Below are 42,234 nucleotides of genomic sequence, written 5' to 3'. Positions count from 1 at the left end.
TTTTTAAAAAGCTCGGTATGTTTTTCATGTAGGGGCAGATTGCATCATCCCCTCATTAAGTCGGGTATTCCTTCTTTTCCGTTCATCCTTACATTTTAATCAAAACACTCATATAATCAATCGGTTAAGAATGATAGAACATTCCTTCAGCCGCGCTTTCCAAGTCCCTTCGCAATCCGCCTTCAGCAATTCCCTTGTGTACTTTCTACACCTCTTTTCAGCCTGCCGTTTTCTGTAGGGGCAGACCCATGTGTCTGCCCGAGAACAGTTCACTTTAAGTTATTGGGGTCATTGGGCGGACCCGTGTGTCCGCCCCTACCGTAAAGTATTATCGAAAAAGTTCAAAAGCCGGAAGAAGTTTTACAAATGAAAGGAGGCTGAAAGGGCGGTGACGGAATGTCCATTCACTACCGGAAGCCCCATCAACAGAGCGTTTCAACGACTAATGAAAGGAGGAAGGAAGAGAAAGCTTTTCCGTTTGTAGAGCGAAATAACACAGTTGTTTTTTGTGGATTCAGTCATTGCAAGGCAAGCCACTTTAGGTACTTTACGGTTACTGTTTATTTTCTTCACCCTCTTGCGGTGAATTAAGAGCAATTCCTGTCTTGGCATTCATCGGACTGATGACCGCCTTGCCTGTTTTTGCCTCCAATTCCATACGAGTGTTACGAGCTATTTCTCCACCCTCTTCCGCCACCTCCATGTATTCTTTAAAAGTCTCGGGATTTTTACTTTCCGAGATTTCTTTGGTGGAAAGTTCTTTAAAAGGTTCTGCTTTGGGCGATGGAATAGATTGAATGAGGCGGATAAGTTATTGTGTGTCAGCCACATCAGTCAGACGCATTTTGCCGTCAGCCGCCTGTTTCCTTGCCTGTCCATTAAGTTAGTACAGACTTCCTTGAAAGAGAAAAGGTCAGGCGGCAATGCCGTTTCGGGCTGAATCTTCCTCCTTCGGAGAGTATTCAGCCCGGGAACCTTTTCCCTTTCACGTCTGTACAATGGACGCTGACGGCAGCGAAAACAAGCGACCGACGGAAAAATCGTTATTAGGTTTGCGATTTTATTGCGTTTTCCTCTCTATGGCTATTACGTGCTCTTGAGAACAACTTCTAAAAGTTCATTTGCCAACTTGCTATCCGTAACAGTAATTATGCTGTCTTCTTCTGATTGATAGCCGAGAATTTTGACACTCCCATACCAAATGGTCGATTTATCAATAATGCATGAGTATAGCGACAGTTTTGGCGAAATCATTATGGAGAATCCTTGACCTTTGAGGTAGTCGGTTTGCTCGCTTACTGTTGATGTGATAATCGCTACTTCAATGCCATTTGTCTGAATATTTTTTAGAATTTTGACGAAATCATTTCGTTCTGTACGATAGAGTTTAGGTGAGGATATGACAATTGATTGCTTTGAGCGTTTCAATTCTTTTGTAAAAGGAGTACGGAATGTGTACCCATTGAAAATTTGCCCCTCATAAGGAGATTGTTGCAGATTCTCGATATTATCAAACAATGTCGGACTATCTGTTGAAAGTATCCTGTAACCAATAGCTACGTATCCTTTCAGACGCTTACGATACATACTTTCGCAAACAGGTTCGTGAATATCAATGTAATCATAAATGCGTACATCTGTTTTACCTTCATTTTCCCGATGCAAACGGCCTGCATACTGAGCCACTAATCCTTTCCATGAAATTGGAAGGGCAAGAAAAAGAGTATCAAGTCGTGGATAATCAAATCCTTCTCCGACATATTTTCCGGTAGCCACTATTACAAGAGGAGCGTCATGTGGAATATCCTGAAGTTTTTGTAAAGCCTCTCGCTTATTTTTAGCAGAGCCTTCACCGGTTAATTGAACAACATTTACAATATGTGGTTCCAGTTTTTGGGCAAGTGTTTTGACATGAGATGTTCTGTTTGTCAGCACAATCGGTGCGCGACCAGCAGCAACAGCATGAAGTATATCATCTACGATAAGTGCATTCCGCATATCGGATTCCGCTAACGATTGAGATAATGCCGTAAATGATTGTTTTTCATTGGAAATCGGACGGTATGAAGTAAACCTCTGCAGCAGATAGCGTTGAAACGATTGTTTTTCTATTTGCGCTTTGGCATCTGATGAGAAACGTATCGGTCCGCACTGCATGAATATGATCGGTTGCAACCCATCTTTGCGAATCGGTGTGGCTGTAAGTCCGTAGACGAAATGTGCAGTAACTTCTTTGAGTACACTCTCGAATGTTACAGAAGATACATGATGGCATTCGTCCACGATAACCATCCCATATCCTTTGACAAATGGCTTGACATCGCCATTTTCAAAGCACGATTGCATAAGGGCTATATCAATCACCCCATGCAACGAATTTGAAGTGGAATCCAAGCATCCAATTGGGGAAAAAGCCTTTCTTCTGCCTCGTTTCTTTGGAATATCAGGTTCTGAAAAATCAATATCAAGAAATTCAGAAAGACGTTCGTGCCATTGCGAAAGCAATGCTTTTGAATGAACCAAGATAAGTGTGCTTACTTTTCTACGTGCAATCAGTGCTGCGGCAGTTACGGTTTTTCCGAACGCTGTGGTTGCAGACAGTACTCCATTGGAATAAGACATCAGCGTATTGATGGCATCTAATTGCTCGTCACGTTCCTTGCCTCTGAATTTTACGGAAATAGGACTTCCGTGATTTGTGTTGTCAATTATTTCATAATCAACTCTGCGAGATGATAACATGGTCGTGATTGCATCTTCACAACCACGAGGCATAGCGATGTATTCATCGGTAAAATCGGCACGACAAATGATTCGAGGAATATTACGGGTGGAAATGCGCATTGCCTGTTTACGGTAAAACTCCGGATTCTTGAATGCTGCAATTCGTTTGAGATGATTAACTACCGTATTGGAAATGGAATTTAGCGGAATGTATATCTTATCCAATTTATAGATGGTTACTTTTGCAAGAAAGTCTTTGTCAGTAATATTTTGTGATATCGGAATTTCCCACGGTTTTGCTTCCGATGACGTAGCCAATGCGCCAAAATCTTCCTGATGGTATTTGGCTAACAAAGCATCCACAATGTTTTCTGTTGTCTTCTTGATACTGTGTAAATAAGCCCATTGATCTTTGAACGGAAGAAACTCTTCATCGACAAAAACACTGTTACCTGCTTTTCTTGCTTTACCTTGTAGTGGTAAGGCTATAAGATTGCCAAATCCACCTTCAGGCAGCCTGTCTTGGTTAGGGAAGAAACGGTCGTAAGAGTCAAATGTAATTTTTCCGTTTCGCTTCATTGCCTCTGTCAGAATGGTATTTCCTAATTTCCTTATTTTGCTGGCAGGCATAGCCTCTTCAAAGAAAACCCATACATGTGCACCATTACCGGAGCGTGAACGTTCTATACTGTATGAAGCACCCCAATCCTTACATACTGAGATGAAAGCCAATACGTCATTTTTATATCCGTGAGTACAATTCTTGTCATCAAAATCAGCACATAAGAAGTTGCTTTTATCATCCAGTGTAATAACATACAGACCAATGACATCACAACCGTTCTCATCTTTTCCTTCTAAATGACGATAAACGTCTTGGTCTGTCAGAGGTGCGAAATGTCTGTTTGGGCATTCTGCACATTTGTACCGCTTTTTATCACATATACCCCTGCGCCATTCGTTGATACAGACCGGTTGGTATCCTCCTTTTTCGGTAGTTTTACTAAACCATCGCCGTGCAAAAACATCTTCACGCCCTTTGAAAAAACTGCGAAACAATGTAATCTTATCATCAAGAGAAAGATTGATTGGAGGAAAAGCAATGGGTGAAAAAAACGTTTCGTTGCCATTTATATTTTCGGTAGGGTACGCAATACCATGCTGCTGGAGAATGGATTTCAACTTTTCGTTTTCATTCAGCAACGCATTATACTTCTTGACAAGAATATCATATTCCGTTTGGTAGTTATCCATATCATTTTAAACTTCACGGCGTTCGTTTATTTTATAGCCATTAGTCCGCAAAGCAATGCAATTCCGAAACTGAGAAATGTTCCGGCAAGAACATACTCTGTTTTGGCAGTATCTGTATCCTTAAATCGCAAGATGGATTTTGCCGCAATAATAAAACCGATAGCCTCATATTGTCCAATGATTACAAAAATGATTGTCAGAATACGCTCCAAACCTCCAATCAAAGCCCCTGCATTCTTAATATTCTCACAAGATAGTGTTTCTCCTATTTGATATTTCTCCAAAACCAATTTTATCAAAATATTAGCAGGTTTGATGCTCAATAATATGGATAACAAGAATAAGGGTATAGAAAATGTCTCACCATAATCCACTAATTGAATAGGTAATTCAGTGGCGTTGAAACCAAAAGCCACAAATACCAATACTGCCAAATGTGCTATTTGGTCAAAAAGGAAACTCCATAGTCCTTTGGGACTAAATATTTTGGCAATATCTATCACTAAATGCGAAATCGCAATGCCGAGTGCATAAAATCCAAAATCGCAGGATGGCACTAAAACCCAAGATAATACTCCTACAATTAGCGAATGTACATATAAAAACCAGCTCTTGAGCTTTTTCTCCTCCTTCTGCTTGCAATATTCATCACTTTGCAAGTAGAAATCGGCAATGACATGGGCCAATAACAGACTTAAAAACAACCAGTTATTCATATTCCTTAAAATTTATCTGTTCAAAATACTTTAATGCTTCTTCAATGCAATACCATTTCGCTGTAGTGGCGGCTTTGTTGACACTGGATTGTTTGATACCAACCTTTGCAGCAATATCAATCTCCTTGAATCCAAGCAGCTTATAATAGATTATCTCACTTTGCCGCATGGTCATATTGTTCATTATGGCATCGGTTAACAATGCGATGATATGTAGTGGTGAGGCCAAGTGTTGTAGGTTGCTTTTAATAGTTATAGTACCTTTATTTATAGTTCCCATTTGTTCAATGGCACGCCCCGATAAATAAATGGCTTCTCCATCCAATATGCCTTCCTCAATGTTTACAATACGCATTTCTCCAAGACCCACAGCCATACGGAGACCGTATGCCTGAAATTCTTTTGTGCTGTTCTTGCCTGCTACCGCAAAAGATTTGACATACGATTTGATTATTAGGGCTACACGAAAGGCATTGCTGACATTTTGCATAACACACTCGATATAGTCACCTTTAATCTGACGACCCCAAAAATCGGGGTATCTGTCTTGAAGCAAGGCAAACAACTTTTCGATTCTTTGCTTCAATTCTATAGTCTCATGTGCTGATAATGAGGTGGAAGCCACTATGTCAGCGGAAATAGTTGCATACATGGTTTTTACTTTTTTATTCAAATGCAAAAGTAATCATTTTATCTGTTATAGCAAAAATAATAGCCTATAAAAGCTATAAAGCACAATTATAGATGATTTAGGCTATAATTATAAGATATGCATCAAAGAGGCTATATCTGATAGAGCTGCTTTTAGTGCATCAATCTATACTACAGATATAGGTTATTCAACTAAAAGCAACTTATAATATCTTGGAAGGCCGTCTATTTCAACCTATACGCTTCCTTGTACCCTTTCATCAAGGTGCGTTCGATGTCGGATGTGCGGTACAGAATCTTTCCGCCCACCTGCGTGTATGGCAATATGCCATTGTTACGGTAGTCTTGGAGAGAATAGAAAATAAGGTAAACGGTTTATCCATGCTTCAATCGGTAAACGGTAATTCAGAAGCGGACAACAATACAAATGAAACTGCAATGCAGGAGTTTAAACATGATTTGAACGGCATTAAAACATCGTTCAACCTCCTTACTGAAAACATCGTTGAACTCAACAGGGCTAACGACAAAATCCGCCAAATGCGCAAAGATGTGGAAGCCTACGAGGAAGCTGTGAGAAGACGAGCCGCCCTTGCTGAGCAAGCCCGATTAAAAGAACAGGCAACAAAAGGAGCAAGAATACAAAGCGAAGTCTATCAAAAGTAAACCAATTCAAACGGACAAAAAATGAGCGTATGGCAAATATCAAAGGCACTGTCGAATATCTTTTAGACGAATCAACCCCGATTACATATATATGAAATGGGGTTGATTTCTAAACTCAAAGTTATAACGGTTTCCAAAGAGGCAATTAATTATTGGCCAAAATTCAATTTTTAGTCAGAAACGTTTTGCCCTTTAAAATGTATCTGGACAATAGTTTTGATTTCTTCTATTGCCCGTAATACTCGGTCCTCTGTATCTATACCGTCTTTATCTTGAATAATTGTCCAATGTTCTTTGTTTTCTTGATGAAAATAGTCAAATCCATCACCGGTAGATGCTACAGATGATACTGGATGTAGAAGTGTCAGATTCCCTCCGTAATTGTCAATGTCTAGAATTTTGGTTTTATACTTGTCTTCAAGTTCTTTCGCTATTTTTTGATGTATAACATTTAGAAATGAATTCCAATGTCGACCATTAAATTGATGTTTATTTAGAGTTGTACAGATATAATCGCATGATTCATCCCAAACCAATTCACCATCTGCTCCTCTTAGCATATCAGGGTACTTTGCAAAGTAATATCGCCAATCATATTTCTGCTTTTGTTCTTGATCTTTAACAAAAGAATCTCTGATATTCGTAATAGAATTACCATTTCGAACCATTTCCAACAATTTGATTAGTACAGACATGGACTGCTCAAATTTATCTCTATTGCGGCTCTTATGTAATAATTGAGTCCATGTTGATCGATTTGAATTTGCCATATAGTAACGGCTATTATCACACTGTGCATAGTCGCCAATCGAAATTAAAGCTAAGTGGATACTTTGATAATTGTTATTATCAAAAACATCATAAAACGTATCTGTTAGGTTTAGATTTTCATACCCTAAGCCTGATACATAACCATATATAAGTGGGTGATCTTCGTACTGATACATTTTTTTAAGGTTTTCGGGCGACATTTCTGCTTTCCTTTTCATTTTATCAATTTCCTCTGCCTCCTGAAATCCGTTGAAGCCATGTTTAAGGTCTGTTTTTATAATACCTTGCAGCATCAACACTTCTACTTCGGTTAAAAGGTCTTTCATGTAATCCGAATCACCACGAATTTCGCCAGAATTGGAGTTCCATATCAGATTTCTTAAAATTCGCAATCTATTAACAAATGCAGATTCTTCAATTTCTGTTTTGTTCAAAAGATAGGTAATAATACCAAACAGAAACAGAAAATCACTATAAGAAAAGTTGTTGTTTACCAAATATAGTTTTATGCAGGCGTGAAAGAAATCCTGATTGATATGATATTCTGCAATTGTTTTATACGTTGCTACTTTCCCTTCTTCGTGAACCGATTGTGTTAAATACTTAGCGAAAAATTTCTCTATAGTACCAAACTCGTTTTTAACTTGATACCAGCAATCCATCGCTTTTTCAAAAAACTTTCTATTTTGTATAGCATTGGGTGATTCTTTATACAATAGTTTGATTAGCTCGAATTCATCTGTTGATTTTTCGATTGATTGTTGATAGCAAAGAATATGACTTATATAAAAGAAATATCTCATAAACTCCTTATCGGTCAGGTCTTCATTATCTCGATAGCTGAAAAGCATATCAGCCCATTCAACGTCAAACTTATGATTTATAGCTATTGACTCTTCTGAGTCACGTTCATATAAATCTTCAAACTCTGCCTTGAAGTGTTCAAATGGAGTTAGTTTTTTTCCACGGGAATTCATCTTAATGTATAATTCATCGGAAAGGCCATTTTCTGCCAATGGCAAGAAAAAGAACACAACTCTGTCGTCTGTTCCGGTAAGTAAACTCCATAGATTGTCTACATCAGAAAATTTATCTTTGATGGCATCAAGCATAGTAAGCATACTTAGTATGGTAGGGTCGTTATGCCAGTCACCCATAAACCAATACTGGTCTATAATCTGTTCCCTGATTGATGAACTGAAAAAAGGTGTAAATGCCAATAAGTGAGTACAAAAATCCCTTGAGCTAGGACGAATATCGTAAGTGAAATGCTCCAAAAAAGCATAATCTTCTTTGTGGATGAGATTCTTTTTTGCAGCATACCAATGAAGTAAAAACAATGTAGTAAGGCGTTGTTGACCATCCAATGGAGTAATGACTATCTTTTCCAATTTATCTTTTTCTGTTTTGCTCCATACTTTCTCTATCTCACCATACACAAAGTCCATTTTCATTACTTCATGATTACCATCAGGTTGTAATAGATAGTTTTTTATAGCGGTTAGAAACCTTTCTCTTACTCGATTAACATCAACACTAGTTCGTCCTTGGGCATAATCTCTCTGTACCATTGGAATTGTTACATGGTACTTACACAAAAATGACTTGAACGTATGCTTTTCGTACTGTTTATTATTTATTGTCATAGTGAATTTCCTCTTTTATCAGCTTAATTTCATTTTCGTTTACATCTTTATGGCGATAGAGCACATTGTTCATCGCTTCAATATAACTTTTTCTGTCTTCCTCTGACCAAAAATGCAGTTTGGTGTCTGATGAGGAATAATACTTCATAAATACATTTTTTGTACAGGCTGGTATATAGTCACCATTCCTGTCCATATCAAGCACTTTAATACGCTTCACATCAAATGTCGAATTGTTTAAAGCTGCATTCTCTCCAACAGTCAGCAGAGCCATATTTGAAAGAGAATGCAGCTGCGTTTTATCATTCCCATCTGAAAGGGTATCGACAACAGCGGATGCAATTGCAGAGAATTCATCTCGTATAGAACCTTTGTAGTTTTTGTCATCAATATGAGAAATGACACTGTCAATCTGACTGATAATTGTTGAAATAGACTGATACTTGGGTGAATCTTCTTCATAAGTATTCATAAGACCAATTAAAGAACGCTTATGTAATACTAACCAGTCCTTCCACTCCCGATTCGTATTTAGGCTTTCTGAATTTTGAGCATGAATATGCTCTAATGACCACGTACCTTCATTTTTGTAACGTTCAAACGGAAACCTGTTGTCTTCGTCACCCTTTTGGCGAATGGTTTCTACATTGAACAATAGCAAAAGTCGATGAATATAATCTGAATGATGTTCGTAACTCAAATCGACATAATCTATTTGTTCTTCATTGTTTTGAGCAAATATAACACTCTGACGTATCTTCTCTATAATCTCGTTTCTGAAGTCTGATTTCTTTATAGGATTATCTTCATTCATAGCGATATCCAATAGGTCTTTTATGCTATAGCCTATTGCTACAAGATAACCAATTTGGTGGTACAAATTGAAATCCTTATACCATTCCCATAACTGCTGATAATATCTTACTATAGTTTCCCAAGCTTCGGTTTTATTGGTACTTATCTTAAATTTGTCATAAAAGCGATTGAAAGTGAAGAAACTGCATTCATCAGTAGGTTTTTTCTCCATAATATCAAAAAACAGCTCCATACGAATTGGATAACTCTCCTTCTTTTCATTGGTAATAAAAGCCCAAAATTTATTGTTATGCAGGCCTTTCTCCATAGCATCCCATTGAAGAGCTATTTCATGTTGTTTCTTATCATCTATGCCATAGGGATTACCGGCATAAACACCATGGTCATTCTTCTTACCCTTACTAAGAAACAGAGCCTTGACGAGTTCTGCATTTGTAAGGCTGATTTTGCCAATATTTAAACGAGTGAAAATACCGACACTGTCTTCTTCCGCATCTACTTCATACCAGATAACAGTGACAAACTTCTGAAGCTTATAGTAGAAACTAATCTTTTTTGAATCTTCATTATTAAACCAATCCGAAATTATTCCATACGCTTTTTTAATGAACAACTCATCTATATTGGAAGATGGTGAATTCAAGCCTACAATATTGATATTTTCAAGTAACTCTTTGCTGCCAATATGACCATTCTCGCTTTTACGTGTGGTATATTCAATGCTGTATTTAAGATTCTGATAAAACGGAAGATACTTCATTATCAGATATAATGTAGTTAAACGCTGCTGCCCATCTATCAATTCATAAAACCCATTCTTGTTCTTTACAACAATAGGTTGGAGACAATAATTTTGACCATCAGGTATCTCATCAATATCATTAAGCAGATGTTCTATTTCATCTTTCGTCCACCTATAGCCTCTCTGGTAAGCTTCAATTACGAACTCACCAGTTATATCTCCAATTATTTTCTCTTCAAGATTCATAACACTTTTATTTTTACATTTATATCATTTGTATTGGAATGTATAGTTAATATATTTTTACAACAACTTCATTGCTATCCATGCACAAGCCTCTGCATCAGCAAGAGCATTGTGATGGTTTTCCATGTTGTAGCCACAAGCCGCTGCAGATAGGTGAAGTTGGTGACTTGGAACATCAAGACATCTACGTGATGCGGCAAGGGTACAATGGAACTCGTAGTTAGGATATTCCAGTCCATATTCCTCAAATGCCGCTTTCAGGCAACTTTCATCAAAAGGTCGGTTGTGAGCCACGAGAGGAAGTCCTGCTATGCGATTTTCTATCTGTCCCCACACTTCCGGAAATATTGATTGTCCGTCCGTGTCTTGACGAGTAAGCCCGTGAACTCCAGTTGTCCAATATGTATAATAATTGGGAGACGGCTGGATAAGACTATAAAATTTATCGACAATGTAACCATCCCTGACAATCACTACACCGACACTGCATACACTGGAGCGTCGTCCATTGGCAGTTTCAAAATCTATTGCTGCAAAATCTTTCATGCTCAATCATTTTTGTATAAGTTATACATATCCGAAATCCATCCTTTCATTGTCTTTCGGAGAGAAACCGGTGAAACAACTTCTATCATTGCCCCCACGTGAAGCAGCCTCATGACAAAATCGTATGTAGGTACAAGATATAATTCAAAATCAGCATATTCGCCATTGTCTTCCAACAGCTTTTGGCTGTGATGTAACGGCAGTGAATTAATATAAGGGATATGATCTTTATATGCCCTGATAACAATACGTTCCGGATTTATATTCATATTCGTAACAATCCCATAATATGAAGAGAAAAAATCAGATGCCGAAAAATCTTTTGGTAGTTTGAAAGTTCTATCTTCTACTTTTAAATCCTCTATACGGTCAAGTCCGTAAATTCTGATGTCATCGTATTGGACATTGTGTGCCAACACATACCAACGGTTTTCAAACAGTTTTACACAATACGGTTCGATGCAAAATGTGTAACTTTTTGTCTTGCCAAAAGCGCAATAGGTGATTGTTACCGTGCGGTTTTCTTTCATTGCTTCAAGCAATGCGGCAAGATAATCACGGGCGGATGGAACCTGATTGACGAGAATCCTGTCTTTCAATGAAAGATTCTCTCCGATAAGGTTGCCGACAGCAAATGAATCAAGCATCCATTTTTTCAAATTATCTTCGTCAATATCCTCCAGATTTTCTATGTAATACAAATATCCCCCTGCCCGTTGACAAGAGATTATTATCCCGAACTGGATGAAAATGGCATCTTTCCAACGATTGAATGTCGCACGGCTCAAAGGCCTGTAGTCACTCAAATCCTTGTTGCGCTCCCAGCGTTCCGAAATTTCTTCAAACGATATTTTCCCGGCTCGCCGGATAGTATCTATCAGCCAAGTGTATTTTTGCAGTTGAATCATTGTCGTAATATATTAACCAATACAAAGTTAACAAAAACTTATAACATATAATGATACATCCAATAAAATCATCACGACTATCTGGTTGTTGCTTTTTATCACATCGCTTTGAAATTGAAAATAGGACGAATAATATTGGCAATAATCACAGTTTCGCTAATATTGTTGATAATTTCCGAAGCCGGTTTGTAAACCATTGGAGATTCATCGCGAGTGGAATCTACAATGCTTTCGGAATAAATCCCATGCATAGACGTTTTGAAATCTTCCATAGAAATGACTTCGTATGCCTGACTGCGGCTCAATATACGTCCCGCACCGTGTGGGGCGGAACGATTCCAATCGGTGTTGCCCTTACCTATGCACAACAGTGAACCGTCGCGCATATTGAGTGGGATGATGCACTGCTCGTCTTTGGCGGCAGAAATAGCACCTTTCCGTATGACATTATCATCCGATATGTAATTGTGGACTGATTCAAACTCATTTTCAAACTTTATATCCGGGAAGAATTTGAGTAACAGTATTGATATGAGTTTGCGGTTGAGAACTGCCCGTTGTTGGCAGATACGCATATCGTGAAGATATTGTTCACGAACTTCTCCCTCCACATAGCAAAGCTCGGCAGGAATAGAAGGCTCTGCCTTCAGTTGTTCCTTACGCATTTTCTTTATAACTTCTTGAAATTCAGATTTGCGTCCCATCGCTCCAATGCTTTCTGGTCGATATTATCTGTGAAAATTTTCACATCATACCCTTCTATTGTTTTCATAACCGAATTATTATATATTGATAGTAGTATTCATGAAGACCGCTTATTCGTATAGAGCTTCAAAACCTCTACATCCACAATCAAATCTCAAGCGGATGTCTCCTGTTTTTCCATTTCTATTCTTGGCAACAATAATTTCAGCAATGCCACGTAAGTCATTGCCATTTTCATCGGTATAAATGCGATAGTATTCAGGACGATGGATAAAGCAGACCACATCTGCATCCTGTTCAATAGTTTGGAATTCACCAAAATCATTCAACTGTGGCCGTTTTTCATTGATATCCCCACGATTTTCAATACCACGATTTAATTGACTGAACGCTACAATAGGGACATTCAAATTTTTAGCCAATGTTTTTAAGCCACGTACAATACAAGCTGCTGCTTCTTGTCTGTTTGAGTATGATAACCCAGAGCCACTCATCAGCTGAAGATAATCAACAACAATCAGTTTCACTTGAAAATCGCTTATCAGACGGATTGTCTTTTTATATAACTCTTGCATGGTCAATGCAGGTGTGCCGTCAAAGTAGATAGGTGCTACATCTATTTGTTTTTTAGCATCTTCAATCTGCAATAGTTCTTCTTTGCTTAAAGCGGAAGCGTCACCCTCTTGATAATCGTATGTTTTACCACATTCAACTCGACTTAGTATATTGCAGAATCTGTCGATAAGTTGTTTGGTGGAATATTCAAGAGAAAAAAAAGCGGTAGGTATCCTGTTTCTAATGGAGATGTTTCTGAGCATAGACATCCCAAAAGCGGTTTTCCCCATAGCAGGACGACCACCAACAACAATCAAATCGCCATTATTCCAGCCACCGGTTATTTTATCCAATTCTGTAAACCCTGATTTTACACTTGATTTTTGAGTACAATTAAAACCATTTCTTCCAATACATTTCATAATTTTCTATCTTTACTTGGTTAATTTCCTGCAAAATTAGATGATAGCTGTCCCAATTTGTGATACAACACTGAGTTTTTCTCATGTTGTTACAATAATTGACACACCTGTATATTACCTTTGCGGGCGGATAATAAAAAAATGAAAATACTACATCTTTCTGATACTCATGGTTGCCATAGGCGGCAGACTGATTTTCCTGAAGCTGATATAGCTATTCATTCGGGCGATTTCACTATGAATGGAAGCAAACAAGAAGCTATCGATTTTTTGAATTGGTTTTGTGACCTTGATTATCCGCACAAGATTTTTATCTGTGGCAATCATGATGAATGTCTGTATGGAGCAAGTATAGATGAATTGGATGCCAATGTCCACTATTTGTGTAACTCCGGTATTGAACTGTACGGTATCAGATTTTATGGAATTCCGATGTTTGTGGGTGATTGCATTACAGAACAGCAAAGCCTAAACCACTCACGAATTTCAATCGACACCGATGTGCTAATTACACATACACCTCCATTTGGTTTTTTGGATTTTGATGACAGCATCAATTATGGGTCGGAAAAATTACTTTCTCGTATATCGGTAGTTGCACCCCGTTTGCATCTTTTCGGGCACATACATGCCCAGCATGGGATAAAGGTTCATAGTGGTACAACATTTTCCAATGGCGCTGTGATGAATGGTGACTATACAAATCTTGTATCCCCCAATCTTATAAAAATCTAATCTTAAAGAAATTTTCGTACCTTTGCAATCAGCTAATCATACCACTTCCATTTGATGCAAGATGAAGAAGATAGCACGTTACAAATCCATTACCTATTTCCATAAGATGGATTTATATTTTTTGAGAGACAGTGATATACCATTAAATAAAAGCATTGTTGCTAAATCATTACCTCACAATTGGGCATCTATCCCAAAGCCCTTATTCTAAGCCGATAAGAAAAACTTTCCATAATTACTGAGAAAATTTCTCTTCGAATGAATAATCCTTGCTATTTTTGCATCAAAATGTAGCAGTTATGAAATCATTATTATATATCTTTATCGGAGGAGGAACAGGAAGCGTACTTCGTTACTTACTGACCATTGCCATTCACCGCCAGACAGGGACGGCTTTCCCATGGGGGACTTTTGCCGTCAACTTTCTGGGGTGCATACTGATAGGCGTTTTTTATACGCTCGCCTCACGCATCCATGTCACCAATGAGTTACGCCTGTTGCTCACCATCGGACTTTGCGGCGGGTTCACCACTTTCTCTACTTTCGGCAATGAAAGCCTTCAATTATTAAAATCAGGTTTTTACCCGACCTTCTTTGCTTATGTGATTGGTAGCGTGGTTCTGGGAATTTTCGGAGTCATGCTCGGAGTTTGGATGAGTGAATAGAACAAAATCCTTTCCTTCTTTGTTATTACATAAAACCATCCAATTAAATTTTAGAATCAATATGAAAATAGCAAAGATTAAAGGAAGAGAGATTCTTGACTCACGTGGTAACCCCACTGTGGAAGTAGACGTGACATTAGAATCCGGTATTATGGGACGCGCATCTGTTCCGTCGGGTGCATCCACCGGTGAACATGAGGCTCTGGAATTACGCGACGGAGACAAGACCCGTTACGGAGGAAAGGGAGTTTTAAAAGCTGTAGACAACATCAATAATATCATAGCTCCGGCATTGACCGGTATGGAGTCACTAGACCAACGCGGCATTGACATGGCTATGTTGGCTTTAGACGGTACCCCCACTAAATCCAAACTCGGAGCCAATGCCATTCTGGGCGTATCACTGGCTGTGGCAAAGGCAGCGGCAAATTATCTGGACATACCTTTATATAGATATATAGGAGGAACAAACACTTATGTACTGCCCGTGCCCATGATGAATATCATCAACGGAGGTTCGCATTCCGATTCTCCCATCGCTTTTCAGGAATTTATGATTCGTCCTGTCGGTGCCAAGTCATTTCACGAGGCATTGCGCATGGGAGCAGAAGTGTTTCACGCGCTGAAAACCGTATTAAAGAAACGCGGGCTGAGCACTGCTGTAGGTGACGAGGGAGGATTCGCTCCTGTTCTGGATGGAACTGAAGATGCATTGAATTGCATTTTGGCAGCCATCGAAGCTGCCGGTTATGAACCTTTCAAACACATCACTATCGGTTTGGACTGCGCTTCATCAGAGTTCTACCATGACGGCATCTATGATTATACGAAATTTGAAGGAGCAAAAGGTGAAAAGCGTACCGCATCGGAACAGGTGGCGTATCTGGAGAAACTGTGCTGGGATTATCCTATCGATTCCATCGAGGACGGCATGGCAGAGAATGACTGGGAAGGCTGGCGTATGCTGACCGAACGCCTCGGAAATCGCTGTCAATTGGTAGGTGACGACCTGTTCGTAACGAATGTGAAGTTCCTGGAGAAAGGAATCAGCGAAGGTTGTGCCAATTCTATCCTGATTAAAGTAAACCAAATCGGTTCGCTGACCGAAACGTTGGATGCCATCGAAATGGCTCAACGCAATGGTTACACCACTGTCACCAGCCACCGTTCGGGTGAGACGGAAGATGCGACTATTGCCGACATCGCGGTAGCAACCAACAGCGGACAAATCAAGACCGGTTCATTAAGCCGTAGTGACCGTATGGCAAAATACAACCAGCTGCTCCGCATAGAAGAAGAATTGGGAAACCGTGCCGTTTACGGATATAAAAAGATTGCACATGACTTCAAAGTATAAGAAGGCATGTAAAGTCACCGCCTGACATATCATTTCGGAAGTGTGTCAAAACGTGGATAATGCTGTCGTTTCGTTCGTAGGGGCGAGGTTCGCTCGCCCGAAAACAGTTTGCTTTGTGTCTTCGGACAGGCAAACCCTGCCCCTACAGCTGACGATGGGATAGCCCGGTTTAGCTTTGACACACTACCTTTTAGTCCTATCCCAAGGGACTATATTTCTTCTTCATCTCATCCACACTCATTCCCGTGAAATAGTCTTCTATAAACTCCCATCTGCGCTCATCATCCAAGGAAGTATTACCGAAAAACAATTGGAACAGCTCAATCTGCTCAAGGAATATCTTTTCATTGTTCTCAAGCACGAAGTTTTTATAGGCTCCCGATGCCACTTCTCTTTCTATCACTTCGGGCATATTGACAGTTACCTCTACCGAAGGCACACCACCTTCGACAGTAAAATCGACCACATTGAGCATTGACAAAAGATTGAGAAGCATATTAAGGTCTGAAAAAGGCGTGATGTAGAACAACAACAAATCTCCTTTCACTCCTGTAATACGCTGAGAACAGAGCTTCTGATAGCGTGAAAGCAATAAATCAAAACCTCGGGTAACAGTAAAAATCAACTTGTCTTCATCCTTTTTCTTTGTACTGCTGATATAACTGACACTTCTTCCCTCCTCCACTCTCGATTCCAACAAAGAGGAAAGGAAACGTTTGGCCGAAGGAACATCCATATCGTATTCGGCAAAGATACTGCGCAAATCATCTTCTTCAAACTTACCCTTATTACCATATAGGCTGACAGTCAGTAAGTCTTTCAAGCGTTTCAACAGACCGGCCAGTTTTGTACTTATATCTCCCGCATCTTCTTTCAACAACACTTCATGTTTGCCGACAGCCGCCGCACGGACGCCCTCAAACAAATTGCCATTATATAAATCGCGTTTGAACTCCCGATAACCCATCTCCGAGAAACAACTCTCCCACAATGCTTCAAAAGATACCTTATAAATACCTTCCGCACCGACAACGGGAGTCATAAACTTTTTGTACGTTTCCTTGAAAGCAACATCCCCCGTCTTTTCCTGTACATATCCATCTGTAAAAAGCGTCCGGGAGTTTATCTCAACAGGATGTCCTCCAAAACGGCTGGATAAATCTTCCTCTATCCATAACAAGGCTGTTTTTATCACTTGCCCCAAATCCGATTCGTACTCCAACTTGTTCTGCTTGCGAGGCAGTTTCACTGCAAACTCAAAGTCCGACAAGGACACTTGCATCTCCCGGTTTTTTCCCTTCATTAAATAGATTTCCCAAAGCTTCTTCAAAATCATCCCCAACTGATTCTGTGTGATGGCTCCGGCAGAATGTAAACGCTTCATAAAATAGAAATCCCGTTCGTGAAAGTCGGTAGCCGCAACGCCTTTAATCTTCTTGTCACGCGCCGCACGTCCTATCTCCTGGATATAGTCGACAAATGTACTCGAAGGAGCCACATGATACACCCGGTCAATATCGCTAATATCAATACCCATACCGAATGCTTTTGTCGCAATAATCATGCGTTTGTCACCTTCCTTAAAGGCCTCGACAATCGCTGCCTTCTGAGCCTTGTCCTTCTTTCCGTAGTAAGAAGAAACCAATCGCCAGTTGGTAGACCGCACCCACATTTTAAGTCGGGTATCTATACTACCGGCAAAAGGATAATACATGATGGTTTTATGTTCTTCCAAAAAATCATCGGTACGTCCGATAATGACACGTTGTTTTGCCCTATCATAATTTTCGTCTTCCCCGATAGTAAGCAAGCGAATATCAAAGCCGATATTTTCGCGCTTCACCGTTCCCACAAACAGTCTGCAGGGGTCGATGCGCAAGGAACGGATGGTTTCAAAAACCATATCATTCCCCCCGCGAGGATTCCAGACGGCAGTTGCAGTCAGTGCAAAAACCGGGAAAGTATATCCTTGATTCTTTTTCAGATTCTCCAGATAACGTCCCAAAAACCAGTAATCCACACGGAATTCCTTACCCCATGTAGTTACCGTATGCGCCTCATCCACCACAATCAACCCAATCCGCCGGTCACCTATAAAATGTTTAATGTCATAAGCCAATAATAACTCAGGAGAAAGATAAAATAAATCAGTCTCCCCCTCGCGGACCTGACGGTATGCCTCATTCTTTTCTTCCGGCGAAAGATCGGAAGATGCATAAGATACTCTTTCATATCCCAAATCACGCAAATTTTCCACTTGATCGACAATCAAAGCCTTCAGCGGAGAAATCACTATCGTAAGCAACTGATAGGCTTGCCCCAGATAAATGGCTGGAAGCTGGAACAGTAAAGATTTACCGGCTCCCGTGGGCGCCGTCAACAATAAATTGTAAACAGAGTCGTCTGTCTTCATTGATTTTTCAGACTCTTCAATAACCTCTTCTATCAACTGTCCTTGGGAGATTTTCAATTTACCTTTGCCGGAAGACAAATCATTATAGACTTCAAAATCACGGAAATCGGTATAACCATATATTTCCTTTAAAAGTTCTTTTACGGCCGGGCGACATTGCTGCGGTAAAGATGCAGTCGCAATATTTGTTTCCTTCATGAAGAAAAAATTAGCTGGATAATATATAAATAGAAAAAGGAATGAAGACCTGCTCCATTCCTTTTGTCTTTCTGAGCCTCTTGTCGGATTCGAACCAACGACCCCGAGATTACAAATCACGTGCTCTGGCCAACTGAGCTAAAGAGGCGGGGGTGGGTAAGCTTACTATATCGCGCCGCTACAACCAACTACCTTTGCTGCGATCAAGCCCTGGAGGATTCATCAGGAGCTGGCCGTATAGGACTTACCCATTTTTGTTTTGCGAGTGCAAAGGTAGATATATTTTTTAAAACTACAATACTCTCATGCACTTTTTTTTGATTTTAGCAGAAAAAATACATTTTTCACCCCTAAATATAGCATGTATTCCTAATAAAAGCCGTACTTTTGTGCACTTATTAATTTTGTGCACTTATTAATAATGACTGAACGTAAACCGACTCTTCAAGAATGCGCAATGCGCTATGGCACGGGCATGGGACTGCTTTGGTCCTTTAAGTTCATGCTTTTTCCTTTAGGATTGAGAATACCTTTCCTATTACTCCTGTTTATTGTCCTTACATTAGGCGTCCCTCTTTTGGGGTATATTTTTGCAAAAAAATACAGAAACCGTTATTGCAACAATGCTATCAGCTTTGGGAAGGCCTTGTTGTTTACGATATTCATGTATATGTTTGCGTCCCTATTTGTAGCAGTAGTCCATTACATCTATTTCCGTTTCATCGATGGCGGTTTTGTTTTTGAATTCTATCAGAATATGATTAACCAATTCAAGACAACGGCCCAGACAGAGCTATTGCCTTCTATTGACCAATTGCAGGAAGCCTTTGATATGGTGGCGGCACTGTCTCCATTGCAAATCACTTTCCAATTGATATCAAATAATATATTTTACGGCATGCTGATAGCAATCCCTACGGCATTGCTGATTATGCGTAAACCGAAAAAACTATAAAACATGGATATATCTGTAGTTATTCCGTTATATAATGAAGAGGAATCGTTGCCGGAACTCTTTGCGTGGATTCAACGCGTGATGGACGCCAACCATTTCAGCTATGAAGTAATATTTGTAAATGACGGCAGCACAGACCGTTCTTGGGAGGTGATAGAAAATCTCCGTGCCCAATCGGATAAAGTGAAAGGAATCAAATTCCGCCGTAATTACGGCAAATCTCCTGCACTCTATTGCGGCTTCGAGAAGGCACAGGGCAATGTGGTCATCACAATGGATGCCGATTTACAAGACAGCCCGGACGAAATTCCCGAACTATACAGAATGATTACCAAGGAAGGATATGATTTGGTCTCGGGCTACAAGCAAAAACGCTACGATCCCTTGTCAAAGACCATCCCCACCAAACTTTTCAACGCTACAGCACGTGCCGTATCCGGCATCAGCAACCTGCATGACTTCAACTGCGGGCTCAAAGCCTATCGCCGGGATGTAATCAAGAACATCGAAGTATACGGTGAAATGCACCGCTATATCCCCTATTTGGCAAAAAATGCCGGTTTCTCTAAAATCGGAGAAAAAGTAGTCCACCATCAGGCACGTAAATTCGGAAAAACCAAATTTGGCGGTCTGAACCGTTTCTTCAACGGATATCTTGATTTAATCACCTTGTGGTTCCTGTCCAAGTTCGGTGTCAAACCGATGCACATGTTCGGCTTTTTAGGCTCACTGATGTTTATCTTCGGGTTTATCTCTGTGGTTATCATCGGCGCACATAAACTATACAACCTCACAAACGGCCTGCCTTATACCCTGATAACGGATTCACCCTATTTTTATCTGGCTTTGACGTTAATGATACTGGGCACACAATTATTCCTTGCCGGATTCATCGGTGAACTGATAGCACGCAACGCTCCCGAACGCAACAACTATAAAATAGAAGAAGAGTTTTGAGAATGAAGAAGTTACCAATTATCATATTATTGCTCCTGACCGCATCAGGATACTTCTGGCAGGGGTGCAGTGAAAGCGATTGTCCCCTGAGTACAACATCCCTTGCGCATTTCGACTTGCTGAGCAGTGACAGCCATTCGCCTGTCAAACTGACTTCAGAAGTCACCATTACAGGTACGACCGTGGCCGACGTAACGGTAAAAGACACATTGCCGGACGGAACCATAACAGACAAAGTTGTGAAAGACTCTGTCCTGACAGATACCCTCTACAACAAAGAAAGTGACTTGAGCAGTTTCAGCCTCCCACTCAGTTATACATCAAAAACCACCTATACGATACATTATAATGAAAAGCTGAAAGATGTGATTGAAATAACACATCGTAGCATTCCTTTTATCAGCGATATAGAATGCGGCGCCATGATGTTCTATCAGGTGGAAAATATCAATTATACAACAAACTCACTGGATTCTGTAGTGATTGTAAACCCGGATATCAACAATGAAGAAAAGAAGAACTTTAATATATACTATACTATTAGGGAGTAGCTTGCTGGTATACCCCTTACGCTCGACAGCCCAAGAGAAGAAGATGGCGATAACAGAAGAAAAAGCCACCGTACCTCTGTATCAGGGTACATATGTCGGCTTGGACGTATTTGGTCTGGGGAGTAAAATATTCGGCAGTGACTTTACCAGTGCCGAGGTGAGTGTGGAAGTAAACTTAAAAAACCGCTTTATCCCTATCGTGGAAATCGGCTACGGCCATACAGACACGACCGATGACGAAACCAATATTCATTATAAGGCTTCAGCACCTTATTTTCGTATCGGTATGAATTACAACATTCTTTTTAAAAAGCCTCATCTTCCCGGCTACGCATACGGAGGCATACGCTATGGCTTCACCTCTTTCACATACGATGTGGATGGTCCGGCAATGGTCGACCCAACTTGGGGAAACATCACCGTCCCGTTTACCTACAATGGGGTGAAAAGCAATGTCGGCTGGGTAGAACTGGTAGGAGGACTTACGACCAAAGTATATAAGAATTTCTATATGGGACTTTCTGTGCGCTACCGAGTACGCACCAGCATGAAGAAGACAGAAAACACAGAACCCTGGTACATCCCCGGATTCGGCAAAAATAAAGCCAACCATTTTGCTATCGGAACATACAGTTTAATCTATAAATTACCTTTTTAGTGAATGAACGCACTAGAGATTTGGCTTTTGGCAATCAGTCTTGCTATGGATTGTTTCACAGTGTCCATAACAAGCGGAATCATCATGCGTCGCATCTGCCGGCGCACTTTTTTTGTAATGGCATTCTTTTTCGGACTTTTTCAGGCCGTTATGCCTCTTATAGGATGGTTCTGCGCCAGCCGGTTCAGCCATTTAATAAAAGACTATGACCACTGGATAGCTTTCGGGCTTTTGGCTTTTCTAGGAGGACGAATGATAAAAGAAGGGTTCAGCAACGACGATAAATGTTGTTTTGACCCCACCCGTCTGAGAGTGGTACTGGCATTAGCCGTAGCTACCAGCATCGATGCACTGGCTGTCGGCATCTCTTTTGCTTTCGTAGGCATGAATTCGTTCATGTCTATTCTTTCTCCAATAGCAATTATCGGCTTTGCCTCCTTCGTCCTGTCTTTGACAGGCAATCTGATAGGTGTGTTCTGTGGAAAGCGGTTTAACCTTCGGATGGAGTTATGGGGAGGCTTAATCCTGATAGCCATCGGCATAAAAATCTTAATAGAACATCTTTATTTCAACTAACTATAATATTATGAATAAGAAGAAACTAATCTGGCAGTTACCTTTCCTTGTGGTGCTGATTGTGGGAACGGTTGTTATTCTGAAAAAGCAACCTCCTTTCCGCACAGACGAAGGATTTATTTTCGGCACAGTCTATAAAATCACCTACCAAAGTGACAAAGATTTAAAGAAAGAAATCGAAGCTGAATTGAAAAAAGTAGATAATTCCTTGTCTCCTTTCAACCCCAATTCGGTCATTAGCCACATCAACCATAATGAAGAGGTGGTTCTTGACACACTATTCACCCATGTATTTAATCTGGCTCATAAAGTATCCGAAGAAACCGATGGAGCATTTGACATAACAGTGGCTCCCTTGACTAATGCTTGGGGATTTGGATTTAAGAAGTCCATCTCTTTAGACTCACTGACCGTGGATAGCCTTAAGCAGCTTATCGGCTACCAAAAGATAGAGTTACAGAACAATGAAAAAATAATAAAGGCCGATGAGCGTATAATGCTGGACTGCAGTGCTATTGCCAAAGGTTTCGGAGTGGATGTAGTGGCACGGCTGTTCAACAGTAAAGGTATTAAAAACTATATGATTGACATTGGCGGAGAGGTTATTGTGAACGGAAAGAATCCTAAAATGAACGCATGGAGAATAGGAATCAACAAACCAATAGATGATTCCCTGTCTGTCAATCAGGAGCTGCAGACAATTCTTGAAATAAGCAACGTAGGAATGGCAACATCAGGTAATTACCGCAACTTCTATTATAAAGGTGGAAAGAAATACTCCCATACCATCGACCCCCGCACAGGTTATCCGGTACAACACAGTATTCTTTCTTCCACTGTTATCGCCCGTGATTGTGCCACAGCCGATGCCTATGCCACTGCATTTATGGTAATGGGACTCGATGACGCAAAAGCTTTCTGTGCAAAACATCCCGAATTAGAAGCATATTTCATCTGCTCAGGAGAAAAAGGCGAATATGAGATATTCTTCACCGAAGGAATGAAAAAATACATAGTCCACGCTAAATAACTGTTGCAAGAAACTGTGTCAAAATGAAAAACGCAACAATATGACAGTTGCTTTGGTGTTTTGACACAGCCCTCTTACAATAAATACAGTGATAAGACAATTAACTCTATTTCAAATTTTGGAACTGCTCTATCAGGAGAGTCAAATTAGCGGTAAAAAGTCGGGCAGAGATAGCCAAAAGAATAATACCGAAAAATTTACGAATCACATAGATACCGCCTTTTCCCAAGAAACGTTCTATACGGTCGGTCAGTTTTAAAACCACATACACCCATGCCATATTCAACACCAACGCTATCACAATGTTAACCGGAGCATATTCGGAACGCAGCGAAAGCAAAGTCGTAAAAGCACCGGCACCGGCCAACAAAGGAAATACCAACGGCACCAGCGTAGCCTCTTTGATAGGGCCCTGATTCTTGAATATTTCGATATCCAATATCATCTCCAATGACATCAGAAAGATAACAAAAGCACCGGCCACTGCAAACGAAGCGATATCTACTTGAAACAGCTTCAACATCATATCACCGGCATAAAAAAAACCAAGCAACAAAGCGAATGAAATAAATGTCGCCTTGTTTGCATTCACATTTCTTCCTTTCTGCTTTAAATTCAATATAATAGGTATAGAACCGATAATATCTATTACAGCAAAAAGAACGATAAATGCACTTAAGAATTCCTGAAAGTCAAAAGAACCAAACATACTTACCTCCTTTTTTGGCTGCAAATATATTTATTTTTTATGCACCATACAAGCTTTTGCTCTAAAACATTAGTAGACTGTAAGAAACAATAAAAAAGATAAAACAAGATGCAACTCTAAATAATAAATCTCGTTTTATCGTTACCTTTGTGTGTTAAACTATAACTTAACGAAGATTAGAACTTATGGAAATTACAATGTACGATACACTATTACAACTCCCTTTGTTCCAAGGATTATGTAAGAACGACTTTACGAGCATCTTAGGCAAAGTAAAATTGCATTTCCGAAAATACAATGCAGACGAGATTATTGTAGAACAAGGGACACCATGCACTGAACTTATCTTTCTGTTAAACGGTGAAATCTCCTCTCAGATGGTCGATGAGCAAAAATCCTACTCTTTACACGAAACATTTGGAAGTCCTTTTGTATTGGAGCCCTATTCTCTGTTCGGCATGCATCCCAACTATACCGCCACGTACAGAGCGCGTACAGACTTGAACTTAGTCAGCATCGACAAAGCATTTGTTCTGTCCGAATTGAACAACTATGATATTTTCCGCCTCAATTACTTAAACATATTGAGCAATCGTGCCCAAGTAGCTTATGACAAATTATGGAACAGCCACATAGGAAGTCCCAAAGAAAAGATTATCAACTTCATCTTATTACGTTCTATGAGACCGGACGGCGAAAAACGGTTGAAAATAAAAATGGAAGATTTGGCCGGTTTGATTGACGAAACCCGTATCAATGTCTCAAAAGAACTGAATGATATGCAGGAAAAAGGCTTGGTGGAGTTAAGTAGAAAAGAAATCTTCATCCCTGCTATGGAGAAACTCTCTGAGTAAAGGCTGAAAAACCTTATACAAACAATTCATATTTGATACCTGTCACATCTTTTTTTTGATAGGTATCATTTTTTTGCACCTATCCCAAAAGGATTTCAGCCAATAAGTTTGTTAGTATATGGCACTCATTTAATATACTTTGTTAAATATGTAGATAGAATGCGGTGAATGAGACTTTTTTTTAGCAATTTTGTAAGTCAAATATAATAACGTTATGACAGAAACAAGAAACCCATTTTTAGAGCCCTATAATACACCTCATCATACCACCCCGTTCCACTTAATTAAAGTAGAACATTATGAACCGGCTATCCGGGAGGGAATGAAAGAACAGAACGAAGAAATTGACGCTATCGTCAATAATGTGGAAAATCCCGATTTCCAAAATACGATTGTGGCATTGGAAAGGTCAGGAGCATTGCTCGAAAGAGTAACCACTATCTTCGGCAACCTGCTGAGCGCTGAAACCAACGACGAAATGCAGGAACTGGCAGAAAAAATGATGCCTTTACTGGCAGAGCATAATAACAGTATCAGTCTGAACGAAAAACTCTTTGCACGCATCAAAGCTGTTTACGACCGGAAAGACCAATTGGCTTTGAACGGAGAAGACACTATGCTGCTACAAAAGACCTATGACGGCTTTGTAAGAAGCGGAGCCAACCTGCAAGGAGAAGCAAAGGAGAAATACCGTCGGCTCAATACCGAATTAAGCGTACTCGCATTGCGCTTTTCGCAGAATCTGTTAAAAGAAACAAACAATTATGAGCTTTCTCTGACGACAAGCCAACTGGAAGGCTTACCCGAAAGCATGCTCGAATCATATGCCCAAACAGCTAAAGAAAAAGGAAAAGAAGGCAATATCATCACTCTGGATGCACCCAGCTTCGTTCCTTTTATGAAATACTGCAAAGACCGTACACTGCGACAACAGCTTTACATGGCCTATAACACACAATGTACTCACGACAACGAGTACAATAACATGGAAATAATCAAGCAACTGGTTAATATCCGTATGGAATTGGTACAACTCCTCGGCTATTCCAATTACGCAGATTATGTACTGAAGAAGCGCATGGCAGAAACGGAAGAATCCGTTTACCAATTGTTGAATCAACTGCTGGAAGCCTACTCTCCCACCGCACACCAGGAAGTGAAAGAAGTGGAAGAACTGGCACATCGTCTGGAAGGCAACGATTTCCAATTGATGCCCTGGGACTGGGCCTATTATTCGGAAAAACTGAAGAATGAGAAGTTTAAGCTGAATGAAGAAGAACTACGCCCTTATTTTGAACTCAGTCAAGTAAAACAAGGCGTATTCGGGTTAGCTACCCGCTTGTATGGTATCACATTCAAAGAAAACAAGGAAATTCCAGTCTACCACCCGGATGTAGATGCTTATGAAGTTTTTGATGAAGACGGCAGCTTTTTAGCCGTACTCTACACCGATTTTCATCCTCGTGCCGGAAAACGTTCGGGGGCATGGATGACCAGCTATAAAAAGCAATGGATAGAAAACGGAGTCGACAGCCGCCCGCATATTTCCGTTACGATGAACTTTTCCAAACCATCGGCAGAAAAACCTGCACTACTCACTTTCTCGGAAGTGAATACTTTCCTGCATGAATTTGGCCATGCCCTGCACGGTATATTTGCCAACAGCACTTATGCCACGTTGAGCGGTACAAGTGTTTATTGGGATTTTGTGGAACTTCCTTCACAAATTATGGAAAACTTTGCCATCGAGAAAGAATTTCTCAATACATTTGCCAAGCATTACCAGACCGGTGAACAAATTCCGGCAGAACTTATTCAGAAAATAGTGGACGCATCGAATTTCAATGTTGCATACGCCTGCCTCCGTCAATTAAGTTTTGGACTGCTGGATATGGCATGGTACACCCGCAAAGAACCTTTTGACGGAGATGTGCGTACATACGAAAAGGAAGCATGGCAAAAAGCACAAGTCCTGCCTTCGGTCGCCGAAGCGTGTATGTCTGTGCAGTTCTCACACATCATGGCAGGAGGATATTCTGCCGGATATTACAGTTACAAATGGGCAGAAGTGCTGGATGCAGACGCTTTCTCCCTGTTTAAAGAAAAAGGTATCTTTAATAGGGAAGTAGCCGATTCTTTCCGCCGCAACATATTGTCTAAAGGAGGAACCGAGCATCCCATGACACTCTATAAACGCTTTCGCGGAAAAGAGCCCGGCATTGAGGCACTGCTGAAACGAAACGGAATTATCAACTAAAAACGAGAAAATAAATGAAACTGAAATCAATTCTTTACCTATTGATAGCACTCCCATTATTGTGGAGTTGCAATAACGAAGATAACATAGAAGATATTTTTGCAAGCGGCACATGGAATCTGGTCAATTTCTATGGTGGAGGGATTGACGATGCCGGCACCCCCGAATTCACGCCCAAAGATGACAATGCCACACTGGAAGTTATCCAGAAGTTTACCATTGTCTTCAATAATGACAATACATTCAAGGCTTCGGCACAAAATATCACATTTGAAGGCATTTGGGAAGCAAACGGAAAGGATCGTTCCGTGAGCATCCATATCGAAGACCGACGTAACTCCACTAGCTTGAGCAACAAGTTTATGGACGCATTGGTAAATGCCCGCTTTTATAAAGGAGACAGCAATTTTCTGAGACTGGCTCCCGAAGATAAGAAAAGCTTTATCCAACTCAGACATTAATAACCATGGAAACTAACGACGAAAAACAACTGAAACTCGACAAACGATACATCCGCATGGCCGGCATCTGGGCAGAAAACTCTTATTGCACACGTCGGCGGGTGGGTGCATTAATCGTAAAAGATAAAATGATTATTTCGGATGGATACAATGGTACTCCGTCAGGTTTTGAAAATGTGTGCGAAGATGATAATGGAGTCACCAAGCCTTATGTGCTGCATGCCGAAGCCAACGCCATTACCAAGATTGCACGCTCCAACAACAGCAGCAACGGAGCCACCATGTATGTCACCGCCTCTCCCTGCATTGAATGTGCCAAACTCATCATTCAGGCAGGTATCAAACGAGTGGTTTACTCCGAAAAATACCGATTGGAAGACGGATTGGAACTATTGAAGCGAGCCAACATCGAAGTAATTTATATCGACCTCAACGAATAATAGTAAATAAAAATATGAGCAAAAACCGTACATCCCGTTTTATACCGGTTATCATCGCCGTAAGCATCGTAGCCGGAATATTGATTGGAACTTTTTATGCTAACCATTTTTCAGGCAATCGGTTAGGTATCATCAACACTTCTTCCAATAAACTAAACGCCTTGTTGCGCATCATTGACGACCAATATGTGGACACTGTGAAGATGAATGAATTGGTAGAAGACGCAATGCCTCAGATTTTAGGGGAACTCGACCCCCACTCTTCTTACATACCTGCCAAAGATTTGGAGGCTGTAAATTCTGACTTGAAAGGAAGCTTTAGTGGCATCGGTATTCAATTTACCATCCAGCAAGACACAATTCATATCAACAACGTCATTCAAGGCGGTCCATCCGAAAAGGTCGGCTTGATGGCAGGCGACCGTATCATTTCTGTCAACGACACAGCCTTTGTAGGCAAGATTGTAACCAACTACGAATCGATGAAACGTCTAAAAGGGCCTAAAGGCAGCGAAGTAAAACTGGGTGTTTATCGCCCCGGAGAGAAAGAACCGCTATATTTTACCATTATTCGCGGTGATATCCCTGTCAAGAGTGTGGATGCCGCCTATATGCTGAACGAGAAATTCGGTTATATCAAAATCAATAAATTCGGAGAAACAACATATCCCGAACTGCTGATTGCATTAGCAAAACTAAATCAAGACAACTGCAAAGGTGTGATTATCGACCTACGCGGAAATACCGGAGGCTACATGGGAGCCGCTATTCAAATGGTAAATGAGTTCCTGCCCAAAAATAACCTGATTGTTTACACCCAAGGGCGCAAATCTCCTCGTGAAAACTATCACTCCAACGGAACGGGAAGCAGTCAAAAGATGCCACTGATTGTACTTACCGACGAAGGCTCTGCCTCTGCCAGTGAAATTTTTGCCGGTGCCATTCAGGACAATGACCGCGGAACCATCATCGGACGCCGTTCTTTTGGCAAAGGACTGGTACAGCAACCTATTGATTTCAGCGACGGTTCGGCTATCCGCCTCACTATCGCACGATATTATACACCTTCAGGCCGTTGCATCCAGAAACCTTACGTCAAAGGAAACGATATGAACTATGAGATGGATCTCGTAAAACGCTACGAACACGGTGAATTCTTCTCCCAAGACAGTATCAAGCAAGACCATAGCACCATTTACTACACCGCCAACGGCCGCCCGGTCTACGGTGGAGGAGGTATCATGCCCGATATTTTTGTGCCGCAAGACACAACAGGAGTTACTTCCTATTATACAGCAGCGGTAAGCAGAAGTCTCACCATTCAATTCTCTTTCCAATACACAGACACTCATCGTGCAGAATTGCAGAAATATGACACGGAAGCAAGTATGCTTCAATACTTGAAGCGCCAGAATATATTGGAACAATTCGCCCGTTTTGCTGAAAGTAAAGGATTGAAACGTCGTAATATCCTGATGTATAAATCACAAAGATTATTCGAAAAGAACCTATACGGTAATATTATTTATAATATGCTGGGTATGGAAGCCTATATCCAATACCTGAACCAAACCGACAAAACAGTACTTAAAGCATTGGAAGTATTGGAAAAGGAAGAATCTTTTCCAAAGGCTCCCGAAGGAACCGTAGAAACAAAAGTCAGCGATGAAGGAAATAAAAAAGAAACTGCGCAAGCAGATAGCACAGGAAAAAAGCCGTCACACCCCCACAGAGTTGACAGCGAATTCCATTGCTTTGCTTAACAAGTTGGAACAACATCCACTTTTCATTGCAGCAAAAACAATATTGCTTTATTACTCATTGGGTGATGAAGTGCAGACACACGATTTTGTAGAGAAATGGTACCGGCAGAAGGACATCCTGCTGCCGGTAGTCAAAGGAGATATCCTGGAGCTTCGCCGTTATACAGGTCCGCAAGGCCTGCAAACCGGCGAAGCCTATCATATAGAAGAGCCAGTAGGCGAAGCTTTTACCAATTACACTCAAATTGATTTTGCCATCATTCCGGGTGTTTCTTTTGACAGACACGGAAACAGATTGGGCAGAGGGAAAGGATATTATGACCGGTTACTTCCCCAACTCCATTCTTATAATGTGGGTATTTGTTTTGATTTTCAGGTAAGTGACGAGATACCGACAGAATCATTTGACAAGCCCATGCACGAGGTATGGACGGAAAAAGGAAAGATTTCCCTTCAACGATAATCACCGGAAAATAATATTCACAATGACCTGCGCACCTACTTGATTGTTCAAATTCTTCACCAACAGGTCTCTTCCCATCATCAACTCCTGACGGAGCACGGAAGAAGTGAGGTGTACATAAAGAATCTGATTCTTGATATAAAGGTTACTTGTATAACCGGCTATGGCAGGCCCAACTACATCTTTCCATGCCTGCACCAGCCTATATTCATTCAAAGGAGATTCCAATCCATTCAGACGGAAAAACTTACGAATCATATCCCCTATCTGTTCCGCATCATTCCGCTTCATTCCGTTTCTCCTTTCCGTTCAGCAACATTGCCATTTTCCACTCCAAACACTTTATATTTTCCTTCGATGCTCTTCAGTATCTTGTCCAAATGCTCCCGATTGGTATCTGTTATAAAAATCTGTCCGAAATTATCGCCCGCTACCAGTTTTACAATCTGCTCCACACGCGAAGCATCCAGTTTATCGAATATGTCATCCAATAATAATAAAGGAGTTGTATTGCTGCCCGTCCGTTTCAGAAAATCGAATTGTGCCAGCTTCAAAGCAATAAGATAAGTCTTGTTTTGCCCCTGAGAGCCTTCCCGTTTTATTGGGAAATCTCCTAACTGCATGATAAGGTCATCTTTATGAATCCCCTTCAGCGAATACCCCATAATACGGTCACGCTGTCGGCTGCCTTTGATAATTTCCTGCAAATTTCCCTGTATGGCATGAGATTCATACGATAAATTCACCTTCTCCTTATCCTGAGATATATAAGAATAAAACGACTGAAAAGTAGGAATGAATTCGGCTATAAATTCACTGCGTTTTTTATACACCACCTCTCCGGTAGCAGCCATCATCTCCTCCCATACAGCAATCAGTTCCTCATCAGGCTCTGCCTCAGCTTTCAACAATGCATTACGCTGAGTCAACGCTTTGTTATAGCGTATCAGAGCATCCAAATATTCTTTATCATATTGCGAAATCACCACATCCATAAACCGGCGTCGCTCCTCACTCCCTCCGGCTATCAGCTCGGCATCCGCCGGCGAAACCATTACCAAAGGAATAAAACCAATATGATCGGACAATCGGGTGTATTCTTTCTTGTTACGCTTGAACTGCTTTTTCTGCCGACGCTTCAGACCACAATAAATCTCTTCCGGGTCGCCTCCGTCCGTTGCATAAAACCCCTGAATCACAAAGAAATCCTGATTATGCATCACATTCTGCGAATCAATAGGGTTCGTGGCACTTTTACAGAAAGACAGATAATAAACCGCATCCAGCAAATTCGTCTTTCCCATCCCATTCTGACCTATAAAACAGTTCATCTTAGGTGAGAAATCCAGTTCCACCTGCTCCAGATTCTTATAATTCAATATCGAAATACGCTTCAGTATCATAGACTTTCTGTTTGATTTGAGCCACAAAATTAGGGATAAAAACGGTAAAACCTAAAAAAATATGCCTGTAAATTTCATTAATACATATAAATGAACTACTTTTGCTGTCCGAAAACTATAGCAGAAAAATAATAAAAAGTAAATATAAAAATGGCAGAAAAAAAACACACTCAAGATCCTTTGGATATGGAAGAGGCTTTAAGCACCTCCGAAGCATTCATTATCAAGTACAAAAGTAAAATTCTGGGAGCTATCGCAGCAGTTGTAATTATCATTGCGGGCTTCATGGGTTACAAGCATTTCATCTCTGAACCGAATGAAATCAAAGCTTCAGCGGCTTTATTCAAAGGAGAACAATATTTTGGAGCCGACAATTTTGAAACTGCACTGAACGGTGACAGTATCGGTTACAAAGGTTTTCTGAAAGTAGCTGACGAATTCAGCGGAACAGCAGCCGGTAATCTGGCAAATGCATACGCAGGTGTGTGCTATGCACAATTAGGCAAATATGAAGAAGCTGTGAAATACCTGAATAAGTTTAGCGCTGACGACCAACTGGTAAGTCCGGCATTGCTCGGAACAATGGGCAACTGCTATGCTCAGGCAGGACAATTGGACAAAGCTGCCGCCACTCTGATGAAGGCAGCCGACAAAGCAGACAGTCAGGCATTGAGCCCTATCTATTTGATTCAGGCAGGACAGATTTATGAAAAGTTGGGTAAGAACAGCGAAGCTGTGAATGCTTACACTTTGATTAAAAACAAGTACTTCAATTCTTATCAGTCAATGGATATTGATAAGTATATTGAACGTGCATCTATCAAATAAGAAAAAGGATACTTTTTAATCATATCATAGGCACGGATTACACGGACACACACGGTTTCTTTTTTTAGAACAGACCGTGAAATCCGCGAAATCCGTGCCTTATTAATTCATATATATAAACTATGGCAACAGCGTATCATAATTTATCAGACTACGATTTTAATTCTGTACCCAACGCAGAAAATATGCGTTTTGGTATCGTAGTATCCGAATGGAACAGCAATATTACCGGCCCTCTTTTGGAAGGTGCTGTCAATACTTTAAAGAAACACGGAGCGAAAGACGAAAACATTCTGGTGCAGACAGTCCCCGGAAGTTTCGAACTAACCTATGGCTCCGCACAAATGATTAAAAGCGGCAAAGTAGATGCAGTCATAGCAATAGGCTGCGTTGTGCGCGGAGATACTCCTCACTTCGACTATGTATGTGCCGGCACTACTCAAGGTATAGCTCACCTGAATGCAACAACTGACATACCCGTCATCTATGGACTAATTACAACCAATACCATGCAACAAGCAGAAGATCGTGCAGGTGGTAAATTGGGTAATAAAGGAGATGAAGGAGCCATTACAGCTATTAAAATGGTCGACTTTAAACGAAAATTGCAGGAATTTTGAAAAAAAGTTCTGCAATCATTTGCATATTCAAAAATAAGTCGTACCTTTGCATCGCAATTGAGAAACAAACCTCCTCAATGAGAGAATTAAGGAGTTCTTAATAAGCGAATGGGCAAATACCAGAGTGGCCAAATGGGGCAGACTGTAAATCTGCTGTCTTTCGACTTCGGTGGTTCGAATCCATCTTTGCCCACAAAAAATTGCGGAAGTAGCTCAGTTGATAGAGCATTAGCCTTCCAAGCTGAGGGTCGCGGGTTTGAGCCCCGTCTTCCGCTCTTAGAAAAGAGATGAGTTTTACTCATCTCTTTTTTTGTTATCCCCTCTCCCCTCCCTGACAGCCCGACCATCATGAAAACTTTTCAATGCCTGGTTTTGTTATATACATATCAATAACTTTATAAACAAAGAAAGGATAAGTATGAAAACGATTATTGATAGAGCTACCTCAAGAGGATATTTTAACCACGGCTGGTTAAAGACATACCATACATTTAGCTTTGCAAACTATTACAATCCAAGACGAATTCATTTTGGTGCCTTACGGGTATTAAACGACGACTGGATTTCTCCGGGAGAAGGTTTTGATATGCATCCCCACAAAAATATGGAAGTGGTCTCCATCCCGCTAAAAGGTTATCTGAAACATGGAGACAGTGTAGAGAATCAAAGTGTCATCACCCCCGGAGAAATCCAAGTGATGAGCACAGGAAAAGGTATCTATCATAGCGAATATAACGGCAGTAATGAGGAAGAACTTGAATTGCTGCAAATTTGGATAATCCCCAACAAAGAAGAAACAGAACCGGAATATCATAATTACAATATCCTCCCATTGATGAAACACAATGAATTGGCGACCTTCATCTCGCCTAACGGAAATACTCCGGCACATTTGCTGCAAGATGCCTGGTTTTCGATGGGGACACTGAGTGCCGGCCATAAAGTGGACTATCATTTGCACAAACCGCATACAGGCGTCTATTTCTTCATCATAGAAGGAAATGTAGATATAGCCGACGAAAACCTGACCCGACGTGACGGTATCGGTGTGTGGGATACTGAAAGCATTACCATTAAAGCCAATGAGGAATCACAAGTACTGGCTATGGAGGTGGCTTTATAAACTATTTATTTGTGGCACATTCATCCATCCGATTGATTTGCGCCACAAATTCTTCTTTGCTACCTTGTTCCAACCCCATCTTTCTGCATATACGATAAACCACACGGTCGACCGAACGAGATTGAACGCCCAACAAATCGGCAATATCATCAAATCCGAGTCCCAGTACGAACAGAAAACAGATATCCTTTTCATTGTTTGTGAGCGAAGGATAAAACGCTTCAAGACGCTCCGCCCACCGATTATGGGATACATTCAACCAATGTTCCAACTTGGCACGGTCTTCGGCAGGGTTATAATGGGGATTCTTTTTTGATACAATCTGCAAATAAGTCTGAGTGGCTTCCACTGTCTCAACAGGGAGCGAAATGTGTTTCGAACGAAACGTCACTTCCAGTTGGCGGATACGCAATTCCTTATTTCTTTTCTCAGCCTCAAGCACCTGCATCTGCTCCTGCAAATGCTTTGCTTCTCCCTGATTCTCTTCTATCCGTTCCTGAAGCGCATCAATCTGTTCCTGAAGACTAGAAGCATCCTTTTTATAATTACGCAGAATATCCAGTTTTTGATGGCGGAAAAACTTCCAGCTTCCCCACAGCAATAAGGCCAACGTACAAACAGAAGCTATCGTTATCAGTATCGTTATCGTCCAGCGGCTGCGATAATCATTACTCTGTCTCAGTACTGCCGAATAATCATATTTCTTTTCTATCTCCAATAATTCAGCACGGCTCTCCGACGTAAACAGCAACTCCAGTTCATTAATATAATGCTGCATATAGAGGGCTGCTTCACGCTCAAATCCCTTTGTTTGCATCTCTCTGTACATATCTTTATATACCGATGCTCTTAACTTAGGACGAGAAGATTTCAGAACTTCAGCACGCAGGCTGTCCACCGTTGCATCTTTACCCAACTTTTTATACACTTCAGCCAGTTCGATATCGTATCCACGCCGCGCCTCAGCCGTAGAAGTACGTTCCTGCGCCTGCTTCAGCAAAGAGACAGCCTCATTCCAGTTCTTCTTATCCTTTTCTACCAGCGCCAAGCGATAGTATATCTTTTCCTGAGTGCTGAAATCCATCCGGTTTACTATATCAAAGAATTTATCCTGAACCAATTTCACCTCTTCATTATACCGGGGCGTACCTTGCCCCAAATAAAGCGGAATAAAAGCCGAGCTGCCCCCCATGGCTTTCCATGAGGGGACAGACAGGTTCAAATCCAATGCTTTTTTATAATAGCCAACAGATTGTTCGTAATGTGCATATCGCCCATTGATATGTCCCAATGCCGTATACACCAGAAAATGAATCCGTAAATCTTTTGCAGACTTCACCGCCTCTTCCGCCTGTTTATAAGCATATATGGCGGCATTATCCTTTCCCAGATTCTCCAGCACATATCCTTTATAAAGAAATGCGGATGCCTTCTCATCGGAAGTGCCATGAGACGAATAATATTCCACAGCGATGTCAATCAACGAATCAGAAGATATTTTCTGTCCGCACCTGTGCATGGCTTGTGTCATGAGCAAGGCATAAAGACTATATTCTTCTTTAGAAAGTTTTTCCGGCGAGGGAATTGTTTTCAATACCTGAAGAGCCGAATCGGGTGCATTCCACAAATAATACTTTCCCCATGACAGTTGAGGAGTATGTTTCTCCCTACTGCAAGCTCCATTGAAACACCCAATAATGACTACCCAGGCAGACAACAATATGAATGGACGTATTTTTATCATATTACAAAAATATCACTTTTTAGGCTTTCCGCAATTTATATACAATAAAAACAGGGTTACTATCGTCATTTACCTCTTTCAACTCAGACGGAACAGTTATATTGCACTTCTCTTTATACAGATGCAACTCATAGGCAGTGAGCAGTTGCACCAGACAATCACCCTGCGTACGTCCCCATACCGGAAAATCCTGATAGCTCTTGGTTCCGAGCATTCCGTAAAGCAAATTAGCATCTCCCAATGCCCGGATATCTCCCGGCTGCACACACTTCTCTGCCAATACCTGCCCTGTCTTCTTATGGACAGAAGCCACATAATGTCCTGCATTATATTTGCAACGGAAATAATAATTGGAAGGAGTTTCAAACATATCAAATACAAAGATATCATGGTCCTCGCCAAACTTTTTCTTCAGCGAAGTAAAATCGGTAGCATCCAATGAACGTATCACCTCCTTATCCGAGTTACCTGTCCTTAACACGCACGCCGGAAGAATGTCATCCGCAGCCACTCTAAAGACGGTATCATTGCAGCCACTCTTAAACAAGACAGATTCTTCCACATCAGAATAAGCCATTGCCAATGCAATGGTGAACCCGGCTTTTTCACGGGGTACCAAAGGAGACGAGAAGTCATTCTTCATGACAATAGTATCTGCCTTTTCCGAAAAAACTCCCAATCCGTAACTACCACTTTCGAAAGGCATGTAAGGAAAGGCCACCGAAGCAAAACGATTCTTGCCCACCATACGCTGATAAGCAATCATGTAGTCATGATTCAAATTCTGAACAAACTCGCCATCCAAAGTGTAGACCATAATCTTATTGGAACAGAACAAATAAAGACGATTGTTTTTTTCGTCTGCCTGCATGCCTGCTAGGAAATCACTAAATTCGCCCGGCCCCTGTCCGAAGGGAATCAATGTCTTGATAAAATGCCCCTTCCGGTCAAACTGCACGATACGCTGTTCCTTAACAGGAGAAACATAGATATAATTACTTGTCACGGCATATTCGGACACTCCGTCTAGCAAAGAAGCCGGATCTGCCGTTGTTTCCAACGGAATGTATTCCACACTTTCTATCTCATCTTGCAAGGCAAGCATTGACGGATGATCCATACCGCTTCTCAAATCTACCGAAAGTAACTCTTGAGGAGTTTGTTCCGAACTGCAAGAAGCCATAAAAGGCAATAAACAAAGATACTTTAGTAATTTCATAGCACAAATTAATTTTTAAATGTATATACAATAACCATCGGATTATCATCAACACCCAACTGCAAGGCAGCGGGTTTATCTTTCAGATATCCTTTGTCTTTCAATTTCTCCAACGTCACAGCATTAATGACTTGCACACGGATTCTGTCTTTATAAATATAGCTCGGACAGAAAGGCACTCCCCCATCCAAATCATTTTCCATTCCCATCACATTGCCATCACTAAACCCGAAAGACATCTCCATAAAATCTTGCTTGACGGGCCGGGATAAGAATTCTCCGGTGTTCTTATCCAAACGCTGGAAAAAGCACTTCTCCGGCTTGGACAAGACAATAGTCCGGAAATAGAAATAACGTGAAGTTTCAAAAAAGGTGAACAACTCTATAGTAGATAATGTGTTTGTATTGTCTTTAGCCATTTCATTGATATTCGCAATCTTCTCATTATAGTCGGCACCATTCTTTTTATCATAAATGCAAGCGGGAAAAATACCTGTTTCCGTCACCCTAAACACAGTATCATTACAGAGCGTATAAGCCAAGGCAGAGTTTTGAAAAGGAACAAACTGTATATCCTGCATATAACAGGCATCTGCCGGAACACTGGCAGGGAAAGGCGCTTTGACTGCCATCATCTGATTATCCTTATCTTTAAGGGCAACCAGCCAAGGCGATTGCCAGATAGGAGTAATCGGGGCTCCCGCCAATGCAGACGAGCCGTCATTCAATACATAACGATTTCCTACAGCTTCTTCCGTTGTAGTATCAGTACGCAAAAACTCACCCTCATAAGAATAAACGAATGCCGGCATTCGCCTGCTGTTCAAGAAGACTTCTTTCTTATTCACATCCAACGAGATATTCTCTATCGTCCAAGGAGCATATTCGCCGGGGCCGTTCCCCATCCTGCCTATCTGACAGACAAACTTTCCCTGTCTGGTAAATTTAAAAATCTGGTCCGTCTTCCCATTTTGAATAAAGATGAAATCATCATCCATCACCAAATAGGTCACATTACTGATTAGACAAGAGTCTGTTGTTTCCAAAGGAATATATTCTATTCCCACTACATCCTCCTTCATAGAGAAAGGAGTGTCTTTTGTCATGGCTGAACGTACATCCGCCACCCAAACCTCATCTTTTTTAGAAGAGAACGATTGACATGCTCCCAACGTCAATAAAGCTAGAAGAGCCCCCATCAATACCTTTACTTTGTTTTTCATAATCGTATTTTATTTAATTTCCGAAGCAAAGGTATAGAAGAAGAATACATTTCGAGCTATAAAATCAGGAGAGTTTTGCGACTAAATAAGTCTCTGATTTTCTACCAATTACGATTGTTATGAAAGATTTTGTGCGACAATTAAAAGCTCTTTTTTGAAGTGTTTTTCTGGACACGACGAGCTATGTATAAATAAGATTCACATTATAGCCCCCCATCTTAAGGCAAGTTCTAAATTTCATAGCCGTCAATGCAACCGGCACAGTATAGATAATACATCACCGTAGGGGCACAATGCATTGCTCCCTACGGCCAAGGCATTTACAGTTCGATTGTCAGTTCCACCGGACAGTGGTCCGAACCGAGTATATCCGTATGGATTGCCGCACCCTTCAATTTATCATTCAATGAGGAGGAAGTGACAAAATAATCAATACGCCAACCCGCGTTCTTCTCTCTCGCCTTGAAACGATAAGACCACCATGAATAAATATCCTCCTGCTCCGGATAGAAATAACGGAACGTATCCGTAAATCCCGATTCCAGCAAAGTAGTAAATTTAGCACGCTCTTCATCTGTAAATCCGGCATTCTTACGATTGGTTTTCGGATTCTTCAGGTCAATCTCACGATGTGCCACATTGAGGTCACCACAAACGATGACAGGTTTCTTTTCCTCCAATTTCTTTAAATACGCACGGAAGTCATCTTCCCACTTCATGCGATACTCCAATCGGCGCAACCCATCCTGAGAATTAGGCGTATAAACCGTCACCAAAAAGAAGGAGTCCAGTTCAAGAGTAATCACACGTCCTTCGTGATCGTGCTCGTCAATGCCTATCCCATAAGTCACCGAAAGAGGATTTAGACGGGAAAAAACAGCAGTGCCCGAATACCCTTTCTTCTCTGCATAGTTCCAATAAGAGTGGTATCCTTCAAATTGAGCATCCAACTGTCCTTCCTGCATCTTTGTCTCCTGCAGACAGAAGAAATCAGCATCCAGCCGACGAAAGGCATCGGCAAAACCTTTATCGTAACAGGCACGCAGACCGTTTACATTCCATGATATGAGTTTCAACATAATTCTGTATTATTTGGGGCATTAAAACTTTTAGGAGCAAATATAAGTACAAAAGCATATTTATCAAAACAGAATACGATGAAAAATACATAAACCTACTTTCCTGAAAACTCCCAAGCTTCGCCATAAACGGCTCAAGATACGCCAACGCAAAGAAGAAACCGATATGACACGTCCTGAACCTCGATAAACCAGCCTCAATACCCCGATGATATCTGCAGCTGTGCATTCCTCATAGAAAGTGCAAACACCATCTCCCTGCATAATAAACCGACCCTTTTCCATCCCGACAATCCGGTGAAGTAGACACCGTCCGCGATAACGAAACAAAATCCACAAGACAAACCGCACTGAGCAAGCTGTCCAAAAACAATTTTCACGTCCTTGTCTTTATCATGCCACCCAGGTGAAACGCTCATGCCACCCAGGTGAAATCCTCGTCTCAGCCGGGTGAAACGAGGATTCCACCCGACTGAAACGACAACCACAAAAGCATCCGACAGCCAGTTCATACTTATCGGAAGACGTCATTTCAGAAACAACTCTTACGTGATTACATTTCCGTATCTACTTTCTCTCTATCTTATCTATTAAAGTATTGTCTATACGCTTACCAAACAACGGATTAGCATTCATGAGAGTCAATTCATACGGAAGCAGAGACGCGCTGCGAGACACGGAACGGTCTGTCTTACCTGCTGCCCTATCGAGTGCAACTTTCAACAAAGTTTCATTCTCATCACCCAACTGCCAACCGTCAAGCGGAGCGTCTGCTACCGCAACATCCGGCTGTAAGCCATCAGGCATGCAAGGGTTCTTGCCATCCTTGTCGGCATATCGGTTAATCATTACATACAATCCCCAGTTTTTGATGACCTCCGGAAACTTCGAATAAATATTTTCAGGACCAAGCAACGCTCCCGTACAATATTTGCCATGAGACTGACTTCCAATCAGTTCCACTGTCATATAAGGCATTAATCCGATAAGTATAGATTCGGAAGCCGATGCTGTGCCCGAACCGATAAGCCCGTAAATCTTGGTGATGCCCACATTGGCCCCTTCTACATTAATAGTTTTGGAACCATTGGTGACAATGGTACTGAAATAAGTATTCAGGTCTTCTCCCTTTTTCTTGTAATAGTCCATTAAGTCCTTATTCCATATCTCCGTTTCATATACGGCCTTGCTCTTCACCGCATCTTCCGGTGCAAGCATAAATGCCAATACCTTTTCCGTAAAGACATAACCTCCGCCATTATAACGCAAATCCAGAATAAGCTCACTGATGCCTTCTTCTTTAAACTGACGACAAATCTCCACCAGTTTCTCTGCCGAATCCAAATCGAAACTGCTATATGCCAAATAGCCGACCTTCTTGCCTCCGACATCGAATGTTTTATGTACAAGTATCGGATTTTCGTACATTTTAACGGCATCAAGCGTTATTTTTGTTCCGCTCAGCCCAATGCCATTGCCTTTCTGCTCACCCATACCCAGAGTGATATTCGAACTATAAAGAGCTTCCTGATAATTGTCCTTCGTAATCTCTTTTCCATTCAGCTGCATAATGACATCCCCGCGCTTCATACCTGCTTTGTAGGCCGGGCTGTTCTCATAGACAAACGTCACGATGAAGAAATAACTGTCTAAGTCGGAAAACTTTCCAAGCATCAGATTATATCCGTAAGTAGTGGAAACTCCATCCATATTATCCACGAGACTTGCCATATCGTCCGTCATCATCGTCCACTTGTCCACCTCCTTATTGTTTTCCTTAAACCGTATCTCTTTTATGGTGCCAATCGGATCTTCATTTACATTCGGATCGAGTTTCTGCATCCCTACGGCTATTTCATCTTTCCACAAATAATAGGTATCCAGCGCATCATAAGCAAACTGGTTGGCATAATAAATTTCATCGGTTGTCACCCTGCCGTCACCGCCGCCTTGACCACCGCCATTGTCATCCTCTTTAGAGCATCCGCTCATTATGCATAAAACGCATAAAAAGAGAGAAAGGGAATAGATTTTTTTCATATATGATATTTTTTAGACATACTCCATACCGCGTATGGATATATTCGTTTTCGCAAAAATACAATAATCTTTTTAAAATCATTCGATGAAGGTAAAAGAGTTTAAAAAAAAGCGGTTTGCCTCCTGAAAGAAGCAAACCGCTTACCCTTATGATTAAGGAAAATACTGTCTAAAAAATTACTGTGCAGAATCAGCCGGAGCAGTTTCTGTTGCAGCGCCGTCAGTCTGAGGAGCAGCAAAGCCTGAAGGTGCGTTCAACGGATTAGTAGCGCCTTCTTTTACAGCTTGTTCCATGATTACAGAAGATTCTGCATGAGTTGTAGGAACGAAATAAGCAGTAAGCACACTGCATGCCACCATGAAAGCAGCCAATCCCCATGTCAATTTCTCAATAAAATCCGTAGTCTTGCGAACACCCATAATCTGATTAGAAGAAGCAAAACTAGAAGCCAAGCCACCTCCTTTTGAATTCTGAATCAATACAACGAAACACATCAAAAGAGCTGCAAGCACAATTAATCCAATAAGTAATAAATACATTTTCT

At 41.0% G+C, this 42,234-nt stretch carries 38 protein-coding genes, 3 tRNA genes and 2 pseudogenes; 20 read left to right on the top strand and 23 right to left on the bottom strand.

Annotation, left to right across the window (positions count from 1 at the left end; translation table 11 throughout):
* Window positions 1–553 precede the first annotated feature (553 nt).
* The 11 genes and pseudogenes from QYT14_RS16615 to QYT14_RS16560 form a co-directional block, all read right to left on the bottom strand.
* Window positions 554–874, bottom strand: a pseudogene (locus tag QYT14_RS16615) (hypothetical protein); the annotation flags it as partial.
* 212 nt (window positions 875–1,086) lie between these two features.
* Window positions 1,087–3,978, bottom strand: a complete 2,892-nt coding sequence (locus QYT14_RS16610; protein ID WP_288326279.1) for a DEAD/DEAH box helicase family protein — start codon at window positions 3,976–3,978, stop codon at window positions 1,087–1,089.
* Between the two features lie 26 nt (window positions 3,979–4,004).
* Window positions 4,005–4,694, bottom strand: coding sequence for a DUF3307 domain-containing protein (locus tag QYT14_RS16605; protein WP_288326278.1), 690 nt, complete (start codon window positions 4,692–4,694; stop codon window positions 4,005–4,007).
* Entirely contained in the window at window positions 4,687–5,346 is a 660-nt protein-coding gene (locus tag QYT14_RS16600; RefSeq protein WP_288326277.1) for an RNA polymerase subunit sigma-70, read from the bottom strand. The genes QYT14_RS16605 and QYT14_RS16600 overlap by 8 nt, the downstream gene beginning before the upstream one ends.
* Before the next feature lie 224 nt (window positions 5,347–5,570).
* Window positions 5,571–5,699 (bottom strand): annotated as a pseudogene (locus tag QYT14_RS16595) (DNA-binding protein); the annotation flags it as partial.
* 482 nt (window positions 5,700–6,181) lie between these two features.
* Window positions 6,182–8,428, bottom strand: a complete 2,247-nt coding sequence (locus QYT14_RS16585; RefSeq protein WP_288326276.1) for a DUF262 domain-containing protein — start codon at window positions 8,426–8,428, stop codon at window positions 6,182–6,184.
* Window positions 8,415–10,232 (bottom strand): DUF262 domain-containing protein, encoded by a 1,818-nt coding sequence (locus QYT14_RS16580; RefSeq protein WP_288326275.1) that lies wholly within the window; start codon window positions 10,230–10,232, stop codon window positions 8,415–8,417. The genes QYT14_RS16585 and QYT14_RS16580 overlap by 14 nt, the downstream gene beginning before the upstream one ends.
* A 57-nt stretch (window positions 10,233–10,289) precedes the next feature.
* Window positions 10,290–10,778 (bottom strand): 3'-5' exonuclease, encoded by a 489-nt coding sequence (locus QYT14_RS16575; protein ID WP_237039003.1) that lies wholly within the window; start codon window positions 10,776–10,778, stop codon window positions 10,290–10,292.
* 2 nt (window positions 10,779–10,780) lie between these two features.
* Window positions 10,781–11,686 (bottom strand): WYL domain-containing protein, encoded by a 906-nt coding sequence (locus tag QYT14_RS16570; protein WP_288326274.1) that lies wholly within the window; start codon window positions 11,684–11,686, stop codon window positions 10,781–10,783.
* Window positions 11,687–11,784: 98 nt separating this feature from the next.
* The gene (locus QYT14_RS16565; RefSeq protein WP_237039001.1) at window positions 11,785–12,351 is read right to left on the bottom strand and encodes an RtcB family protein; all 567 of its coding nucleotides are present in this window, start codon (window positions 12,349–12,351) and stop codon (window positions 11,785–11,787) included.
* 150 nt (window positions 12,352–12,501) lie between these two features.
* Complete coding sequence (locus QYT14_RS16560) at window positions 12,502–13,368, bottom strand: DnaB-like helicase C-terminal domain-containing protein (RefSeq protein ID WP_288326272.1); 867 nt, start codon at window positions 13,366–13,368, stop codon at window positions 12,502–12,504.
* Window positions 13,369–13,509: 141 nt separating this feature from the next.
* Between QYT14_RS16560 and QYT14_RS16555 the strand changes: the two genes are divergently transcribed.
* The 3 genes from QYT14_RS16555 to eno all read left to right on the top strand — a co-directional run bounded on the left by QYT14_RS16555 (window position 13,510) and on the right by eno (window position 16,125).
* Window positions 13,510–14,103: a metallophosphatase domain-containing protein gene (locus QYT14_RS16555; RefSeq protein ID WP_288326271.1), complete on the top strand. Its 594-nt coding sequence runs from the start codon at window positions 13,510–13,512 to the stop codon at window positions 14,101–14,103.
* A 299-nt stretch (window positions 14,104–14,402) separates the two neighbouring features.
* Entirely contained in the window at window positions 14,403–14,768 is a 366-nt protein-coding gene (crcB, locus tag QYT14_RS16550) for a fluoride efflux transporter CrcB (protein WP_237038998.1), read from the top strand.
* 61 nt (window positions 14,769–14,829) lie between these two features.
* Window positions 14,830–16,125, top strand: coding sequence for a phosphopyruvate hydratase (gene eno / locus QYT14_RS16545; protein ID WP_237038997.1), 1,296 nt, complete (start codon window positions 14,830–14,832; stop codon window positions 16,123–16,125).
* Between the two features lie 196 nt (window positions 16,126–16,321).
* Here eno and QYT14_RS16540 read toward each other — a convergent pair whose 3' ends face one another.
* Window positions 16,322–18,736 (bottom strand): DEAD/DEAH box helicase, encoded by a 2,415-nt coding sequence (locus tag QYT14_RS16540; protein WP_288326269.1) that lies wholly within the window; start codon window positions 18,734–18,736, stop codon window positions 16,322–16,324.
* 74 nt (window positions 18,737–18,810) lie between these two features.
* Window positions 18,811–18,884 (bottom strand) — tRNA-Thr (locus tag QYT14_RS16535).
* A 273-nt stretch (window positions 18,885–19,157) separates the two neighbouring features.
* Here QYT14_RS16535 and QYT14_RS16530 point away from each other — a divergent pair.
* The 6 genes from QYT14_RS16530 to QYT14_RS16505 are packed head-to-tail and all read left to right on the top strand — an operon-like array spanning window position 19,158 to window position 23,463.
* Entirely contained in the window at window positions 19,158–19,691 is a 534-nt protein-coding gene (locus tag QYT14_RS16530) for a DUF4199 domain-containing protein (protein ID WP_237038995.1), read from the top strand.
* A gap of 3 nt (window positions 19,692–19,694) precedes the next feature.
* Entirely contained in the window at window positions 19,695–20,648 is a 954-nt protein-coding gene (locus QYT14_RS16525) for a glycosyltransferase family 2 protein (RefSeq protein WP_237038994.1), read from the top strand.
* Between the two features lie 2 nt (window positions 20,649–20,650).
* A complete protein-coding gene (locus QYT14_RS16520; RefSeq protein WP_237038993.1) occupies window positions 20,651–21,199 on the top strand; it encodes a DUF6452 family protein in 549 nt (182 codons plus the stop codon).
* Window positions 21,153–21,857 carry a DUF6048 family protein gene (locus QYT14_RS16515; RefSeq protein WP_237038992.1) on the top strand — a complete coding sequence of 235 codons (705 nt, stop codon included), beginning with the start codon at window positions 21,153–21,155 and terminating at the stop codon, window positions 21,855–21,857. The genes QYT14_RS16520 and QYT14_RS16515 overlap by 47 nt, the downstream gene beginning before the upstream one ends.
* 3 nt (window positions 21,858–21,860) lie before the next feature.
* On the top strand, window positions 21,861–22,433 hold the full coding sequence (locus tag QYT14_RS16510) for a manganese efflux pump MntP family protein (protein WP_237038991.1): 573 nt from the start codon (window positions 21,861–21,863) through the stop codon (window positions 22,431–22,433).
* A 10-nt stretch (window positions 22,434–22,443) separates the two neighbouring features.
* The gene (locus QYT14_RS16505; RefSeq protein WP_237038990.1) at window positions 22,444–23,463 is read left to right on the top strand and encodes an FAD:protein FMN transferase; all 1,020 of its coding nucleotides are present in this window, start codon (window positions 22,444–22,446) and stop codon (window positions 23,461–23,463) included.
* Window positions 23,464–23,569: 106 nt separating this feature from the next.
* Here the strand turns inward: QYT14_RS16505 and QYT14_RS16500 are convergent, their stop codons facing one another.
* Window positions 23,570–24,172, bottom strand: a complete 603-nt coding sequence (locus tag QYT14_RS16500) for a MarC family protein (RefSeq protein WP_237038989.1) — start codon at window positions 24,170–24,172, stop codon at window positions 23,570–23,572.
* A gap of 185 nt (window positions 24,173–24,357) precedes the next feature.
* On the opposite strand from QYT14_RS16500, the gene QYT14_RS16495 reads away from it, so the two are divergent.
* The 6 genes from QYT14_RS16495 to QYT14_RS16470 all read left to right on the top strand — a co-directional run bounded on the left by QYT14_RS16495 (window position 24,358) and on the right by QYT14_RS16470 (window position 30,410).
* Window positions 24,358–25,026 carry a Crp/Fnr family transcriptional regulator gene (locus tag QYT14_RS16495; RefSeq protein ID WP_237038988.1) on the top strand — a complete coding sequence of 223 codons (669 nt, stop codon included), beginning with the start codon at window positions 24,358–24,360 and terminating at the stop codon, window positions 25,024–25,026.
* Between the two features lie 214 nt (window positions 25,027–25,240).
* On the top strand, window positions 25,241–27,283 hold the full coding sequence (locus QYT14_RS16490; protein WP_288324331.1) for a M3 family metallopeptidase: 2,043 nt from the start codon (window positions 25,241–25,243) through the stop codon (window positions 27,281–27,283).
* Between the two features lie 14 nt (window positions 27,284–27,297).
* A complete protein-coding gene (locus QYT14_RS16485) occupies window positions 27,298–27,744 on the top strand; it encodes a DUF4847 family protein (RefSeq protein WP_288324330.1) in 447 nt (148 codons plus the stop codon).
* Between the two features lie 5 nt (window positions 27,745–27,749).
* Window positions 27,750–28,184 carry a dCMP deaminase family protein gene (locus tag QYT14_RS16480; RefSeq protein WP_237038985.1) on the top strand — a complete coding sequence of 145 codons (435 nt, stop codon included), beginning with the start codon at window positions 27,750–27,752 and terminating at the stop codon, window positions 28,182–28,184.
* 14 nt (window positions 28,185–28,198) lie between these two features.
* Window positions 28,199–29,947 (top strand): S41 family peptidase, encoded by a 1,749-nt coding sequence (locus QYT14_RS16475; RefSeq protein WP_237038984.1) that lies wholly within the window; start codon window positions 28,199–28,201, stop codon window positions 29,945–29,947.
* A complete protein-coding gene (locus QYT14_RS16470) occupies window positions 29,850–30,410 on the top strand; it encodes a 5-formyltetrahydrofolate cyclo-ligase (protein ID WP_288324329.1) in 561 nt (186 codons plus the stop codon). Before QYT14_RS16475 ends, QYT14_RS16470 begins: the two co-directional genes overlap by 98 nt.
* Here the strand turns inward: QYT14_RS16470 and QYT14_RS16465 are convergent, their stop codons facing one another.
* The gene (locus QYT14_RS16465) at window positions 30,411–30,701 is read right to left on the bottom strand and encodes a DUF721 domain-containing protein (RefSeq protein WP_237038982.1); all 291 of its coding nucleotides are present in this window, start codon (window positions 30,699–30,701) and stop codon (window positions 30,411–30,413) included.
* Window positions 30,698–31,813 carry a DNA replication and repair protein RecF gene (gene recF, locus QYT14_RS16460; protein WP_288324328.1) on the bottom strand — a complete coding sequence of 372 codons (1,116 nt, stop codon included), beginning with the start codon at window positions 31,811–31,813 and terminating at the stop codon, window positions 30,698–30,700. Before recF ends, QYT14_RS16465 begins: the two co-directional genes overlap by 4 nt.
* A 150-nt stretch (window positions 31,814–31,963) precedes the next feature.
* Between recF and QYT14_RS16455 the strand changes: the two genes are divergently transcribed.
* The 5 genes from QYT14_RS16455 to QYT14_RS16435 all read left to right on the top strand — a co-directional run bounded on the left by QYT14_RS16455 (window position 31,964) and on the right by QYT14_RS16435 (window position 34,384).
* Window positions 31,964–32,641, top strand: coding sequence for a tetratricopeptide repeat protein (locus QYT14_RS16455; protein WP_237038980.1), 678 nt, complete (start codon window positions 31,964–31,966; stop codon window positions 32,639–32,641).
* A 122-nt stretch (window positions 32,642–32,763) separates the two neighbouring features.
* On the top strand, window positions 32,764–33,261 hold the full coding sequence (gene ribH, locus QYT14_RS16450) for a 6,7-dimethyl-8-ribityllumazine synthase (protein ID WP_237038979.1): 498 nt from the start codon (window positions 32,764–32,766) through the stop codon (window positions 33,259–33,261).
* A 110-nt stretch (window positions 33,262–33,371) separates the two neighbouring features.
* Window positions 33,372–33,454, top strand: a tRNA-Tyr gene (locus QYT14_RS16445).
* Window positions 33,455–33,463: 9 nt separating this feature from the next.
* Window positions 33,464–33,536 (top strand) — tRNA-Gly (locus QYT14_RS16440).
* A 143-nt stretch (window positions 33,537–33,679) separates the two neighbouring features.
* Entirely contained in the window at window positions 33,680–34,384 is a 705-nt protein-coding gene (locus QYT14_RS16435) for a pirin family protein (RefSeq protein WP_237038978.1), read from the top strand.
* 1 nt (window position 34,385) lies between these two features.
* Here the strand turns inward: QYT14_RS16435 and QYT14_RS16430 are convergent, their stop codons facing one another.
* The 7 genes from QYT14_RS16430 to secG form a co-directional block, all read right to left on the bottom strand.
* A complete protein-coding gene (locus tag QYT14_RS16430; RefSeq protein ID WP_288324327.1) occupies window positions 34,386–36,128 on the bottom strand; it encodes a hypothetical protein in 1,743 nt (580 codons plus the stop codon).
* A 19-nt stretch (window positions 36,129–36,147) separates the two neighbouring features.
* Window positions 36,148–37,347 carry a 6-bladed beta-propeller gene (locus QYT14_RS16425; RefSeq protein ID WP_288324326.1) on the bottom strand — a complete coding sequence of 400 codons (1,200 nt, stop codon included), beginning with the start codon at window positions 37,345–37,347 and terminating at the stop codon, window positions 36,148–36,150.
* Window positions 37,348–37,355: 8 nt separating this feature from the next.
* Window positions 37,356–38,570 carry a 6-bladed beta-propeller gene (locus tag QYT14_RS16420; protein WP_288324325.1) on the bottom strand — a complete coding sequence of 405 codons (1,215 nt, stop codon included), beginning with the start codon at window positions 38,568–38,570 and terminating at the stop codon, window positions 37,356–37,358.
* Window positions 38,571–38,890: 320 nt separating this feature from the next.
* Window positions 38,891–39,649 carry an exodeoxyribonuclease III gene (locus tag QYT14_RS16415; RefSeq protein WP_237038974.1) on the bottom strand — a complete coding sequence of 253 codons (759 nt, stop codon included), beginning with the start codon at window positions 39,647–39,649 and terminating at the stop codon, window positions 38,891–38,893.
* A 197-nt stretch (window positions 39,650–39,846) separates the two neighbouring features.
* Window positions 39,847–40,161, bottom strand: coding sequence for a hypothetical protein (locus QYT14_RS16410; RefSeq protein ID WP_289307179.1), 315 nt, complete (start codon window positions 40,159–40,161; stop codon window positions 39,847–39,849).
* 55 nt (window positions 40,162–40,216) lie between these two features.
* Window positions 40,217–41,689 (bottom strand): S41 family peptidase, encoded by a 1,473-nt coding sequence (locus QYT14_RS16405; protein WP_288324324.1) that lies wholly within the window; start codon window positions 41,687–41,689, stop codon window positions 40,217–40,219.
* 177 nt (window positions 41,690–41,866) lie between these two features.
* The gene (gene secG, locus QYT14_RS16400; protein ID WP_237038967.1) at window positions 41,867–42,229 is read right to left on the bottom strand and encodes a preprotein translocase subunit SecG; all 363 of its coding nucleotides are present in this window, start codon (window positions 42,227–42,229) and stop codon (window positions 41,867–41,869) included.
* Window positions 42,230–42,234: the final 5 nt, after the last annotated feature.

Origin of the sequence: uncultured Phocaeicola sp., assembly GCF_948499155.1 — a bacterium.
Classification (GTDB): Bacteria; Bacteroidota; Bacteroidia; order Bacteroidales; family Bacteroidaceae; genus Phocaeicola; species Phocaeicola faecalis.
The sequence above is the reverse complement of the archived record's forward strand: the minus strand, read 5'-3'. Positions and strand labels throughout refer to the sequence as shown.

Excerpts from the sequence above, each read along its gene's own strand:
- QYT14_RS16610 (WP_288326279.1), bottom strand. The coding sequence starts at position 3,978 with ATGGATAACTACCAAACGGAATATGATATTCTTGTCAAGAAGTATAAT.
- QYT14_RS16605 (WP_288326278.1), bottom strand. The coding sequence starts at position 4,694 with ATGAATAACTGGTTGTTTTTAAGTCTGTTATTGGCCCATGTCATTGCC.
- QYT14_RS16600 (WP_288326277.1), bottom strand. The coding sequence starts at position 5,346 with ATGTATGCAACTATTTCCGCTGACATAGTGGCTTCCACCTCATTATCA.
- QYT14_RS16585 (WP_288326276.1), bottom strand. The coding sequence starts at position 8,428 with ATGACAATAAATAATAAACAGTACGAAAAGCATACGTTCAAGTCATTT.
- QYT14_RS16580 (WP_288326275.1), bottom strand. The coding sequence starts at position 10,232 with ATGAATCTTGAAGAGAAAATAATTGGAGATATAACTGGTGAGTTCGTA.
- QYT14_RS16575 (WP_237039003.1), bottom strand. The coding sequence starts at position 10,778 with ATGAAAGATTTTGCAGCAATAGATTTTGAAACTGCCAATGGACGACGC.
- QYT14_RS16570 (WP_288326274.1), bottom strand. The coding sequence starts at position 11,686 with ATGATTCAACTGCAAAAATACACTTGGCTGATAGATACTATCCGGCGA.
- QYT14_RS16565 (WP_237039001.1), bottom strand. The coding sequence starts at position 12,351 with ATGCGTAAGGAACAACTGAAGGCAGAGCCTTCTATTCCTGCCGAGCTT.
- QYT14_RS16560 (WP_288326272.1), bottom strand. The coding sequence starts at position 13,368 with ATGAAATGTATTGGAAGAAATGGTTTTAATTGTACTCAAAAATCAAGT.
- QYT14_RS16555 (WP_288326271.1), top strand. The coding sequence starts at position 13,510 with ATGAAAATACTACATCTTTCTGATACTCATGGTTGCCATAGGCGGCAG.
- crcB (WP_237038998.1), top strand. The coding sequence starts at position 14,403 with ATGAAATCATTATTATATATCTTTATCGGAGGAGGAACAGGAAGCGTA.
- eno (WP_237038997.1), top strand. The coding sequence starts at position 14,830 with ATGAAAATAGCAAAGATTAAAGGAAGAGAGATTCTTGACTCACGTGGT.
- QYT14_RS16540 (WP_288326269.1), bottom strand. The coding sequence starts at position 18,736 with ATGAAGGAAACAAATATTGCGACTGCATCTTTACCGCAGCAATGTCGC.
- QYT14_RS16530 (WP_237038995.1), top strand. The coding sequence starts at position 19,158 with ATGACTGAACGTAAACCGACTCTTCAAGAATGCGCAATGCGCTATGGC.
- QYT14_RS16525 (WP_237038994.1), top strand. The coding sequence starts at position 19,695 with ATGGATATATCTGTAGTTATTCCGTTATATAATGAAGAGGAATCGTTG.
- QYT14_RS16520 (WP_237038993.1), top strand. The coding sequence starts at position 20,651 with ATGAAGAAGTTACCAATTATCATATTATTGCTCCTGACCGCATCAGGA.
- QYT14_RS16515 (WP_237038992.1), top strand. The coding sequence starts at position 21,153 with ATGAAGAAAAGAAGAACTTTAATATATACTATACTATTAGGGAGTAGC.
- QYT14_RS16510 (WP_237038991.1), top strand. The coding sequence starts at position 21,861 with ATGAACGCACTAGAGATTTGGCTTTTGGCAATCAGTCTTGCTATGGAT.
- QYT14_RS16505 (WP_237038990.1), top strand. The coding sequence starts at position 22,444 with ATGAATAAGAAGAAACTAATCTGGCAGTTACCTTTCCTTGTGGTGCTG.
- QYT14_RS16500 (WP_237038989.1), bottom strand. The coding sequence starts at position 24,172 with ATGTTTGGTTCTTTTGACTTTCAGGAATTCTTAAGTGCATTTATCGTT.
- QYT14_RS16495 (WP_237038988.1), top strand. The coding sequence starts at position 24,358 with ATGGAAATTACAATGTACGATACACTATTACAACTCCCTTTGTTCCAA.
- QYT14_RS16490 (WP_288324331.1), top strand. The coding sequence starts at position 25,241 with ATGACAGAAACAAGAAACCCATTTTTAGAGCCCTATAATACACCTCAT.
- QYT14_RS16485 (WP_288324330.1), top strand. The coding sequence starts at position 27,298 with ATGAAACTGAAATCAATTCTTTACCTATTGATAGCACTCCCATTATTG.
- QYT14_RS16480 (WP_237038985.1), top strand. The coding sequence starts at position 27,750 with ATGGAAACTAACGACGAAAAACAACTGAAACTCGACAAACGATACATC.
- QYT14_RS16475 (WP_237038984.1), top strand. The coding sequence starts at position 28,199 with ATGAGCAAAAACCGTACATCCCGTTTTATACCGGTTATCATCGCCGTA.
- QYT14_RS16470 (WP_288324329.1), top strand. The coding sequence starts at position 29,850 with ATGAAGGAAATAAAAAAGAAACTGCGCAAGCAGATAGCACAGGAAAAA.
- QYT14_RS16465 (WP_237038982.1), bottom strand. The coding sequence starts at position 30,701 with ATGAAGCGGAATGATGCGGAACAGATAGGGGATATGATTCGTAAGTTT.
- recF (WP_288324328.1), bottom strand. The coding sequence starts at position 31,813 with ATGATACTGAAGCGTATTTCGATATTGAATTATAAGAATCTGGAGCAG.
- QYT14_RS16455 (WP_237038980.1), top strand. The coding sequence starts at position 31,964 with ATGGCAGAAAAAAAACACACTCAAGATCCTTTGGATATGGAAGAGGCT.
- ribH (WP_237038979.1), top strand. The coding sequence starts at position 32,764 with ATGGCAACAGCGTATCATAATTTATCAGACTACGATTTTAATTCTGTA.
- QYT14_RS16435 (WP_237038978.1), top strand. The coding sequence starts at position 33,680 with ATGAAAACGATTATTGATAGAGCTACCTCAAGAGGATATTTTAACCAC.
- QYT14_RS16430 (WP_288324327.1), bottom strand. The coding sequence starts at position 36,128 with ATGATAAAAATACGTCCATTCATATTGTTGTCTGCCTGGGTAGTCATT.
- QYT14_RS16425 (WP_288324326.1), bottom strand. The coding sequence starts at position 37,347 with ATGAAATTACTAAAGTATCTTTGTTTATTGCCTTTTATGGCTTCTTGC.
- QYT14_RS16420 (WP_288324325.1), bottom strand. The coding sequence starts at position 38,570 with ATGAAAAACAAAGTAAAGGTATTGATGGGGGCTCTTCTAGCTTTATTG.
- QYT14_RS16415 (WP_237038974.1), bottom strand. The coding sequence starts at position 39,649 with ATGTTGAAACTCATATCATGGAATGTAAACGGTCTGCGTGCCTGTTAC.
- QYT14_RS16410 (WP_289307179.1), bottom strand. The coding sequence starts at position 40,161 with ATGAACTGGCTGTCGGATGCTTTTGTGGTTGTCGTTTCAGTCGGGTGG.
- QYT14_RS16405 (WP_288324324.1), bottom strand. The coding sequence starts at position 41,689 with ATGAAAAAAATCTATTCCCTTTCTCTCTTTTTATGCGTTTTATGCATA.
- secG (WP_237038967.1), bottom strand. The coding sequence starts at position 42,229 with ATGTATTTATTACTTATTGGATTAATTGTGCTTGCAGCTCTTTTGATG.